This is a genomic window from Paraglaciecola sp. QJM3NY_14 (assembly GCF_056173245.1).
Genome location: NZ_CM149664.1, coordinates 115,343 through 173,013 on the forward strand (window position 1 = coordinate 115,343; position 57,671 = coordinate 173,013).

Annotated in this window: 44 protein-coding genes and 1 pseudogene (2 of these 45 running past the window's edge); 30 read left to right on the forward strand and 15 right to left on the reverse strand. The window is 46.2% G+C overall.

The features are described from left to right. Together AC0VYA_RS00505 and AC0VYA_RS00510 are read left to right on the forward strand one after the other, a co-directional pair. Positions 1-1,906: the 3' portion of a hypothetical protein gene (locus AC0VYA_RS00505; RefSeq protein ID WP_475489717.1), read on the forward strand. 83 nt of this gene lie to the left of the window's left edge; only the last 1,906 of its 1,989 coding nucleotides appear in the window; the start codon falls outside the window, past its left edge; it ends in the stop codon at positions 1,904-1,906. A gap of 297 nt (positions 1,907-2,203) precedes the next feature. Beyond that, entirely contained in the window at positions 2,204-3,322 is a 1,119-nt protein-coding gene (locus AC0VYA_RS00510; protein WP_475489718.1) for a nucleoside hydrolase, read from the forward strand. Between the two features lie 105 nt (positions 3,323-3,427). On the opposite strand, the gene AC0VYA_RS00515 is transcribed toward AC0VYA_RS00510, so the two are convergent. Together AC0VYA_RS00515 and AC0VYA_RS00520 are read right to left on the reverse strand one after the other, a co-directional pair. Beyond that, a complete protein-coding gene (locus AC0VYA_RS00515) occupies positions 3,428-4,699 on the reverse strand; it encodes a hypothetical protein (RefSeq protein ID WP_475489719.1) in 1,272 nt (423 codons plus the stop codon). Positions 4,700-4,808: 109 nt separating this feature from the next. Further along, positions 4,809-5,249, reverse strand: coding sequence for a MarR family winged helix-turn-helix transcriptional regulator (locus tag AC0VYA_RS00520; protein WP_475489720.1), 441 nt, complete (start codon positions 5,247-5,249; stop codon positions 4,809-4,811). Positions 5,250-5,378: 129 nt separating this feature from the next. Here AC0VYA_RS00520 and AC0VYA_RS00525 point away from each other — a divergent pair, with 129 nt between their 5' ends. The 3 genes from AC0VYA_RS00525 (at position 5,379) to AC0VYA_RS00535 (ending at position 8,493) form a co-directional block, all read left to right on the forward strand. Then, positions 5,379-5,807: an organic hydroperoxide resistance protein gene (locus tag AC0VYA_RS00525; RefSeq protein ID WP_475489721.1), complete on the forward strand. Its 429-nt coding sequence runs from the start codon at positions 5,379-5,381 to the stop codon at positions 5,805-5,807. Positions 5,808-6,186: 379 nt separating this feature from the next. Then, entirely contained in the window at positions 6,187-7,122 is a 936-nt protein-coding gene (locus tag AC0VYA_RS00530; RefSeq protein WP_475489722.1) for an AAA family ATPase, read from the forward strand. Next, on the forward strand, positions 7,123-8,493 hold the full coding sequence (locus AC0VYA_RS00535; protein WP_475489723.1) for a vWA domain-containing protein: 1,371 nt from the start codon (positions 7,123-7,125) through the stop codon (positions 8,491-8,493). It abuts the gene before it with no gap. A gap of 4 nt (positions 8,494-8,497) precedes the next feature. Here AC0VYA_RS00535 and AC0VYA_RS00540 read toward each other — a convergent pair whose 3' ends face one another. Then, positions 8,498-9,484: a GlxA family transcriptional regulator gene (locus AC0VYA_RS00540; protein ID WP_475489724.1), complete on the reverse strand. Its 987-nt coding sequence runs from the start codon at positions 9,482-9,484 to the stop codon at positions 8,498-8,500. Positions 9,485-9,688: 204 nt separating this feature from the next. On the opposite strand from AC0VYA_RS00540, the gene AC0VYA_RS00545 reads away from it, so the two are divergent. The 3 genes from AC0VYA_RS00545 (at position 9,689) to AC0VYA_RS00555 (ending at position 13,829) form a co-directional block, all read left to right on the forward strand. After that, entirely contained in the window at positions 9,689-10,870 is a 1,182-nt protein-coding gene (locus AC0VYA_RS00545; protein WP_475489725.1) for an acyl-CoA dehydrogenase family protein, read from the forward strand. Positions 10,871-10,872: 2 nt separating this feature from the next. After that, positions 10,873-12,012, forward strand: coding sequence for an acyl-CoA dehydrogenase family protein (locus AC0VYA_RS00550; protein ID WP_475489726.1), 1,140 nt, complete (start codon positions 10,873-10,875; stop codon positions 12,010-12,012). A gap of 1,415 nt (positions 12,013-13,427) precedes the next feature. Further along, a complete protein-coding gene (locus AC0VYA_RS00555) occupies positions 13,428-13,829 on the forward strand; it encodes a GFA family protein (RefSeq protein ID WP_475489727.1) in 402 nt (133 codons plus the stop codon). 82 nt (positions 13,830-13,911) lie between these two features. Here AC0VYA_RS00555 and greB read toward each other — a convergent pair whose 3' ends face one another. Both greB and fkpA read right to left on the reverse strand, forming a co-directional pair. Continuing rightward, positions 13,912-14,388: a transcription elongation factor GreB gene (gene greB / locus AC0VYA_RS00560; protein ID WP_006993520.1), complete on the reverse strand. Its 477-nt coding sequence runs from the start codon at positions 14,386-14,388 to the stop codon at positions 13,912-13,914. A 457-nt stretch (positions 14,389-14,845) separates the two neighbouring features. After that, positions 14,846-15,595 carry an FKBP-type peptidyl-prolyl cis-trans isomerase gene (fkpA, locus tag AC0VYA_RS00565; RefSeq protein ID WP_006993522.1) on the reverse strand — a complete coding sequence of 250 codons (750 nt, stop codon included), beginning with the start codon at positions 15,593-15,595 and terminating at the stop codon, positions 14,846-14,848. Positions 15,596-15,713: 118 nt separating this feature from the next. Between fkpA and AC0VYA_RS00570 the strand changes: the two genes are divergently transcribed. Then, positions 15,714-16,688: a WD40 repeat domain-containing protein gene (locus tag AC0VYA_RS00570; protein ID WP_475489728.1), complete on the forward strand. Its 975-nt coding sequence runs from the start codon at positions 15,714-15,716 to the stop codon at positions 16,686-16,688. A gap of 12 nt (positions 16,689-16,700) precedes the next feature. Next, entirely contained in the window at positions 16,701-16,913 is a 213-nt protein-coding gene (locus AC0VYA_RS00575; RefSeq protein WP_006993524.1) for a SlyX family protein, read from the forward strand. Between the two features lie 39 nt (positions 16,914-16,952). Here AC0VYA_RS00575 and AC0VYA_RS00580 read toward each other — a convergent pair whose 3' ends face one another. Then, positions 16,953-17,159: a YheV family putative zinc ribbon protein gene (locus AC0VYA_RS00580; RefSeq protein ID WP_006993525.1), complete on the reverse strand. Its 207-nt coding sequence runs from the start codon at positions 17,157-17,159 to the stop codon at positions 16,953-16,955. 79 nt (positions 17,160-17,238) lie between these two features. Here AC0VYA_RS00580 and AC0VYA_RS00585 point away from each other — a divergent pair. Next, positions 17,239-19,190: pseudogene (locus AC0VYA_RS00585) on the forward strand (ATP-binding cassette domain-containing protein). 39 nt (positions 19,191-19,229) lie between these two features. Beyond that, the gene (locus tag AC0VYA_RS00590) at positions 19,230-19,799 is read left to right on the forward strand and encodes a GNAT family N-acetyltransferase (protein ID WP_473477374.1); all 570 of its coding nucleotides are present in this window, start codon (positions 19,230-19,232) and stop codon (positions 19,797-19,799) included. Between the two features lie 4 nt (positions 19,800-19,803). Here AC0VYA_RS00590 and AC0VYA_RS00595 read toward each other — a convergent pair whose 3' ends face one another. Beyond that, positions 19,804-20,688, reverse strand: a complete 885-nt coding sequence (locus tag AC0VYA_RS00595; protein ID WP_473477377.1) for a LysR substrate-binding domain-containing protein — start codon at positions 20,686-20,688, stop codon at positions 19,804-19,806. A 118-nt stretch (positions 20,689-20,806) separates the two neighbouring features. On the opposite strand from AC0VYA_RS00595, the gene AC0VYA_RS00600 reads away from it, so the two are divergent. After that, on the forward strand, positions 20,807-21,913 hold the full coding sequence (locus AC0VYA_RS00600) for a YeiH family protein (protein WP_475489729.1): 1,107 nt from the start codon (positions 20,807-20,809) through the stop codon (positions 21,911-21,913). Positions 21,914-22,019: 106 nt separating this feature from the next. Here AC0VYA_RS00600 and AC0VYA_RS00605 read toward each other — a convergent pair whose 3' ends face one another. The 5 genes from AC0VYA_RS00605 to AC0VYA_RS00625 all read right to left on the reverse strand — a co-directional run bounded on the left by AC0VYA_RS00605 (position 22,020) and on the right by AC0VYA_RS00625 (position 31,459). Next, positions 22,020-24,302, reverse strand: coding sequence for a GH92 family glycosyl hydrolase (locus AC0VYA_RS00605; protein ID WP_475489730.1), 2,283 nt, complete (start codon positions 24,300-24,302; stop codon positions 22,020-22,022). Then, positions 24,299-26,527, reverse strand: coding sequence for a GH92 family glycosyl hydrolase (locus AC0VYA_RS00610; protein WP_475489731.1), 2,229 nt, complete (start codon positions 26,525-26,527; stop codon positions 24,299-24,301). The genes AC0VYA_RS00605 and AC0VYA_RS00610 overlap by 4 nt, the downstream gene beginning before the upstream one ends. Before the next feature lie 12 nt (positions 26,528-26,539). Further along, complete coding sequence (locus AC0VYA_RS00615) at positions 26,540-27,727, reverse strand: AGE family epimerase/isomerase (RefSeq protein WP_475489732.1); 1,188 nt, start codon at positions 27,725-27,727, stop codon at positions 26,540-26,542. Between the two features lie 79 nt (positions 27,728-27,806). Beyond that, the gene (locus AC0VYA_RS00620) at positions 27,807-29,084 is read right to left on the reverse strand and encodes a sugar MFS transporter (RefSeq protein WP_475489733.1); all 1,278 of its coding nucleotides are present in this window, start codon (positions 29,082-29,084) and stop codon (positions 27,807-27,809) included. 56 nt (positions 29,085-29,140) lie between these two features. Then, positions 29,141-31,459 (reverse strand): GH92 family glycosyl hydrolase, encoded by a 2,319-nt coding sequence (locus AC0VYA_RS00625; protein WP_475489734.1) that lies wholly within the window; start codon positions 31,457-31,459, stop codon positions 29,141-29,143. A 352-nt stretch (positions 31,460-31,811) separates the two neighbouring features. Between AC0VYA_RS00625 and AC0VYA_RS00630 the strand changes: the two genes are divergently transcribed. From AC0VYA_RS00630 to AC0VYA_RS00700, 15 genes are all read left to right on the forward strand, one after another. Beyond that, entirely contained in the window at positions 31,812-32,825 is a 1,014-nt protein-coding gene (locus AC0VYA_RS00630; RefSeq protein WP_473477394.1) for a substrate-binding domain-containing protein, read from the forward strand. 286 nt (positions 32,826-33,111) lie between these two features. Next, positions 33,112-36,006 (forward strand): TonB-dependent receptor, encoded by a 2,895-nt coding sequence (locus AC0VYA_RS00635; protein ID WP_475489735.1) that lies wholly within the window; start codon positions 33,112-33,114, stop codon positions 36,004-36,006. Positions 36,007-36,075: 69 nt separating this feature from the next. Then, entirely contained in the window at positions 36,076-38,910 is a 2,835-nt protein-coding gene (locus AC0VYA_RS00640) for a discoidin domain-containing protein (RefSeq protein ID WP_475489736.1), read from the forward strand. A gap of 86 nt (positions 38,911-38,996) precedes the next feature. After that, entirely contained in the window at positions 38,997-39,866 is an 870-nt protein-coding gene (locus AC0VYA_RS00645; protein WP_475489737.1) for a glucosamine kinase nucleotide-binding domain-containing protein, read from the forward strand. Positions 39,867-39,906: 40 nt separating this feature from the next. Continuing rightward, a complete protein-coding gene (locus AC0VYA_RS00650; RefSeq protein WP_475489738.1) occupies positions 39,907-40,890 on the forward strand; it encodes a glycosylasparaginase in 984 nt (327 codons plus the stop codon). After that, the gene (locus AC0VYA_RS00655; RefSeq protein ID WP_475491009.1) at positions 40,890-42,647 is read left to right on the forward strand and encodes an endo-beta-N-acetylglucosaminidase; all 1,758 of its coding nucleotides are present in this window, start codon (positions 40,890-40,892) and stop codon (positions 42,645-42,647) included. Before AC0VYA_RS00650 ends, AC0VYA_RS00655 begins: the two co-directional genes overlap by 1 nt. Next, positions 42,647-43,384 carry a copper homeostasis protein CutC gene (locus AC0VYA_RS00660; protein WP_475489739.1) on the forward strand — a complete coding sequence of 246 codons (738 nt, stop codon included), beginning with the start codon at positions 42,647-42,649 and terminating at the stop codon, positions 43,382-43,384. Before AC0VYA_RS00655 ends, AC0VYA_RS00660 begins: the two co-directional genes overlap by 1 nt. A 109-nt stretch (positions 43,385-43,493) precedes the next feature. Next, positions 43,494-46,058, forward strand: a complete 2,565-nt coding sequence (locus AC0VYA_RS00665) for a beta-mannosidase (protein WP_475489740.1) — start codon at positions 43,494-43,496, stop codon at positions 46,056-46,058. Positions 46,059-46,060: 2 nt separating this feature from the next. After that, on the forward strand, positions 46,061-47,851 hold the full coding sequence (locus tag AC0VYA_RS00670; RefSeq protein ID WP_011573067.1) for a sodium:solute symporter family protein: 1,791 nt from the start codon (positions 46,061-46,063) through the stop codon (positions 47,849-47,851). 32 nt (positions 47,852-47,883) lie between these two features. Continuing rightward, complete coding sequence (locus tag AC0VYA_RS00675) at positions 47,884-50,127, forward strand: GH92 family glycosyl hydrolase (protein ID WP_475489741.1); 2,244 nt, start codon at positions 47,884-47,886, stop codon at positions 50,125-50,127. A 66-nt stretch (positions 50,128-50,193) separates the two neighbouring features. Continuing rightward, positions 50,194-51,189 (forward strand): glucosamine-6-phosphate deaminase NagB-II, encoded by a 996-nt coding sequence (nagB-II, locus tag AC0VYA_RS00680; RefSeq protein ID WP_473477408.1) that lies wholly within the window; start codon positions 50,194-50,196, stop codon positions 51,187-51,189. Between the two features lie 369 nt (positions 51,190-51,558). Beyond that, positions 51,559-51,984 (forward strand): type 2 periplasmic-binding domain-containing protein, encoded by a 426-nt coding sequence (locus AC0VYA_RS00685; RefSeq protein WP_475489742.1) that lies wholly within the window; start codon positions 51,559-51,561, stop codon positions 51,982-51,984. 14 nt (positions 51,985-51,998) lie between these two features. Then, positions 51,999-53,126, forward strand: a complete 1,128-nt coding sequence (locus tag AC0VYA_RS00690) for a topoisomerase IV (protein ID WP_475489743.1) — start codon at positions 51,999-52,001, stop codon at positions 53,124-53,126. A gap of 193 nt (positions 53,127-53,319) precedes the next feature. After that, positions 53,320-54,381 carry a hydrolase gene (locus AC0VYA_RS00695; protein ID WP_475489744.1) on the forward strand — a complete coding sequence of 354 codons (1,062 nt, stop codon included), beginning with the start codon at positions 53,320-53,322 and terminating at the stop codon, positions 54,379-54,381. A gap of 20 nt (positions 54,382-54,401) precedes the next feature. After that, entirely contained in the window at positions 54,402-54,638 is a 237-nt protein-coding gene (locus AC0VYA_RS00700) for a YheU family protein (protein ID WP_011573073.1), read from the forward strand. Between the two features lie 36 nt (positions 54,639-54,674). Here the strand turns inward: AC0VYA_RS00700 and AC0VYA_RS00705 are convergent, their stop codons facing one another. Genes AC0VYA_RS00705 through nudE form a run of 3 tightly spaced genes read right to left on the reverse strand, consistent with a single transcriptional unit; the run spans position 54,675 to position 56,667 of the window. Beyond that, positions 54,675-55,271 carry a YceI family protein gene (locus AC0VYA_RS00705; RefSeq protein WP_011573074.1) on the reverse strand — a complete coding sequence of 199 codons (597 nt, stop codon included), beginning with the start codon at positions 55,269-55,271 and terminating at the stop codon, positions 54,675-54,677. Beyond that, positions 55,268-56,104, reverse strand: a complete 837-nt coding sequence (cysQ, locus tag AC0VYA_RS00710; protein ID WP_473477419.1) for a 3'(2'),5'-bisphosphate nucleotidase CysQ — start codon at positions 56,102-56,104, stop codon at positions 55,268-55,270. The genes AC0VYA_RS00705 and cysQ overlap by 4 nt, the downstream gene beginning before the upstream one ends. After that, positions 56,104-56,667, reverse strand: coding sequence for an ADP compounds hydrolase NudE (gene nudE / locus AC0VYA_RS00715; protein WP_011573076.1), 564 nt, complete (start codon positions 56,665-56,667; stop codon positions 56,104-56,106). The genes cysQ and nudE overlap by 1 nt, the downstream gene beginning before the upstream one ends. Before the next feature lie 94 nt (positions 56,668-56,761). On the opposite strand from nudE, the gene yrfG reads away from it, so the two are divergent. Both yrfG and ppa read left to right on the forward strand, forming a co-directional pair. Further along, on the forward strand, positions 56,762-57,445 hold the full coding sequence (yrfG, locus tag AC0VYA_RS00720; RefSeq protein ID WP_011573077.1) for a GMP/IMP nucleotidase: 684 nt from the start codon (positions 56,762-56,764) through the stop codon (positions 57,443-57,445). A 166-nt stretch (positions 57,446-57,611) separates the two neighbouring features. After that, positions 57,612-57,671 carry the beginning of an inorganic diphosphatase gene (gene ppa, locus AC0VYA_RS00725; RefSeq protein WP_011573078.1) on the forward strand. 474 nt of this gene lie beyond the right edge of the window, so only the first 60 of its 534 coding nucleotides appear in the window; its start codon is at positions 57,612-57,614; the stop codon falls past the right edge of the window.

A 57,671-nucleotide genomic window follows, 5' to 3' on the forward strand; every position in this document is an offset into this window, starting at 1 on the left:
AGAAGTAGTAAACGCTCTGCAACAGCAAAATGAAATCCTCAGCGAACAAGATCAAAAGAAATCAGTGACGGTTCGCGGTTTGGTAGTGAATTCGCTAAATAGTGAACCAGTGAGTTCAGCCAAAGTTACCGTGAAGACCGGAGTTGAGACGATCGCAGAGGGCATAGTCGGTACTGATGGTAAATTTAGCATCAGTGATTTACCTTCGAATTCCGATTTAGATCTTATCGTCACTAGTGACAGTGATGAATTTATGCCTCGTGCATTTTTCTTCAACACTGAATTTTCCGAAGGCTCAAATAACCAGCAAGATATCGGTATATTAGGCGTATCTGAACCTGTAGATGTGTCCTTTACTGTGTTGAATGGTGCTGATAACACGCCAATTACCGACCTGGTTTTTAAGGCTGACTCAAGCTCTCCAAGTTACTCAGGCGTGAGTTCCAGCACCTTTGAATATTTGCACCTGTCGACCTTCGACGACGTTAACGGCATATACACCATGACGTTACCTAGATACATTGACGTAGCAGCGACTGCATCTTTAGACGTAAATAAAGACGGCGAGCCTGATTATGTGCTTGAGAGTCTTCCCTTCTCTAGTGGTAATAACATTACTTTCTTCTCAGCAAATGAAGGTGATGCGGATGAGGTTTATTTGTTAACAGCAGATGATGCGGCACCAGAGGAAGTTGAATACCGTGTGGCGTTAGTCGACGAGTTTGGTGACCCGCTTATTGGGGCGAGCGTTCTCGTGAATGATCAATACAACGACGATGTCAGCGCTACTTACGATACTGATGCTGGGGAATACGTGCTAAACGCAGCATTTGTACAAAGCTTGAGTCTTCAAATTCCCGCCTTTAGCGTCGGTGAGGTCAATTATCAGAGTGCATCAATTAATATAGACGAACAGAATGATGGCCGTCTGAGCGTTTATTACTCAGGGGCTGCTGATTATGCCTCGTATTATGTGTCCTCCGATACAGAGTCCTTAAGTTTTGCTCTTCAACCACAAAAACTAGTGAGCAACGTAAGTGAGCTTGAAGTAGTTTTGGTTAGCGAGCCTAATCAGGTGGATTCAAGTTGGAACGTGTTCTACTCACAATCTGTAGCCGTTGAAGCAACTAATGTCACATTGACTAACCAAGATGCGTTTACTGTTACCAAAGGGAATGCAAGCGCTGATGATTTGGTTCTAGCAGGAACAACCAGTATTGTTGGTGGCATTGATATGGCTGTTAATGTGGCTTTAAGCAAAAATGACACGCGCTTAACGGTCTCGCCTGATTCTCTTTTAATTGCAGGTGATTCATATCAATACAGTGTGGGGACCATTGAAGTTGTCGCCACGGGACAAACTGTTGACTTGTCTTCTGACAGCAAACAATTCACAGTGCCGGCAAATGAAGAAACTGGATTTGATATAGCTCAGGTTCGCTTAGATAATAATAACTACACAACAAACGGCAACGCCATTACTGCACAAAATACAGCAGGTGAAGCATCGTCACCTTTCGATTCTGATCGCAATGTATATTTAGTATTACCATCTACCATAAATAGCTTACAAAGTTTCACTATGCGTAGGCTCTCCATTGTGGATGATGGTAATAGTGCTTTATCAACAGAGACCTATAACCTAGTTGAAAATGGAAATGTTCAACTTAACTCAAGTGCTTTAGCTGCGCTCGCTCAAAATGAAACGCTTTATACAGATAACATAAACTTCAGTATTTATGATGGGATGAATTTACCTGATGCAGCAAAAGCATATACGAAACAAATGTATATTTATCTTTCTGATAGCACTTCAAGTAATGAAAATAGTGCTACTTTTGAATATGCTTACGAAACGAAATCGGGTGATGTTGTAACTGGTAACATCAAGCTCAATGTTGAGTAGCACAGTGTAGCCTTACTTCACAGCATAAAACCTAAACCATGCGATATCGACGTGGTTTAGGTTTTTTTATGCGCAATTTACAACAATTTTTATATGCTATTTGCAATAGTGTGCAGACATAATAAGAAGTGTATTTACCTAATGGTGCAATGTTTGATGCGGTGGTGCAGATAAGCACGTTGATGAATTGTTATATAGGTTGTAAAGCCCTGAATTTAAAGGCTTGTTTATAAAGAGAAATGTGGTGTTGTTTTTGCTACATTTGCGCTCCTTTTATAATTTGTTATTGGTATTGAGATGTTTCAAGGTTTTTCCTGCTTATCTAATGCGTCGCTGCTCTTCGTATTTTCTATTTTTTGTTCCACTGCATCTGCTGAAAAAGTCATTTATGATACCGACATGGGGATCGACGATTGGTCGGCCATGCTGGTGGTAGCGAATCACCCAGAGATTGAATTGCTCGGAGTGACATCAAATGGGGTAGGGGAAGGTCACTGCGCTGATAATATGGTGAATATTCCGGGCTTGTTGGCGCTGTCAAATTCGCCAGATGTGCCCTTTGCGTGTGGTGATGATTTCCCGATGGATGGTTACTATGCCTTTCCGGCCCCGTGGCGGCAACAAGCGGATACCCTGTCAGGGGTGCCTGTGCCCAAAACCAACCGTAAGCCAACAGAGCTTGATGCTGTTGATTTGATTCATCAGCTGCTTAGCCAGCAAAATGAGCAAGTAGTATTACTCAGTGCTGGTAGCTTAACGAATATCGCCCAGTGGCTGCAGAAATACCCGCAAGATATACCCAAAGTTTCGCGCTTAGTGATGATGGGGGGCGGTTTCGATGCCCCAGGCAATATTATTGTGCCTGGCTTTACGGGGGATCACCCCAACAAAAAAGCTGAGTGGAACATATACGTAGATGCGGTGGCGGCAGATATCGTATTTACATCTGATTTAGCGGTAGAAGTAGTCGGGCTCGATTTAACCAATCAGGTCATGGTGACCCCAGAATACGCCAAGCGTTTTAAGTCACAGGTTAAAACCCAAGCAGCAGAGTTTTGGGATAAAGTATTAGACGACAACGACTGGTTTATCGAATCGGATGAGTATTACTTTTGGGACGTGTTAGCCGCACTCGTGGTGGTTGAACCTGAGCTATGCCAAGGCGAAATGCAGTCGGTATGGGTTGAACATACCAAGGTGGCCGCTGGGGATAAATGGGTAGATACCAGCATGCCAGACGTCACTGAAGCCGGTCTACCTCGCTCTCATTACGACCCCGCTACATTTGGTATTACCCGCATTGGCGGTGACAATCCAAAAGTGAAAATATGCCGCCACACCCAGCCACAAAGAGCGTTCGATGCGTTGATTGAAATACTTAATATTGAAAAGCAATCAGGCAACAAGGCCATCTGATGCGCTAGTACGTTCAAAGCCGTTAGCCGGTTCGCTCAAGCTAACGGTCTTTGCTTGGTTTACTCGCTTATCTATTCGATTAATGACTGAATCAGCCTGACTTAGTTAAGCAAAGTCAGGAATATCCTTAGCGAGTTTCTTGGCTAATGGCAGGGATATAGACACCGAACTTAGGGTGTTTTTGCGGCTTAGGTCCAGCGGTTGAGCGCTCGCTTGTTTTTTAAAAAAACCTTTGTCTCTGAGTTTAAATACCCGAGTGACAGTAGGCAGTAAACTATTTTCAGCCAGCCACAGCAGCCCCGCTGTTACAGGGCCTCCTGCCACCAAACCAAGGCCTAAAAAGCCAATACTCAAGGCCACTTTTTTTATGCCCCCGTCTGGCTCGTCGCTTTCGAAATGCTCAGACAAGGCTCTTGAGTATTTGATTGAAACCTCTTCAACCAGCTTGGCATTGGCTTGGCCGGCAAAAAACTGCTCCATGATATCTTGATATTCCTTTTGCATACCCGCGACGTCACTAAATGGGTCGACCAACTCTTTCCATAATTGTGGGCGGTCGAAGCGTAGTTTCTGCGGTATTTGAATAGAAGGAATATCTACCAGTTCAGACTCAGTTGGTTGACCGAGTTGAATGAGATCAGCAAATGCGCGGCTATAGCGGGTCTCGACCAAAATTTTTCGCTCACTAAACTGAGAGCTTAAGCACACAGCAAAGTTGTAATGATAAGCTTCGGTGGCCAAACCCATTAACTCATTTATCTTTACCTTGGCATCAGGCGCATCACCCAAAATACTTAAACACGCTTGCTCCCAGCGGGTGCGCGTCGCTTCTTTGTCGGTTTTGTTTTTCGATGTGTATAAATCAAATACCCGCTGAAAGTCATCGTTAGACACAGCCGTCATGCCGAGGTCTTCAACCTGTAAATCGCGGCTGCGCCCAAGCATATTGTCAAAACCGTGGCTAATGTGTTTCTTAGGCCAAGAGATGAAGTTCTCGATACGTTGTAACCCCGGCTCCCACTGCTTTAGCATTGTGTGTAGTGCAGGCCAGTCGGCACTCTTTTGTAGGGCCTGAAAACTTTCTACGCCTTGGGCTGACATTTTCTCGGCCACGTCTAACAATGAGCCACTACGGGACATAATTTGTACAAAGTTTGCTTCGATTAAGGCTTTTAATGGGGAAGAACTAGGGTTAAGCAAAGCGTGGCGAGCAAAAGGATGGTTTAGCAAGTAACCATCGTTAATAATGACTTTTTCACCCAATAGGGCCTTACGGATCAACATCTGGTTAAACTGCTGCTGACCCATTTCCATATTCCAAGGGTAACGTTGCACCACATCATCAAGGGTGCCCAAATAAGTTAATGCCTGTTGCAAACCAGACCTGCCAAATCAAAGAGTAAAGGTGTACTGAGTGTACCTCTTTAGTAACTGATATTTATAGCTATTTTCTATAGTTTATAACGGAGAACTGCATCGTTAGTTGTTAATCAGCAGACGATGACGAAGCCACAACCAAATCAAGCAAATCCATTAGCTGTTTACTTTGTGCTGGGGTAATCGCTGCAAATTGACACAATACTTTGTCGGGGACGTCTGTGGCTTTAAGCTTTAACGCTTGGCCTGAGTCACTGAGCTTTATTACCCGTTTTCGTTTGTCTTGCTCGTCTTTAATGATGTTAAGCAGCTCTTTGTCTGCCATCTTTTTCAAAATTTGTGTCATCGCGCCACCATCGATAGCGGTTTGCTCGATGAGTTGGGCGATGGTGATCCCGTCCTTTTCCCATAACGCCATCATCACCACATATTGCGGGTAGGTCAGATTCAGTGCAAGTAAAGGCTCGCGATAGACACGGGCGATATTATTGGAAGCCATGTACAAGCGATGACATAGCTGATTTTTTAACTGTAAGTTTTCAAACGACATAATTTACCTCGACAAATATTTTAATTTGCATGCAAATTATTTGCAAAGAGTATTTATCCGGTTTAATATTTTGCATGCAAAATAAATTCATCGTTTAACTTTACTAAAAAACTCACCGCGGAGAAATTTATGAACGTATTACAAAATGTCGCATACACAGCAAAAGCCACTGCAACAGGGGGCCGTGCTGGTTCAGCAAAATCTGATGATGGTCGTTTAGATGTCACGCTATCGACGCCTAAAGGGTTAGGGGGTGATGACGGGCAGGGCACAAATCCTGAGCAATTATTTGCAGCGGGTTATGCCGCGTGTTTTATCGGCGCGTTAAAAGCGGTGGCAGGCCAAGCCAAAATCGCCTTGCCTAGTGATGTGTACATTAATTCAGAGGTATCTATTGGTGGTATCGAAAATGGTTTTGGTATTGCCGCAAAATTGGCGGTATCACTAGGGGACATGGACAAAAGGCAAGCCCAAGCTTTGGTGGAGAAAGCGCATCAAGTGTGCCCTTATTCAAATGCCACCCGTGGCAATATCGAAGTGGAAATTTCAGTTATTTAGTACTGCCACGCAGCAATAATAAGCCAGCTTTTATTAGCTGGCTTAAAAAATATTCGCTATTCTAATCCGTCTTTATGATCATTTAGAGTGTCGTCGTGTTTTAGTCTCGAGGCCATCCAAATACTGCCAAGCACAAACACCGTCACAGGTATTAAAAACCACAGTTGGTCCATAGCGTTATTCCTTATTATCTATTAATGACGCAGCACATTTCCCGTTCAGATTAATGATATTAAGCGGATTTACAACGCTTTTTTCATGCTCACGTTTTGCCTAACTATTAAACTAATTGATTGCGCATCAACAGCCATAACGATTTGCATTTGCCCAAGCCTTACACAAATAATGCCCAATAATTTCCCTAAGACGCTGGATACTCGTGATCATTAAACACCAAGAAAAAATTGCTTCCCCAGAGGTAATTCAACGTCAGTTCGAGGCCTTAGGCTACATTTGCAGCCCCTCTGTGGCGACGGCCATTTACTTAGCGTGTCACTTACAAAAGCCTATCTTGATTGAAGGACCGCCTGGTGTGGGAAAGACCGAGCTCGCTAAAATCACCGCTGCGTATCTCAATGCACCACTTATTCGCATGCAGTGCTATGAAGGGCTGGATGAGTCAAAAGCCTTATACGAGTGGAAATACGGCAAGCAATTGCTCTATACCCAAGTGCTAAAAGAACAGTTAGGTGATGTGCTTAGGGGCGCGCGGGGATTGGATGAGTCCATCGCCCGATTACATGATTTTGGTGATATTTTTTATTCACAGGATTTTTTAGAGCCCAGGCCCTTGTTACAAGCTTTGCAAAGCGAAGAAGGCGCTGTATTGCTGGTGGATGAAATTGACAAGGCAGATCAGGAGTTTGAGGCCTTCTTACTTGAGTTACTGTCAGATTATCAAGTGTCTATACCCGAAATTGGCACGGTAAAAGCAAATTCAACGCCCATCGTGATGTTGACTAGCAACAATACGCGTGAGCTTGGTGATGCGTTGAAACGCCGCTGCTTGCACCTGTATATTCCTTTCCCCGACACTGAGCTGGAAAGTCGTATTTTGGCTGCTCAAGTGGATAATTTAGACGCCCAGTTACGAGAGCAAATTGTGGCGCTGATTGCCAAGCTACGCGACATGCCTTTGAAGAAATCCCCCGCGGTTAGCGAAACGATCGATTGGGCGAGGGCGCTACTGCTTTTGAACGTTGAAGAGCTTGACCCGCACTGGGTTAAAGAAACGCTTAACCTACTGTTAAAATTTCAGGATGACATTGAGTTAGTCGAGCCAGAGATCACCAATTTGCTCAAAGGTTTGGCTTAAGTGCGTTTTATCGCTGATTTTATTGGTGCACTGCGTGAAGCGGGTTTGCCTATATCCCCGGCCGAATCGTTAGATGCGATAAAGGCGATTGGGCTGTTGGGGCTTGAGTCGCGAGCAACAGCCAAATCCGTATTGGCGCTCACGCTAGTGAAGCGCCAACAAGACCAAGCCACGTACCACGAATTGTTTGAGTTGTATTTTGCTAATATCGAAAATGAGAAAGACGGCGACGACGGTACGCTTGAATCGCTAGAAGCGACAGACAAGCAGCAAAGACAAAATCAAGAAAACGCTGAGGCAAAAGGCGAGTCGGCAGCCACTGCTAGCTCTGCATTAGGGCAGTCACTCGCACAACAACAAGATATGGCGTTAGCCATTGCACAAGCGGCGAAAGCCGAAGATCTATCTTCTATTGTTTTCTTTACTCAAAAGAATCACTTCGCTTACAAAATAATGCAACGCCTTGGGGGGGATGAATTAAGCGCTGAACTTCGCGCTACGCCAGATAGCCCAGAACAAAAAAGACTGCAAGATCAACTAACACAGGCCCGTGCACGTTTGCTTGAGCAAGTGAAAGACTATGTAGAGCAGCAATACCTTATTTTCGCTCGGCACAAGGGGGCGAAGTTTCGTGAAGATCACCTACAGCAAGCAAAATTAAGCCAACTTGAGCATACCGATTACGCACTAATGCAGCGCTTAGTGCAAAAGGCGGCGCGCAAACTAGCCACCCAACACAGCCGTAGGCGCCTAACCCGTAAGCGCGGGCAATTAGATGTTCGTAAAACCATTGCGGCAAATGCAGCGTTTGATGGTGCCTTGTTTCACACTCGCTGGAAGGCAACGCGCGTAGAGCGACCTAAAATCATGGTGATTTGTGACGTCAGTGGTTCAGTGAGTCGCGTGGCGCGTTTCTTGTTATTGTTTTTGTATTCACTGCAAGACGTTATCCCCAAAGTACGCTCGTTCGTGTTTGCCTCAGATATGATTGAAGTCACCACGCTATTACAACAAGAAGACATAGAATCCGCACTGGAAAAAATTATGCAACGTTGGGGCGGCCTGTCGACCGATTATGGCAAGGCGCTGGCAGGCTTTCAGGATCAAGCCCTAACCAGTATCGATAAAAAAACCACGGTTATTTTGCTCGGAGATGCACGCAATAACGACGGGGATGGGCGCACCGACATTTGGCAGAAAGTGTATCGCCAAAGTAAACGGGTGCTGTGGCTAAACCCAGAGCAACACAACAGCTGGGACACGGGCGATTCAATCATGTCTAAGTATTCGCCTTGGTGCAGTAGTGTTGAGCCATGCCGTAATTTGAAAGACATTGAAGGTATATTTGGCCGAATTTTAAAGTATTCGTAATACGCTAAGCCTGCGTTTTAGTGTCCGTTGGGCGCAAACGCTGGCGATATTCCCTCGGGGTCACATCTGTCAAAGACTTAAACACCTTCGAAAATGAGCTGATATCCCGATAACCCACACCCATTCCAATGGTTTTAATGCTGTCTTGGGTATTGCCCAAGCGGTGCTTAGCGGCTTCTATTCGCAGTCGTTGCAAATAGCGAGAGGGTAGCTCACCGGTTGCTTTTTGAAAGCGGCGAATAAAGGTGCGTCTGCTCATGCCAATTTGATTAGCCAACGCTTGTAGCGCAACGCTTTGGGTAAAATGCTCGTCTAGCCAGTCTTGTGCCCGGTGAATACCCACGTCTCGATGCTGACGAAACCCCGCGATATTGATCAAATTTAAATCATAAGTACGACGACTATCAAAGCTGATGTCTCGGGCCAAGCCAGCAGCAATGGATGCGCCGCAAAACTTCTCAACCAAGTGTAAGCTTAAATCCATCGACGCATTCTGCCCGTTTGAGCTATAAATTCTGGCATGCTCAACACTGGCTTGGTTAGCCTGCCACTGCACCTTTGGGTATCGCCGTTCGAACTCGCGCAAATGTCGCCAATAGGTAGTGGCACGTCCGCCATCTAACAGCCCCGCTTCTGCCGCCCAAAAAATACCGCTGTTAACCCCTGCTATGCGTGCTCCCTTTGCATGCTGTTTAGCCAGCCACGGGGGAATGCTTGGGTATTGCTCGGTAAGGTGCTGAAAATCACCCCAGTAATGGGCCAGCATAATCAGGTCATATGGTTCATTACCAATAACGGCATCACCTTGAATTGACTGCCCGCCATACAGTTGCACTGGCTGGCTATCAGCACCTACCAAATCGCAGTGAAACTGCTGATCCTTAGGGCGGCGCAAATTAACGCTGTGAAATAGCTCCATTGAGCCATACACAGTGGACGCCCAAGCGCCGTTAAAAATCAGCAAGGCTACCCGCCATTTCGCATCTGCCACAGTATCCACTCCGCTTTGTTATATATCCGCCATTGGCTGAGAGCATCATTTTTGCATACGTGTTATTTGGCACATATGCCAGATTAAGTGGCATTTTACCCTAAGTACAAAAAGAAGGAAGGGGCGTACAGTAGTGGTATGCAGTATTAAAATGCGGTGGCTGTTTATTAGCTACAAATGATCAATTGAACGAGGATGCAGCAAGTGGATATTACCTTTTCGGCTGAGGAATTAGCCTTTCGTGACCAAGTGCGCGAATTTTTAGCAGAGAATTGGACCGAAGATTTAGCACGCAGGATCCGTGGTGAAGATGAAGAGTTCAAACCGGCGCAAATCGAGTGGCAGAACAAACTAAACGACAAAGGCTGGTTAGCCCCAGGCTGGCCAGTAGAGCATGGCGGTGTTGCTTGGTCAGTGACTGAAAACTTCATTTTTGAGACCGAGCGTTCACTCGCAGGCGCCCCTGATGTGGTGCCTTTTGGCCTAAAAATGGTTGCACCGGTTATTTATGGCTTCGGTAACGACGAACAGAAAAAACGCTTTTTACCCCGCATTCTTAAAAGCCAAGATTGGTGGTGTCAAGGTTACTCAGAGCCAGGTGCAGGTTCTGATTTAGCCGCACTAAAAACCAAAGCAGAATTAGACGGTGATGATTACATTGTTAACGGCGCTAAGGTGTGGACTACCTACGCCCAATACGCCGACTGGATTTTCTGTCTAGTGCGCACTGACTCATCAGGTAAGCGTCAAGACGGTATCAGTTTCTTACTGATTGACATGAAGAGCCCAGGCATTACCGTGAATAAAATCTCCTCCATTGACGATCATCACAGCTTGAATGAAGTGGTGTTCGACAACGTGCGCGTTCCCGTGGCTAATCGCATCGGCGAGCAAGATAAAGGTTGGACCTACGCCAAAGCCTTGTTAGCACATGAGCGTACTTCAATTGCTGCTGTGGCTGACTCAAAGCGCCGTTTGCGTGACTTGCGCAAGTTACTCAGTGAAGAAATCAGCGGCGGGCGTCCACTGATCGAAGACGTGCAATTCCAAAATCGCTTGTCGAACACAGAAATAGAGTTGATGGCATTGGAATACACCGAGCTTCGCGTTTTGGCATCAACAGCAGATGGCAAAGGGCCGGGCGTGGAATCTTCGTTGCTAAAAATTAAAGGTACCGAAATTCAACAAGCTATCCAACAGATGTACATGGACTTAGCGGGTTATTACAGCGGTGTGCTACACGGCGATGAAACCGCTGAAAGTATTGGTCACGCCTTTGGTCACGACGCAAGAAAAGCATATATGTACGGACGAGCCGCTACTATCTACGGTGGGTCAAACGAAGTGCAGAAAAACATTACCGCTAAATACGTACTGGGTCTTTGATCATGAATTTTAATTTATCTGAAGAACAAAACATGCTCAAAGACAGCGTTGCGCGCTTTGTGCAAGACGAATACGACTTTGAAGCACGCCGCAGCAATGCCGCCAATGCATTAGGGTTTAATCCTGACAATTGGCAAACTTTCGCAGAGTTGGGTTGGTTGTCTATTCCATTTGAAGAAGCTTACGGTGGTTTTGGTGGCGGTCCCACTGACGTCATGGCCGTTATGGAAGAAATGGGCAAAGGCCTAGTGGTTGAACCGTTTGTGGCAACCGTGCTGATGTTCGGTGGTTTATTGAGTAAAAGCGGCAACGCAGCACTGAAAGATGCGAATATTGAAAAGATCATTGATGGCTCACTGCAAGGCGCATTTGCTTATGTTGAGCGTCAAAGCCGTTTTGAACTAGCGGACGTGAAAACCCAAGCAAAGCGTGACGGTGATGACTTTGTGCTCAGCGGTGAAAAAACCGTTGTGTTCAATGGTGCAGCCGCCAACAAGATGATTGTGTCTGCCAGAACCTCAGGCGATCAGTGCGATGAAGCAGGTATCACCCTGTTTTTGATTGATGCAGATGCACCGGGTGTACAGCGCACTGCTTACCGCTTAATGGACGGTCAGCTAGTCGCTAACATCAAACTCACTGATGTACGCGTAGCGGCAAACCACGTCGTTGGTGAAGTCGACGATGGTTACAAGCTGATAGATGCTGTGGTTAGCGACGTGACGATTGCTCTGTGCGCAGAAGCCATGGGTATTATGCAAAAGCTCAATACCACCACCATTGAATACACTAAAACGCGTCAACAATTCGGTGTGGCGATCAGTAGCTTTCAAGCGTTGCAACATCGCATGGTGGATATGTTTATGGCGGGCGAACAAGCCAAGTCTATTTTATACCGTGCAGTGTGTTCTGCAGAAAGCGGAGCCGAAGATTTAGCTAAAAATATCGCTGCACTGAAAGTGATGATTGGGCGCAACGGTAAATTGATTGGTGATGAAGCCATTCAATTGCATGGCGGTATGGGGTTAACGGATGAGTTAGATGTAGGCCATTACGTTAAGCGCTTGATGATGATTAACACCACCTTCGGTGATGCAGATTATCAGCAACAGAAGTTTAACCGTTTAGCTTATACAGACTAATGGTTTATTTTTAGAGTCGATATTAAAGCCAGCTGACATAGCTGGCTTTTTTGTTTTTACCGCACGCACAGCGTGCACGTAAAGCATTCACGTTGTTCACTATGCGCTTCGCTTATTTATGGCCTACGGCCACGGGGCATACGCTTCGCGTACCAGCTTCCCTGCTGGATATGACAGACCATCCATGGTCAGCCAGTCACTTCTTTCCAACAGCCGAAAGAAGTAACCAAGAAAGGCCGCCCTCCAGCAAGTCACTTATTCCCTGTGCGTCTCGTCTAACACAGGTCGTGAAAACGCTTTCCCGACGCGGCTTTCACTTGAATTGCATCCATGCAATTAATCCAACGTTAGCCTTCGATGCTCGGGGTGACTTGAGTCGGAAATAAAACATGCGCTACGCTTATTTATGGCTTACGGCCACGGGGCATACGCTTCACGTACCTGCATCCATGCTTTGTTTCAAACCTCATCCATGAGGTTCGAGTGACTCTTTCTTTAACAGTTAAGAAAGAGTCAACAAGACAAAATGGTCGGGAACCATTTTAAACATCCGAAGGATGGCCCGTAGGGCAAAGTACAGGACGTACTTTGTAAAGGCCGCCTCCGGCCAATTTTTGCTCCCATATTTGAACTCGACTTCAATGCTCGAACGGCGAAAGGTAACATCTCGGCAACTGCTGATGCGTTGCTCTACCTTTCTGCATCCTTGCAGATCGCTTGTGAAGCACCTCGCTAACTTAGCTCTTCGAAAACGTATAATACAAAGCTGAGTTTACACCCCTCCTTGGTGGCTTTCCCCATAACGGAGTTACAGCTTCGCCATCCATGGCGAATCGTTCACCCGATAGGAGCGATGCTCCTAAAATCCTCGGCTTCACCCTTGACTGGCCATCTGACAAGTCACGGCTTTTAACGAAAAGTGTGAGTCGCCAATGGATTCGCTACACTCACTAAAGCATGCGCTTCGTGTACAGAGTAAGATCTTGGAACTACCCTGTATTCCCATAAGTGAAAAGCAAAAAACTGGAAAAATTCAACCTGTACCCTAGGTTACCGATTATGCTAAAAAAGACATGCATTGAAAGACGGAAATTTTCTGGATAATACTAGGGCGTGTTGATCTTTTCTGTTCATTTTTGCAGCGGTCTGTGTACTGTTTAGGCAAGGCGAATGTTTGAAGGTCTAGTGGGCTAAATCAAAAGCATTCAACGCGGTATAAACAGTACACAGGCGCTGCCCGAAGGGGTCGTCATGGAAGTATTTTACTCTTTGTCACAGTCCTTTGACTTAGCCCACTAGGCCCGCAGGACTGTTTCGCGATTAAAACGCTTCCATTTAGACCAAAATTCGTTCAGCAAAGATCAACACGCCCTAATGTTATTTGTCTTCAAACCGCAGTTAATAGAGGGAGTCCAATGAATGAGCATTTAGGTTCTTGTCTTTGTGAAACGGTCAGCTTTGCGATAAAAGGAGAGTTTGACAGTTTTTATTTGTGTCGTTGTCACCGCTGCCAAAAGGATACAGGTTCGGCTCATGCGGCAAATTTATTCTCACAGTCCGCAGAATTGGTCTGGCTGTCGGGTTTACATGCAGTGACTTCATTTGCGCTCCCTAATACTCGTCACAGTAAAAGTTTTTGTAAGCTCTGCGGTTCAGCACTGCCAAATACCCATATGGCAGGGTTGCTCATTGTACCAGCAGGGTGCCTAGACACTGAAATTTCCATGTCACCGACTGCCCAAATTTTTTCAGCCAGCAAAGCTTATTGGGATACTGAGTTAGAGGGAATCATAGTGTTCGACGGATTACCGGAGTGAGCAGCCATTACATAACCTAATGATTTAATAATTCATCCGGTAGTTTTCAAAAAGGTTCGAGCAAGGAGCGGGTTGTTCGACGCTATTTTTTATATTCAATCGAGGTAACGTACCAGTCTTTGTAGCCGGTGGGGGTTTTGACACTGGCGACATCATCTACTTCTTTCTTGATTAACGCTCTGGCCATGGGGGAGTCGATAGAAATGTAGCCTTTAGCATCGCCGTAGATTTCTTCTGGACCGACAATGCGAAATTGCTTTGTTTCGCCTTCATCGTTTTCAATCTCTACCCAAGCACCAAAGAATACTTTACCCGCTTGCTGAGGGGAGTAATTAACGATTTGTAATTCAGGCAGGAGCTTGCGTAGGTAGCGAACGCGTCTGTCGATTTCTCGCAACTTTCGCTTGTTGTATTGGTAATCCGCATTTTCACTTCTGTCACCCAAGCTGGCTGCCCATGTGACGATTTTAGTGATCTCTGGGCGTTGTTTTAGCCACAGTTCATCATGCTCGTCGTTGAGTTTTTTGTAGCCTTCAGGGGTAATGAGTTTTGTTTTCAATGCTTGTCCTTTTAAAACAGATACTTGTAATTAGACGCGAGAAAAATTGCGATATGGTATGCGATCCTCTTAAAGCCAGCAGGAATAAAAACCATTTTGTTAGCGCAATTTATTACAAAAATATGACCTTTGCCAGCTTCTGTTTTTATCGACTTTAGTCTAGTCTTAAGTCATCAAATAGTTAACACGCAGCCGCGATAGTTAGCTGTCTGATTAGATCAAATTTACCCTTATTTTTTGGTGCTAAGGTAGGGCATCTGCAGAGATACAGCATACCAAATTCAAAAAATTACCCGGATATTCTGGGCCAAATAACCCTTTCGAAGGGTAGAAAACCGAGGGAATAAGGTTCAGCAAGGAAAGAGGCTGATGAGTAAAGAAAAAACCGAACATCAATGATGTTCGGTTTTTTTATGTCTGTGCATTTATTACCTATATAGCACTAAACCCGGGGGGCTTATTCAGCAGCACCTTCAGCAGAAGCAACATCTAATAGCTCTACTTCAAATACTAGCGTTGAATTAGGCGTAATTTTTCCAGTCGCGCGCTCGCCGTAAGCCAGCTCAGATGGAATGAAGAATTTGAACTTAGAGCCCACTTTCATCAACTGCACACCTTCGGTCCAACCAGGAATGACGCGCGAAAGAGGGAAGGTTGCTGGCTCGCCGCGGCTATAAGATGAGTCAAACTCAGTGCCATCTAGCAATGTGCCTTTGTAATGTACGGTTACAGTGTCTTCAGCAGTAGGAGATGCACCTTCGCCTTCGCTCATGACTTCGTACTGTAAACCTGAATCGGTCACTGTTACGCCTTCACGCTCTGCGTTTTCAGCAAGGAATTTCTCGCCATCAGCAATGTTTGTTTCTGCTTTTGCATCAGAAATAGCTTTTTGCTTTTCACGTGAAGCCGCTTCCATAGCTAATGTAAGCGTTTGAATCTCTTTCATATCAAGCTGAGACTGACCCTGTAGCGCCGCTACAAATCCTTTAACCACTAAGTCTTTATCGAGGTTAACGTCTAGTGCTTCTTGTTCATTCATTTTTTGCTCGATGAACTGTCCCACGCTCGCGCCCATTGCATAAGCTTGCTGCTGTGCTTCTGTTTCAAGCTTTTGCTCTTCAACTTTTAGTAAATCCGTGTCTTGTTGACCACAGGCGGTAAGGCCAATGGCTGAGGTAATTAGAATCGCGATAGCGGTTTTTTTCATTTACTTCTCCCCTGAGATAATATGTGTCGAATACGTGACTTGTGAAGTGTTTCAACTTGATAAAGCGCTTATACTAAACGCCCTGAGTGAAAAGAGAAACCCAATTAGGAACAATCCATTGACCGTCTTGTTACGATTAAGTTTAATTTTATTATTGCTAACTGGCTGTAGCGGGCAATCGTCAACACCAGTAACCTCGTGGCGACATGCTGATGATGGCGCCTATGCCGCTGATATATCAGCGGATGCGTCGCTAGCTGTGGTGTCGAGCGTTACGGGGGGCATAGCGGTTTGGGACCTGAAAAAAAATGAAAAACGCTACACTTGGCAGCACCAAGGCGAGGGAAATAATTTAGTCGCTAATGTACACATCGCTTTTGATAATAGTTATGTGGTGACATCTGACCGTGACGCCTTTGCCCTTTGGAATGTGGCCAGTGGCGAGCCAGAAGGCTTCTGGCGTATCGATGAGTCAAGTATTCGTGATGTGGCGGTATCAAACCAAGGGCGGGGGATACTGGTTGGCCGAGGCAATGGTAAGGTAATGTTTTTTGAGCCCAAAACCGGTCGGCGTTTAGAGTTTTTAGGGCATCAAGAAAAAGTGAACAGTGTGGATTTGTCTCCTAATGGTTTTTACGCCCTTACCGGTGGCAATGATTACACTGCTTATCTGTGGGATACCCGAACAGGTCAGGTTATTCATAGTTTCACCCATTCAAGTCGCGTGACCAAAGTGGCGTTAGACGATGAAGGGCGCTATGGCTTTACCGCCGATAGTAAGCGTGATGCTAGGGTGTGGGACTTAGTCACAGGTGAAGAAGTGAGTAATTTGCATTACCTTGCCCGGCAGAAAATATTCAGCAGCGCCGCGTTTTCAAAAGACGGCCAGTACTTGTTAACGGGCTCACCCGCTAAGCGATTAAATTTGTGGCGCGTGACCGATGGAAAAGAAATACAAGAATGGCAGGTGTCACCCAGAGAAGGTAGCCGTCCGCAGACCGCAGTGGTATACGGGGTGGGATTTGCTAAAGACAATCAAATTGTGACAGAAAGCAGCAGTGGTTTAGCTGAGTTTTGGCAAATAAATCAGTAATTAGAGTAGGTTATGCAACACATAGAAGCAGATATAGAGCAGCTACAAATGAAGGTGGCTTTTCAAGAGGACACCATAGAAGAACTAAACAAAGCCTTGATTAAGCAACAGAAGCAACTCGAACTATTAGAGTTTCAGTTGTCTCATGTCATTAACAAGGTCAAAGAAATTGATGTGCCCAGCGGCGATTCACAAGAAGTTGAACCGCCGCCACCGCATTACTAGAGGCTAAACGATAACTGATTTCTGCCAAAGTAAACGCCGTTATTCGGGTTTAAATACGCCAATCACGTTTTCGCTTTGGCGAGAGGCTTGCGTCACTTCTTTATCAGTTTGGGTTTGTTGATAATGGCACTGTACACATTCCATCTTTTCAACATTGTTCTCGAAGTAAAGCATCAGTGTATCCATGCTTTTACATTGAGGGCAGGTGGCCCCAGCGATAAAACGCTTTTTAATTTTCGTCGTCATAATCAAGAGGATTTCTTCGGTCAGTCATCTTGCTATCATACCGCAATCGACCGACTATGTTATCCGTCAATAGGCATTCATGATCCAAATTTCTGATTTATCCCTTATGCGTGGCAACAAAACCTTGCTACATGAAACCAATGCAGTGCTGTACCCAGGGCATAAAGCAGGTCTTATCGGTGCAAATGGCTGTGGAAAATCCAGCTTGTTTGCGCTTATTCGGGGAGAATTACACCCTGAGCAAGGCGAGTGCAATATCCCTAAAGACTGGCAGGTCGTATCCGTTGCCCAGGAAACCCCAGCGGTTGAGCGCTCAGCCCTTGATTATGTGATTGACGGCGACAAGCTATACCGCCGCTTACAGGCAGAATTGCGTGCAGCGGAAGACGCCCATGATGGCGTTATAATCGCCGCGCTACACGGCCAATTAGACCATGCAGGTGCTTACGATATTGAATCCCGCGCGGCCACCATATTAGCAGGCTTAGGTTTTGCGAATGACGCTATTGCCCGTCCGGTCACCGCGTTTTCAGGTGGTTGGCGTATGCGTTTGAACTTGGCGCAAGCACTTTTATGCCATTCAGACTTATTACTGCTTGATGAGCCCACCAACCACTTAGATTTAGACGCTGTCATTTGGCTTGAAAAGTGGTTGCAGCGCTACGCTGGCACCTTGTTACTGATATCTCACGATAAGTCCTTTTTGGATAGCACAGTGAACGAAATTATCAGCGTTGAGCAACAGCAACTAGTTAGCTACACAGGTAACTACGATGCCTTCGAGCGCCAACGTGCAGAGCGCTTGCGCTTACAGAACCTACAGTTTCAGAAGCAACAAGATAAAATTGCCCATTTAGAGTCGTTTATCAATCGTTTCGGTGCTAAAGCGAGCAAGGCCAAGCAGGCTCAAAGTCGTGTGAAGCAACTGGAGAAAATGGAAACTTTATTGCCAGCGCTTGCCGCTTCACAGTTTAGTTTTGAGTTTTTTATGCCGCCCAAATTACCTAACCCACTGGTAAAAATGGAGCAGGTACGACTGGGGTACGACGACACAATTATCTTGGAAAAACTGCATCTTAATTTAGTGCCCGGTAGCCGAATTGGGCTACTTGGTAGAAATGGTGCGGGTAAATCAACGTTAATTAAACTACTTGCTGGGGAAAAAGAGCCCATGCAAGGCATTTACGAAACCTCAGCGGGTTTGCGCATTGGCTATTTTGCTCAGCATCAATTGGAATATTTGCGCGCTGACGACTCAGCTCTCGCCCATATACAGCGCCTCGATCCAAAAGCCACCGAACAAAGTCTGCGGGATTATTTAGGCGGCTTTGGTTTTAGGGGGGACGATGCCCTAGGACGTGTGGCACCCATGTCGGGGGGGAAAAAGCGCGCTTAGTGTTGGCGCTAACTGTGTATCAAAAGCCTAACTTGTTGCTACTCGATGAGCCTACCAACCATTTAGACTTAGACATGCGCCATGCGCTGAATATGGCCCTTCAGGGGTTTGAAGGGGCAATGGTGTTGGTGTCTCACGATCGATATTTACTTACATCGGTTTGTGATGACTTTTATTTGGTGGATAACCAGCAAGTCACTATGTTTGATGGGGACTTAGATGATTATCGTGATTGGTTGCTAAAATCAGACCGAGAAAAACAATCAGCCGATAAGTTGGCGACAGCCAAAGGTGTTGCTGACAAAGAAGGCGCTGAGAACAAAGAGCCAAAGCTAGATCGTAAGATTATTAAGCGCTTAGAGGCTGAATTTAGGCAAGCGACGCAATCTCTGCGCAAAACGGTGCAAACCCAAGAGAAAAAAATGGCCGAGCTTGAAGCCAAACTTGAAGGCATAGAGCAAAAAATGGCAGACCCAGATATTTACAATGCCGATAAAAAAGCCGAGTTAAAAGTGCTATTAGCAGACCAAGCGAGTTGCAAAGTTGCCCAAGAAGAAGCAGAAATGCTGTGGCTAGATGCCCAAGAGCAAATTGAAGCCAAACAGGCCGAATTTGATGCTCAGGTGACGGGTTAGCTCGCTATCGAAAATCGGTGAATACAGAAGGAGAAAAGGATGTCTCAGCAACTGGAAACTGACAGGCTCATATTGCGAAACTGGAAGGCAAGCGACTATGAGCCATTCTACGCGTTAAATTCTGACCTTGAGGCCATGCGTTATTTCCCTTCCCCCTATACTCGGGCGCAAAGCGATCACTTAGCGGACAAATGCCAATCTTTGATTCAGCAGCGAGGGTGGGGTTTGTGGGCGGTGAGTGAGAAAGAGGGTGAGGCGTTTATTGGCTTTGTGGGTTTGCATACGCCAAATGCAAACATGCCGTGCTCCCCTTGTGTTGAGATAGGCTGGCGTCTGCTTCCTCAATATTGGGGTAATGGCTTCGCCACTGAAGGGGCGAAAAAGGCGTTAGAATATGCGTTTAATGAGCTGGGGCTGCCAGAGGTGGTCTCGTTTACTTCAAAAACGAATCAACCCTCTCGGGCCGTTATGGCGCGAATTGGATTGCAAGATTCACTCAATAACTTTATTCACCCAGATATTGCCCCTGAACATCCGTTAGCGGAACATGTTTTATATCACATCACCCGAAATGCTTGGCTTGAGCAAACAAGTCAAAGCGGCAAGTGAGCGATTAGTTAACTGCCTGATACAAGATCTGCGCAAAGGCATTAGCTGCCGGTGACGATGGCCGGTCACGGTATTCTAGCTGGTACAAAGGCCGAGACAACAGCTTGCTTTTTTGAGTAGAAATTACCTTTAATTTTTTCAGCGCAAGTAAATCTTCGGTGACAACTTGGGGCAATAACGCCACTCCCATTCCTTGAGTGACGCCACGAGCTATCGCCTCATTACTGCCTAGTTGCATACTGTCATTCACTGCTATGCCTTGTTCGGCCAATAGCGAAAATGACATTTGCCGGGTGCCCGAGCCAGGCTCCCGCAGCAACCAGCGTTGCTCGCTTAGCCATTTTTCTTTGTTATCTGTGGGTTTCAAGGAGCTTGAATACACAATACTCATGGGGTCGTCTTGCCAATGCTGGCTGCTAATGTGTGGGTCGCTTGCACTCCCTTCCACCAATGCAAAGTCAATGGTGCAGGCCAGTAATGCCTGTTCAATTTGCGCGGTATTGGCTACTTGCACTTCTACTTTAATTTTCGGGTATTGTTGATTAAAACGGGCTAGATAAGGCGCTAACCAGTAACCGGCTATAGTGGTGCTGGCGCCTATAACCAGAGTGCCTTGTTTTAATCCTGTGCGTGCTCTTACGTCCTCAAGTGCCGCTTGTTCAATCGCAAAAATACTGCGGGCATGATTAAACAAGCTCTGCCCACCTTGGGTTAAAGCTAACTTCTTTCCTTTAGCTGCTCGCTCAATGAGTTGCATACCCAGTTGATGTTCAAGCTCTTTGAGTGCTTTTGAAACCGCGGGTTGGCTAATATAAAGCGCCTCAGCCGCTTGGGAGAAACTGCCCAAATGAGCAACGCTATGAAAAACCCTGAGCGCATGTAAATTCATATTAATTAACCTTTAGTTATCAATCCATGATTTATATGTATTGGAGTTATATTTTGACGCTGCCTATCATCAAGTCAACTTTTAATCAGGTACTACACCCATCGATAGGAGTAGCTTTATGTTCGGGGCAGTTAAGCGTTTTTTCATTACGGGGCAAGATGGTACCTCAAGCACACGCCATCATTATAGCGATTCACGCTGGTGGTTAGGTTTAGTCTTAGTAACAAGCATCGCGTTTATCGCCACTTATCTGAGTCATGTTTCCTTTGTTCAACATCTTGGCTTGAGCGCGCTAACCATAGGCATTGTGTTGGGGATTATTGTTGGTAACACTTTGTTCTCGAGCATGGCCACGCACACTGATATAGGCGTAGATTACGCCAAAAGTACCTTATTAAAAGCCGGTGTGGTGTTGTTTGGTTTTCGCATTACCTTCGCACAAGTGGCGGGAGTCGGCTGGCAAGGGTTAATTACTGACATCGCCATATTGAGCTTAACTTTTTGGCTGGCAGTGCAACTTGGTAAACGGGTATTTAAGTTAGACGAGCAAACCACCATTTTGATTGGTGCCGGTAGCGCTATTTGTGGTGCAGCGGCGGTGATGGCTACAGAGCCTGTGGTAAAAGCTCAAGCGCACAAAGTTTCAGTCGCAGTCGCTACCGTGGTGGTGTTTGGCACCTTGAGCATGTTTGTTTATCCCATTGCCCAAGGTTACTTAGGCCTCAGTGAGCATGCATACGGTATTTTCGCTGGTTCAACGATTCACGAAGTGGCGCAAGTCGTGGCGGCAGGCAGTGCTGTTAGCTCTGAAGCCGCTAACGCGGCGGTGATTGAGAAAATGCTCAGGGTGATGATGCTTGCCCCGTTTTTAGTGCTGTTATCGCTGTGGCAAAGCAACAAGCGCGCTACGGGCAAAGTGGTCGACGGAGCTAGCTCACAGGGCGACAGTGGTAAAAGCAACATCATGATCCCCTGGTTTGCCCTACTATTTATTGTTGCCAGTGGGATTAATTCTAGCCAGTTGGTTTCACCTGATATTACCGAGCAAGTTGTGCATTTAGACGGCGTGTTACTTACCATTGCCATGGTGGCGTTAGGGCTTCGAACGCACATAGGCGCAATCCGCCAAGCTGGCGTAAAACCCTTGCTACTAGCAAGCTGTTTGTTTTTGTTCTTAACCCTAGGCGGATATGGGCTGAATTTAGTGATAGCTCAGTGGTTATAGCTAATATAACAACGCGTAATTGAACCACTCGCAATATCAAGAACGGACGTTTTACCCAAAGAGTCAGCATTTTATGTCATCCATAAAACGCTGACTCACAATCCAATTACTGAGCTTTTAAGCGCAACTTCGCACCTTGGGTAAGTTGCTGATGGCTAATAAATGCCTTACTTAGCGGATCGCCATTAAGAGAAGGCTGTGTTTGTCCTTGGCCCAAAGGGGTTATGATCAGGGTTTTGCCTGCATAATATTTTGAGTCGAGATGAATGGTCACTTCGTCAAACGCTGTACTTGTTAGGGCATAGTCCATGTCCCCAGGAGAGACAGGGTAAATGCCTAATAAGCTGAAGACTAACCATGCTGACATAGTGCCAGCATCGTCATTGCCGGGCAGCCCAGCCGGTTGATTGGTAAAGTACTTCGCTATCAGCCTTTTTACATGCTGCGCGGTGTTATGCTCTTGGCCTTGCACGTAGTTAAATAGGTAAGGGTAAGTAATATCGGGTTCGTTACCCATATCGAAGTTGTTGGTATCGAAGGTGGCGTTTAATGCGGCTATAAAAGCACTGTCACCACCATTTAACGCGATTAAACCTGGCATATCAAAAGGCACATAGAAGCGGTAATTCCATGCATTGCCTTCAATGTAACCCGGTGCGGGTTCAAAGTTGCGCCCTAATTCGGGATCGTAAGGGGTTAACCAGTCACCACTGCGTTTTTTCGGGCGCAGCATGCCAGTACTTTCATCAAATAAGGTCTTATAGTTCTGTGCTTGGGCCAGGTACTTTTGCGCATCTTGGTCGCGACCTAAACGTTTTGCAAGCTGACCTAGAGCGAAGTCCGCCACGTAATATTCAAGACTGGTAGACACGCTACCGTCGAACGGCTCTTCGTCATCAACAGGCACATACCCTAAATTCAGGTAGTCTGGGTTCTCAGGGCGAATAGGGTTGTTTTCTACTGTGTCTGCGGATTTTTGCATGGCTTGGTAAGCCAGCTCTACATCAAAGGTGTGTACGCCGCGTAAATAGGTGTCAGCAATCATGGCGGTAGCTGGGTCACCGACCATGGTTTGGGTTTCCATGCTGAGTAACTCCCACTTGGGTAACCAACCACTTTCTTGATACATACTAAGAGCAGAATCAACCATTTGTGATTGGATTTCAGGGTAGACCAAACTTAGCAATGGATGCAGGTTACGACTCGTGTCCCACAGTGAATATATCGAATAGCGGTTTTTACCCTGCGTATTGCCCACTTTCGCCGTGTGTTGCTGGCTCATGATCGGGTACTCGCCGTTCACATCTTGAATGATACTGGGGTGAATTAAACTGTGATACAGGCCAGTGTAAAGCAGCGTTTTGTTATGCTCGCTACCTTGTACTTCGATGCGTGAGAGTAAGCCATTCCAAGCGTCTTGGGCGTCTTTGCGGATGCGATCAAAGGCAAAGTCGGGCTGTTCAGTGTTTAGGTTCTGCCGCGCGTTTTCGATGCTGACATAAGAAATACCTACCTTGACTTCAACTTGCTCGTTAGCCTGTGTATCGAAACGCATGTAAGCACCGATATTGTCACCGCTCATAACGCGCTGATAATTCGGATAAGGCTTGATGCTGTTATTGTGCTGCATCCATTCGCCTTCCACCCCTGTGAACGCTGGCATTTTCTTAAACGTGCCCAAGGCTTTGGCTGGTTTACTAAAACGTGCTACGAAGTACACAGGGCGCACGTCTTGGGGGTTATAGCAAAACGTGCCTACCGTGCGAGAGCCTTCAATTTCTTGCTCAGACACAACCTTGAGAGAGCCGCCGGTTTCGTTGGTTAAGCCTAGGCCCAAATTAACAATGATATTGCTTTGGCCTGCGGGAAAGGTGTAGCGGCTTAGGCCTGTACGCAATGTGCTGGTGGCTTCTGCCTTGATGCCATATTTATCGAGTGTGGTTTGGTAGTAGCCCGGACTTGCCTGCTCGTTCGAATAGGTTGAACCGTATTGCTGGGCGTCTAATTCTAAATTGCCTGCGGTGGGCATGATATTAATGACCCCTAACTCTGGGCAGCCAACCCCGCTTAAATTCACATGGGTAAAACCAGTCAAAAATTTATTTTCGTGGATGTATACGCGTGAATTCCACGCGGCATCTTTTTCAAACTCATTCAGTTTTTTGTGTTCGAACGCAACGTTAAAAGGCGCAACCGATGTGAGTGCATGAGGGTACTGCGCCCCCGGATGGGTCGCTCCAAAATTGGAGGTGCCAATAAACGGGTTAACATACTCGGCAGGTGTTTTTTGCGATGTTTCCCCGGTAACTTCGTTAGGCGTTTTAGCAACTGAACAGCCGACACCGGCCAAAGTAAGCGCAGCAACTGCCATATTGACTAATATTTTCATTTTGGCTGGGCTCCCATTTCAAATACCAAATTTCCGCCGGCTAATATATCACTGTGACGGATAAAGAATTGCTGCAAAGGCTGACCATTTAGGCTCACGCTTTGAACATACACATTCTCTTTCGATTGATTGAGCGCTTGCACGCTAAAGGTTTTGCCATTTTCTAAATGAATCTTGGCAGAAGAAACTTCTGGGCTACCTAACACATATTCCCCTGATACCGGATTAACGGGATAAAAGCCTAATGCGCTGAATAGGTACCACGCCGACATTTGGCCTGCATCTTCATTACCCGACAAGCCATCAGGGGCGGTATGATAAAGCTCGTCCATCACTTGGCGTACGTATTTTTGTGTTTTGTAACCCTTGCCAACGTATTGATAGAGGTAAGGCACATGGTGGCTTGGCTCGTTGCCATGCACATACTGACCTATGTAGCCTGAAATCCACTCGGGGAACTCGCCCACGGTTTGCTCGGCTTCGAACATCGCATCCAGTTGAGCTTCAAACGGCGCCGCACCGCCCATTATATCGATTAACCCAGTGACATCTTGTGGCACAAAGAAGCTGTATTGCCAAGCGTTGGCCTCGCAGTAGTCCTCTGGATGGTAGGCATTCGGGTCGAAATCGCTGCGAAACTCACCATTTACGCTTTTGGCACGCATAAACTCGCTTTGTGGGTCGAACAGGTTACGATAGTTTTGTCCTCGTGATTGGTACGTTTGAGATACCTCATTTTCACCTAAGGAACTGGCCAACTGAGCAATCGCCCAATCATCAAAGGCGTATTCCAAGGTTAGCGATACGTTCCAACTACGCTCTTCAAAGGGCACATAGCCCAATGTTTGATAACTCTCTAAACCGAACTCATTTTGAGTGGCGCTTTGTATAGCTGCTGCGAGTACTTCTTCACCGCTGGCGTCTAGCAGGCCTTTGAAATAGGCATCGATAAGCACAGGGACACTGTGGTAACCCATCATCATGTCTGTTTCATTGCCTTGAAAGTTCCAAACGGGTAGGCGACCTGCCACATTGTAATGCGCCATGATCGAAGCCATGAGCTCTCGGGTGCGAGTGGGTTCAACAATCGTTTTCCATGGGTGTAAGGCACGAAACGTGTCCCACAAAGAGAAGAACTCGTATCTAGGGTAGCGTTCACTTTTATGAACTTCGCCATCAGGGCCTTTATATTCCCCGTTACTGTCGGAAAACACCCGAGGTGCTAACGCAGTGTGATACATGGCCGTATAAAACTGGATCATGTCATCTTTGTCAGCGCTTATTTCTACTGTGCTAAGTTGCTCTCGCCATGCTTGCTGGGCAAGCGTTTTTACTTGTTCAAAGGTTTTATCTGGTCCTTGGGCAAGCAGGTTTTGCTTGGCGTTCTCTATGCTGACTGAGCTAATAGCGGTGCGCACCGTAACTAGCTTTTTGCTGCTGGCCTCAGAGAAATAAAAATCGAACTCCGCCGCTATATTTTCACCAGAGGCTGATTGCTCTTGGCTTGTCACTCCGTTTGTGTTCAAGGTGTAGCGATCAATCGGCTGTGAAAATTGGCTGTAAAAGAACACGCGCTGATCGCTAGCCCAGCCAGTGGATTTGCGGTAACCAGCGATGGCCTTATCATTGATAATTTGAATGTGAGTCTCTAGGGTTTTATCCCAATTTCGACTGTAGCCTAAGTCTACACGTACCACGCCCTGGGTTGCATCATCAGCAAACTGGTATTTCTGAAAACCGGTGCGAAGCCCTGCGGTTAGCTCTACATTCACCCCGTAATCATCTAAAAACACCTGATAATATCCAGGTGATGCTTGCTCATTTTGATGGCTAAACCGAGAGACAATGGTGCCATTCTCAGGGCCACCTTCGGTTTTTTCTCGATGAAAAGGTCGGGTTAAAGGCATGAATGAAATGTCATACAAATCACCGGCCCCCGTGCCAGATAAATGGGTATGACTAAAACCAGCAATGATGTTATCGGGATAAAAATAACCTGAAATCCAATCCCAGCCCGTGCGCCCATTATCTGGGCTTAGTTGCACCATGCCGTAAGGCACGGTAGCACCGGGATAAGTTTTGCCTTTGCCGTCAGTGCCGATAAACGGATCCACATAATCTAAGGGATCAATTGCCTGAGGCGTGTTTACGGTGGCGTCTGGAGTCGGCTGCGTACATGCGCATAACGCCAACACAGCGCCGGTAATGAATATCTGTTTCATCATGCTGGTATCCGTTTACTTTAAGCTGGTATTGCCGAGCGTGCGCAATACTTCGAAACACGCGCCCAAGGTGTGGTAGTCACACTTAGCGCCCGCAGCACTTTTCTGCTCACTGTATTTACTGTTACCTCGATGAAGTACTCTGAACCAAGCACCGTATTGATGATCAATCATATGCTCCCAGCTGTAGTCCCAGAGCGCATTGTATTGAGTGAGGTATTGCTCATCTTGGGTGACTGAAAATAACATCGCAGCTGCGGCAAAGCTCTCTGCCTGTACCCAGAAGTATTTGTCGTCGTCACACCAAGTGCCATCGGGTGCGAAACCGTAAATTAACCCACCGTGGGTGGCGTCCCAGCATTTTTCATAAGCACGATCGAATAAGCTTTTCGCCCGCTCAACCAGTTTTTGATCTGGGGCATGGCGATGCAAAATTAACAGCAACTTGGTCCACTCTGTTTGATGGCCGGGTTGAAACCCCCAAGGACGATACAGATTTTTGGGATCGTCTTTGTTGTATTCCCAGTCCGGCTGAAAGTCAGTGGTGTAGTGTTCCCAAATCAGGCCGTCAGTTAAGTCCGCTTGACGAAAGGCAATGTTTTCAGCAAGGGTTTGCGCCCGTGTCAGAAACACTTTCTCGCCGCTGGCTTCATAAGCCGCCAACATAGCTTCACATAAATGCATATTGGAGTTTTGACCGCGATAAGGGCTGAGTTCACCCGCTGGGCTAATTTCATCTGCGTATAAACCAAACTCAGCTTGCCAAAAACGGCTCTCAAGTTGTTGGTAGGTTTTTAGCAGCATGTCGTTGTTGGTCACAATTCCGGCTTTGCGCCCAGCAGCGTAAGCGAGCAAAACAAATGCATAGCCGTAGGCTTGCTGTGTCATGTCTTGAGGTTGGTTGTCTTGCAGAGTCCAGGCGTAACCGTCAGCATCTGGCTGCCAGTGAATCTGTTCGACGAAATCCAGACCGTGACGGGCCATGGCTAAATAATCGTCGCGCTGAAATAGCATGCCTGCTGCGGCATAGTTCACCACTATACGTGTACTGCTAACCAGTTGTTTAAAGCCTGAATCAAACAGATCGCCGTTATCCATGTAGTTCTGAAAGTAACCGCCTTGGGCGTCTTTCACCCTAGGATCATAAAAATTCAAGATATCTTGGCAGTGGGTCATTAAAAATGCGGGGCTGTGATAGTTCATCAATAATTACTCGCTTATTAGGTTTGCAGCCTGTCGCCAGATTAGGCGACAGGGCTTTTCTCATTAAGTGGGTTTAAAACTAGTTGGCTACAGGCGCTGGCGTAGGGGCGTCAGCACTTTTCACTTTAGAGCCAAATAGGGCGTACCATGCAATATAGACATACGCAGCAACTGGCACGATAAAGCTAAACTGAACACTCGTAACGTCGGCCACATAACCTTGAATCAAGGGCAATATTGCGCCACCAACAATAGCTTGGCACAGTAAACCTGAGCCACGTCCTGTCAGTGGGCCTAAGCCGCGAATGGCCAAGGTGAATATGGTGGGAAACATAATTGAATTGAAGAAACCGATTGAAATCACACTCCACATGGCCAAATCGCCTTGAGAATTCATGGTGGTAAATAACAAGATAATGGCTACTGCTGAATTAAACGCCAATACGTAGATAGGCGAAATAATGCGGGTTAGCGCCGCACCAACGAACCGCCCGATCATAGCTGCACCCCAGTAGTAGGAGACCATTTGGCTGGCTTGGCGTTCGTTTAGCCCAGCTATTTCAGGTTGCGAAAAGTAGTTTACCAAGAAACTACCGATGCTTACCTCAGCCCCCACGTAGAAGAAGATCGCGAGGGTACCGAAAATTAACGCTTTGTGAGACCAAATAGAATCCGTGCTTTTCACTTCTTGTTCGGTTTCATTGGCAGTGATGGTGGGTAGTTTTAAAAATTTGAAACCAATAGCTGTGGCGATCATTACGCCTGCGAGTAACAAGTAGGGTAATTGTACTGCTTTGGCGTCGATGTCTGCGTCTTCAGATGCCACCCCAACTGCGGCAAAAATCAATGCAGCACCAAACATAGGGCCAAGCGTATGACCAACAGAGTTAATCGCCTGTGCCAGGCTTAAGCGGCTGGTGGCGGTTTTCTCTGGACCTAACACAGCGACATAAGGATTGGCCGACACCTGCAAAATGGTTACTCCACTGGCGAGAATAAACAAACCGAGCAAAAACACTGCATACACTTCGACTTCGGCCGCTGGATAGAACATGCCACAACCTATGGCGATGGTCACCAACCCGGTAATGATGCCGCGAATATACCCTATCTTTTCAATTAACTTACCAGCGAAAGGCGAGATAATGAAGTAGGCCCCAAAGAAGCAAAACTGAACCAGCATGGCTTGGGTATAGTTCAAGTCGAAAGCCGCTTTTAAATGCGGAATAAGAATATCGTTTAATGCAGTAATAAACCCCCAAATGAAAAACAAGGTGGTCATTGCTGCGAAGGCAAAGTGACTGTTCTTCGCGGGCTCACTTAAGGTTACGGATGATTGAGAAATCGGTCCTGCCATAATTTTTTACTCGTAAAAGGTGCCAGTCGAAACTGGCACGTTAATAAATGGGTGGATTAGTCAGCGGTCGACATTGAATAGGGCACGGCTTCTTTGCTGGTGGCCCATGACTTGTTTGGTTGGTTGGTCATATCAAAAGATATTTCACCGCCTTGCTGAATTTGCTGATGAGACAAGAAGGTCTTATCGAAAGTCTTGCCATTTAGTTTGGCGCTATTCACATAGACGTTGTCTTTGCTGTTGTTATTGCCTTTGACGGTAAAGCGTTCGCCGTTTTGTAAATGCAACGTGGCTTTGTCGAACAGTGGGCTACCTAACACGTACTCATCGCTACCGGGCGCTACAGGGTAAAAACCAAGTGCGCTGAACACGTACCAAGCGGACGTTTGACCGTTGTCTTCATCGCCGCAGTAGCCATCAGGTGTGGCTGAGTAAAGCTTATCCATAATGTTGCGCACGTGATATTGGGTTTTCCACGGCTGGCCAGCGTAGTTGTACAAATAACTCATATGCTGAATAGGCTGGTTACCGTGAGCATAGTTGCCCATGTTCACGATCTGCATTTCGCGAATTTCATGAATGGTAAAGCCATAATAAGAGTCGTCGAAGCTAGGTGGCATGCTGAACACGCTATCAAGTTTATTCACGAAAGCTTGATCGCCCCCCATCATGTCTTTCAAACCTGAGATATCATGAAACACAGACCAGGTGTAGTGCAGGCTATTGCCTTCGGTGAATGCATCACCCCACTTCAAAGGGTTAAACGGGGTTTGAAAACTGCCGTCTTCGTTTTTACCGCGCATCCATCCGCTTTCTTTATCAAACAAGTGTTTGTAATTCATCGCTCTTTGCTTGTACTTGGCAGCATCGTCGGTTTTACCTAAGCGCTCAGCGAGGCGATAAATATTGAAATCGGCAAAGGCGTATTCAAGGGTACGTGCTGCGTTTTCGTGAATACCAACGTCGTAAGGCACATAACCTAACTCGTTATAATAACCGACGCCTTCTCTACCGACTGAGCTAACCGGGCGACCTTCATCGACTTGAGCATTTTTGACTATGGCTTCGTAAAGCGTATCGATGTCGATATCGGTGATACCCTTGAGGTAGGCATCAGCAATATTCACTGCGGAGTTAGAGCCAATCATTACCCCGCGATGGCCTGGGCTAGCCCATTCAGGCAACCAACCGGATTCTTTGTAGGTATTGGCTAAGCCTTCCATTATTTGTGCGTCGAGCTCTGGGTACATTAGGGTAAAGAAGGGGAATACCGCGCGGAAAGTGTCCCAAAAGCCATTGTCGGTAAACATGTAGCCGGGCAGCACTTCACCGTTGTAAGGGCTGTAATGCACGACTTCACCCGCTTGGTTGTACTCGTAAAACTTACGCGGGAATAATAAGACGCGGTAAAGCGCAGAGTAAAACGTACGTAGGTTATCTTTGTTGTCGTCGACTATTTCAATACGTGACAGCTCGTCCTGCCAATACTTATGGGCTTTTTCACGGGTGGTGTCGAAGGTGTCTTGGCCGATTTCTCGGTCTAAATTGAGCTGTGCTTGTTCAGGGCTAATAAATGACGAGGCAATTTTCACAGATACCGTTTCACCGCGCTTGGTTTTAAAACCGATAACGGCACCTACGTGCTCGCCTTTGCTTTGAATAGCATCTGCGTTTAATTGGTATTCGTCAGTCCAAGTACGGCTAATTTCAAAGTCTTTATCAAATTCTGCCACAAAATAATTGTGGAAGTTGTCCGGCACACCACCGTGATTGTTGCGCGCGTAACCGACTATTTTTCGCTCCTCTGGGATGATTTTCACCATAGAGCCTTTGTCGAATGCATCTAAGATAATGAAGGCATTGTCGGTATCAGGAAAAGTAAAGCGAAACTGCGCAGCGCGTTCGGTAGGCGTTACCTCAGCGGTGACATCGTAAGAGGCTAAATACACACTGTAGTAATCAGGACTGGCTTGTTCTGCCTTGTGGGAGTACCAAGACGCACGATCATCTTGGTTAAATTTCATTTCGCCTGTCACCGCCATTAAAGAAAACGCACCATAGTCGTTTAGCCAAGGGCTGGGTTGGTGTGTTTGCTTAATACCGCGAATTTGATCGTCGTTGTATTTATACGTCCAGCCATCGCCGATGGGGGCAGTCATCGGTGTCCAGAAATTCATTGCCCATGGCGTGGCAATCGCTGGATAAGTATTGCCATTTGATAAACTGAACTTGGAATCCGTACCCATAAGCGGATTAACATAATCAACCAAATCAACCGAAGGTGCGGTTGCAACAGCCTCCTTGGGTTCTGTTGTCGTGCCGCATGAGGCCAATAACAGTAAGCCAGGAATGGTAAAAATAAGCTTGTAATTCATTTGTTTACACCTACGTGAGTCAGTTTTCTATGGCAGCTTTCTGCCACCGTTTCACTTTATAATGATAGTTATTTTTAAGCTAAATACTTAAGTCAAACGTTAACGCTTTGTAAAATTGTAATCGATTACAATTTAATGGTCTAGTGTTATGTCCAATTAAAAGCCAAAACAAGCGCTTACTATTGGAAAAACGGCTATTCGACCGTTGTTTTGTTATCGATTACAGTAATTACTTTCGTTACAAGATTGATATTATTTACATATTCAGGTATTTACTTTACCTAAGCTATTGCTCTAACGGTGCAATTAACTAACCACGGCCATAATGGGGCCTGACTTTCGGAAGTCGTAAATGACGAATATTAAAAAAGTAAGTGAGCTTGCAGGCGTATCAACCGCAACAGTATCACGCACACTTAAAATGCCAGATATGGTCACCGCTCGAACCAAAGAAAAGGTGATGAAAGCCGTTCGTGAAGCGGGTTATAGGCCAAGCTGGTTAGCGACCAGTGTTAAAACTGGGCGCACAAATACTATCGTTGTTTTAGTTCCTAATCTGATAAACCCCTTCTTTATGCGCATCATTGGCGGCATTGAGCAGGCCGCCCAAGAACGTGGTTTTACAGTGTTGCTGTGCGATACCCAAGGGGAGAGTAAGCGCGAAAGTGATTATGCTTCTATGGTATTGACCAATAGGGCTGATGGCTTAATTCAACTCGATCATTCATTTCCCTTTACTGAAGATGATGCCAAATTAGCTGAAACTATTCCTATGGTCAGTGTTTGTGAACGTATTCACTCTGATAAAAAATACCCAGTCGTGGCGCTTGATAACTATGCCGCTAGCCGCGCCTTAGCCCATCACTTAGTCAGTTATGGGCACACTAAGTTCGCTGTTATTGTCGGCCAAGTGGTTAGCCAAATTCATAAAGATCGTCTCTACGGGCTGCGCAGTGTCTTAGCTGAAGAGGATATTGAGTTTGATGAAGACATGATAGTTGGGCAAAGCTATAGCATTGAAAATGGCATAGAAGGTATGCGCCAATTATTAGAAAAACCTAATCGACCCAGCGCGGTTATCTGCTTTAACGATGATATAGCGATTGGTGCCATGCACGAAATTCATCGCCAAGGACTACGAGTACCAGAAGATATTTCCGTGGTGGGATTTGATAACGTAAAAGTGGCTGCTTTTATGAATCCCCCGTTAACAACTATTGATCAACCCGCTTATGAAATGGGTCGCAGAGGAATGGAGATCCTCAGTGATGTAATTAATGGGGTTCCGTTGACTCGCAGTAGCGAAATGCTTCCTTTTCAATTGCTTGAGCGTGAAAGTAGCGGCCCCGCTCCTATTTTAAAGTGATTTTCGTGTAAAACAAAGACCATCAAAAAAGATTGTTTTTATTTTACCTTGTTAATTTTTTGTATATTTTTTAGCTTAAGTTGTTGACATGTTATAAGAGTGGCTCTATATTTTTCCGGTAAATTGTAATCGATTACATTTTATTGGGTAGGAAATTACTAATTCAGTGTTCTGTAAAAAGCATAAAACAAAGAAAAAATAAGCGGTTACTAAAGTGGGCTGTGACACATGTTCACGGTTACATTTGGTTAAACGGAAATATCCGATGGCGATTAGGAAAACACATATGAACAACACCAGTGACAAAATATTCGGTAAATCAATGCTGAATTTTGCGGTTGTGTGTGCAATGGGTCTTGTACCTTCGTACGCGTTAGCACAGCAGACAAACCAAGAGCTCAGTGGCAGCGATGCAGAAACTGAGGTCATTCAAGTACGTGGTATTCGTGCTTCAGCTGCAGAAAATTTAGCAATCAAGCGATTGTCGAACGCGGTAGTGGATGCCATCACGGCAGAAGATATCGGTAAGTTCCCAGATAAAAACGTTGCGGATTCTTTGCAGCGTGTACCTGGTGTTGTTATTCAGCGCAACGGCGGCGAAGGTTCAAGTGTGAGCATACGTGGTTTATCGCCTAGCCTGACGTTTACCCAATTAAACGGTAACTTTATTGCAGCCTCTTCTGGTAACCCGTCTCGCTCGTTCTCTTACGAGTTACTGCCTTCAAACTTAGTCGGTAAGGTCGAGTTATTTAAATCGTCTGAAGCCCGCCTCGATGAAGGCGGTATCGGCGGTACGGTCATAGTACATAGCCGTAAACCGCTAGACATGGATAAAAACTCGGGCGTAGTTAGTCTCGAATACACTTATGCAGATATTACAGATTCCTACGAGCCTCAGCTAAGTGGTATCTATTCTTGGAAGACTGACGAAGAAGACTTTGGTTTCTTGGTGGGCTTTACACAGCAAGACAGAACCAACCGTACTCAGACTTCTCGAGTCAATATCATCAATCAAAACTTTTTGTATACCGAGCGTCGCAACGGTCAAGAAATTGAAGGCGGTGCCCAAGGATATGCGCGCCAAAGTTTAGTTCAAGAAGTATTAGAAGAAGATCGCGAGCGCACGGGTGTGCAGTTTACTGCGCAGTGGCGCCCCACTGACAATTTAGAAGTTGGCTTCAACTACTTTCAATTCAAACTCGGCTTAGATTCGGTTTTACATCAACTTGAATACCCTGAGTGGCATGATACCAACCAATTTTGGACGGACGTGTACGTTGATGCAGAAGCGCAATACGTCACAGGTATTGACTACGCCAGAGGCGTCTCAGGAGAAGCGTTAGATACGCAAATTCCCCGCATGAACGGCGAGTACGTGGTTGAAGAATCGACGTCTGACACGTTCGACTTTTTCATGGAATACGAAGGCGGCGACTTCAATGTGAAATTTGTTGCTGGTCATACTGAAGCTGAAGGTGGGCCGACTGAAAAGTACCGTGCCGCATATTATTCTGGTAGTACTGCAGATTATTGGGGCTGGCGTTTTGAAAACGAAAATCTAGTCACTAATATTGATCCAGAAATGTTTAATCGCTTAAAGGCAGGTGAAGGTGGTGAAGCGGATATAGGCGCCACGGATTCAAGCTTTGTTGGCGGGACTCAAGAAGAAGATTACGCCCAGATTGATACGGATTGGTTTGTTGACTGGGGCATAGTTGAAACGCTGCGCTTTGGTGTGAAGTATCGTAAAGGCTCTATTCATCGTGACACACGCAATACCTACTATCTTGCCAAAGATTTTGATATCGCAGCAGGTGAAGCGCGCCCTGGCGGGATCACGTTGGATGATGATTACTCACGTAATGGCGGTATTCCACTGCTTACCACTGTGATTGCTGACCAGCCTTTAGGAAACTTAGGTGGGTCAATTAATACGAACTTGTTCCCGGTTGTGAACTGGAACAAATATCAAAATGAGTTAGAGACCAATTTCCAACGTTACACCCGTTTTGAACCCGACTTTGTCTATGACGTAGAGGAAGAGGTTAAAGTCGCTTACGTGCAAGCTGATTATCGTTGGGAAAATTTCCGCGGTAACTTTGGCGTACGCTTTGTAGACACCGTTAATACCAACACCGCCAGTGATCGTTTGGAGTTTCGCTTAGACCGCGTCAATCTTGACGGAGATGACGTTGCCCAAGTTAACGGTATTGTGCGCGACGTGATTGTTAACCCCAAAGAAAATTCATACAGCCACGTTCTGCCTAGCTTTAACATCGCCTGGGATATCAACGATGATTGGGTATTGCGCGGCGCAGCAGCGAAAGTGTTATCACGCCCTGATTATGCTGATTTAGGCCAATTCCAAACATTGACCTACAACTCAAGTGAGTGGGAAGCAGATTCTAGCGATCGCCCAGATTATGATCCCCTGCGTGACAGTGAAGGCTGGACAGGCAGCGGCGGTAATTCATCGCTACGTCCTCTTGAATCAGTGCAATACGACTTATCACTAGAGTACTACTACGGGGAAGGCTCGGGCGTCAGCTTGGCTGTATTCTTAAAGAATATTGATAATTTCGTTGTGCCATTCACGTTAGATGTGAACAGCAGTGTTCCTGATCAAACGTTTACCTTGGTCGAGTCAGGTGGTGGTACGGTCAATGTTGGTGGAGACATATTGGTACGTGATTTCGACACCGCGGCCAACGGCACTGATGCGGAGTCTAAAGGGGTTGAGTTCTCATTCCAGCATTTCTTTGAAAACGGCTTTGGGGTATCGGGTAACTACACACGCAATATCACCAGCGCCGCTACCGTTGAGGCTGATGGTCGCCTAGTGGGTGAATCGCCATTAACGGGCAGCTCAAAATATCAAGGTAACTTCTCGGCCTTTTATGAGAATGACGATTACAGCCTTCGCGTTTCATATAACCGCAGAGGCCCAACAATTGGAGTACTGGCCGAAGATTGGGACATCAACCGTTATAGCGATACCTATGATCAAGTTGACGTAAACGCCAGCTATAACATAAACGAAGATATCACCTTGAGCGCCTCGGTTATCAATCTGACTAAATCAGAAGATTACGTCCATTTAGGGGATGACACCAAAGTACGCTTCTTAACTAATTCGTACAGCGGGCGTCGCTTCTTTGCAGGCGTCAATTACAGATTTTAATGCGTCAGACCGGCTCGTAAGAGTCGGTTAAATGGAAACGTAAAAGACAGATTGAATAGAGGAATAATAATGAAAAAGCTCAAAATGAATAAAACCACAGTGGCCATGCTGATGGCAATGAGCACCTTGTACGGTTGTGGCGGCAGTGCCGATGATCCCAACCCAAGTGATGCAGTAGACACGCGTGTTACCACAGAGGCGACCCTTGCCGGTGAGGCAGTTAAAGGTCGCTTAGATAGCGCTCAAATCAGTGTTGAACAGATGAACAATTCACCCATCACTATTATCAATGGTGAATTAACTGATGCATCGGGAGCTGTCAACGTAGTCGTTCAAAGCGACCTTGGGTTTGGCATCAACAGTCCATTTAAATTAACCGTAACAGCAACCGATGCCACCAGCATGATGTGTGATGCTATTGATTGCGCTGGGGTAGCTTTAGGCCAAGAACTAAGTGGCGAGCCGCTAACAGGGACAGTGCTTAACTCTTTATCTTTTGTGAACGTGCCTTACGGTTCAGCTGCAAACAGCAGCAGCCTGCCCTTTCACGCAAATGCATTGACTACTATTGCCACGCCAATAGTGGAAAGTGCCGTTGCAGGCGGCGCGAATATCACTCAACAAGTCTTGTTTGATTCCCAGGCCGTTATCGCATCTGAGTTGGCGCTTCGCGCATTGGGTGTGGCGACATCAGGAGTAAACTTGTTTGAAACTGCCCTAATTAGTGCAGAGTCTTACGACAACTTTGTGATGGGTGAAGATTGTGCTCCTGTGACCTCAACAGATGCACAAGGTAATGAAGTGACTATGGATGAGTGTACGGACGTATTGGCATCTCCAGCTATTATCACTTTATCCTTGGCCAATGCGGCATTTGCGAACATCGCAGCAACTGAAAGCTTTAACGAGCAGTTTGATGCGGTTAATACCGCTATTACCACAGCTATCGAAGGTGACACCACTGCCCTTACGCCTATCAGGGAGCGTTTGCTTGCTTCAGTTAGCGCAGTGCCTTTCTTGTCTGAATTAGGGGTTTCAGCCGACAGCGTGATTGACCTTGGCTTATCGTTTGCACTTTCTAATGATAGCAGCGGCCCAGTTCAAGAAGTGACCACTACTGAAAACTTAGCGGGTGCCACCATCACAGGGCGTGCGCGCATCAGTGACGGCGAAGCGGAAACCATGGCGTTTGATAAAGACGCGCAAACCAAATGGTTAGACAATGGCGGTGTGCCTTCTGTTGAAGACCCAGCTTGGGTTCAGGTTGAGTTTGCCCAGGCCCATGCGGTGAGCAGTGTGTTCATTACCAGTGCCAATGATGCGCCAGAACGCGACCCTGAAAATTTCGATTTACTGGCGTCTAATGACGGCGAAAACTGGGTCACAGTGGCAAGCTTTTTAGGTGAATCTTTCGATGAGCGTTTTGAGCGTAAAGAATTTTCGTTCTCTAACGGTTTAGCGTATTCGTTTTATCGTCTGAACATCACTAAAAATAAAGGTGACACTAGCTTAATGCAATTGGCTGAAATTCAGCTTGTTGGGCCTATTTACGCGAGTACAGATCACACAGACCCTGTCGGCACAGGTGCGATCAGTGGCCGTGCACGTATCAGTGATGGTGAAGCAGAAACCATGGCGTTTGATAACGACACACAAACCAAATGGTTAGATAACGGTGGTGTTCCTTCAATTGAAGACCCTTCTTGGGTGCAAGTGGACTTCCCAGAAGCGGTTGCTGTTAACGTGCTTGGCATTACCAGTGCCAATGATGCACCAGAACGCGACCCAGAGAACTTTACTTTAGTGGGCTCAAATGATGGTGGAACGACTTGGACGGTTATCGGCGATTGGCTTGGTGAGTCATTCGACGAGCGTTTCGAGCGTAAGTTGTTCAGTGCGAGCAATGCACTGGCGTACAGCAGCTACAGACTGAATATCACTAAAAATAAAGGCGATACCAGTTTAATGCAACTGGCAGAAATTGAGTTGATTGGTCCTGAAATGCCGAGTGTTCAACACAGTCACGGCCCAGACGTAACCTATACTGAGCGCGCGCGCATCAGTGACGGTGAAGCAGGTACTATGGCGTTTGATAACGATACGCAAACCAAATGGCTAGATAACGGCGGTGTTCCGTCGGTAGAAGAGCCGTCTTGGGTCGTGATTGCCTTGCCTGAAGCCGCAGCTGTGAACACATTGGCTCTAACCAGTGCCAATGATGCCCCAGAGCGTGACCCAGAGAACTTTGCGGTTTGGGCATCAAATGACAATGAAAATTGGACCGAGCTAGCCAGTTGGTTAGGTGAGAGCTTTGATGAGCGCTTCGAGCGTAAGCAATATGCGTTTTCCAATGATGTTGGCTTTAGCTTTTATCGCTTTAACATTACCAAAAACAAAGGCGATACCAGCTTAATGCAAATCGCTGAAATAGAGCTTATTGGGCCACAGGTTGCTTCGGTTGATATTTCGTCTGATGCAGGTACCACGATAACCGGTCGGGCACGCATTAGCGACAACGAAGCCGAAACGATGGCCTTTGACGATGACACGCAAACCAAATGGTTAGACAACGGTGGCGTGCCCAGTGCTGAAGACCCAGCGTGGGTGCAGCTTGATTTCGTCGCACCACGTATCGTTAACAGCATTGCGATCACCAGTGCCAACGACTCACCAGAGCGTGATCCTGAGAACTTTACCGTTTTGGGCTCAAATGACGGTGGTGCCACGTGGGACGAAGTCGAATCGTGGATAGGCGAAAGCTTTGATGCTAGATTTGAGCGCAAACTGTTCGAAATGCGTAACGGCTTTGCTTACTCGAGCTATCGTATCAATATCAGCAAAAACAAAGGTGACAGCAATTTAATGCAAATTGCAGAAATCGAGTTAATCGGCCCAGCTGAATAAGCACAGAGCCTAGGTGAAAGCCCGCTATCTCTGATAGTGGGCTTTTGTTGTTCCACATAGACCACGCTTAAAAGAAAATAATCACTATGGCTGAATACTATTATCTTGGAATTGATGCAGGTGGCACACAATGCAAAGCGTCTCTGTACAGCCATGATCAACAATTACTCACCACAGGAATAAGTGGGCCAAGCAACCCTGTAAATGGGCTAGAAATCGCCCAAAATGCCATAGTTCAAGCTGCAGAATCTGCCCTGAGTGCAACGTCTTTGCCTCATGTTGGTTTGAATCAATTGTGTGTTGGGGCAGGAATAGCAGGTTTGCATTTACCCAGCCTTCAAGAGGCCATGGAGCAGTGGCAGCACCCTTTTCATTCATTCTATTGCACCACAGATTTGCATGCCGCGGTAACAGGTATGCATCAAGGGCAAAACGGCGGAGTCATTATTCTGGGCACCGGCTTTAGTGCGTTAGGTATGGTGGATGGGGCAATGCACTCTATCGGTGGTTACGGCTTTCCTATTAATGCACAAGGCAGCGGATCATGGCTTGGGTTGCAAGCCGTTGAAGCTGTGTTGCTCGCACATGACGGTATTGGTCCGCACACTAGCCTCATCGCTGGCATGACCAAAAACGAAGATATTATGTCTTTGGCTACACGACTTAATCAGGGCGCCTCCACAGAATTTGCCACATACGCACCGCTGGTGTTTGAACACGCTGAACAAGGTGACTTACTGGCAAAAGGCCTTATCGAGCAAGCCACTGAATTTTTGCAGCGGGTTATTTTGCGTCTCAATGATTTAGGGGTCGAAGAGGTCGTTTTGGTCGGCAGTGTTGCTCTGCGCTTACAAAGTCGCCTAGAGGCGACGGTGAATCAAGCCATAGTGTCCGGCAAAGCCTCAGCAGAATATGGCGCCATGTTACTGGCCAAACAACATAACCCAAATCAATAAACAGCATACTTATGTGCAAGCGCAACAAAGGGGATAGCGTATGACAGCCACGCGCAGAAGGTTCTTAAAATTATCATTAGTAAGCAGTATCGCGAGTGCTTTCGCCGCGAGCAGCAAAACTGCTTTCGCTAGGGCAGAAAAAGCCAATAAACCTATAGTGATATCTACCTGGGAGCATGGTATCGCGGCAAATAAAGTGGCGTGGGACGTTCTCAACAAAAATGGCCGCGCATTGGATGCTGTTGAGCAAGGCGTGCGTGTGCCAGAGGCTGACCCCTTGGTTAGAACGGTTGGTTTGGGCGGATACCCTGACAGTGAAGGTAATGTGACGCTTGACGCCTGCATCATGGATGAAAACATGAATTGTGGCTCTGTGGCTTACCTGCAAGACATCCTGCATCCTATCTCGGTTGCGCGCAAAGTAATGGAAGATACGCCCCACGTAATGTTAGTGGGGGCAGGGGCTAAGAAATTCGCTTTAGAGCAAGGTTTTGCTGAGCAGAATTTACTTACCGAACAGTCTAAACAAGATTGGCTGGCGTGGCGTCAGTCGGGTCAGCAGAAAAAACAAATTAACATTGAAAATCACGACACCATCGGCATGTTAGCGCTGGATGCGTCGGGTAACTTAAGCGGGGCCTGTACCACAAGTGGCGCAGCCTTCAAATTACCAGGACGAGTGGGGGATTCACCCATTATCGGCGCCGGTTTATATGTGGATAACGAAGTCGGTGCTGCCACAGCCACGGGCATGGGTGAGCTGATGATGAAAACCGTGGGCTGTCATCTAGTGGTTGAGCTGATGCGCCAAGGCGCTTCACCTCAAGAAGCCTGTCAAAAAGCAGTGGAGCGAATAGCCACTCGTTTGGACAACTTCGCCGAATTTCAAGTGGGCTTTTTGGCCCTGAACAAGGCTGGTGAGTACGGTGCTTATTGCATTCAACCGGGTTTTAATTACGCGGTTAAAGATGCCGGTGGTGAGCACCTCATAGATGGCAAAAACCTATTAGGGGAAGGCGCATGATGCTTAAAACTCTGGGTAGCCTATTGCTGTGCACCGCATTTTTTTGTCAGGCACAAAGCAATGATATTCGAGCTAATCAAGCGCCATTTGCATTAACCCTTGAGCAAGCCATGAACTGGACTGCACAAAGTGATTTTACCTCTGCACAGAATATCTCTAAACAGCCGTTAGCTAGACGTTTTGGTGCACAGTTAGACCCCAGTAGAGCAAATTTAGATACGCAAGTTAAGGTGCTCTACGCGCCTGACGGCATGAACAACTTTGCAAATTACCTCGATACTCAAGCCACATTTAATTTGTATAACTTTACTCACTGGTCGCAAATCGATGTGCTGAACTGGTTTGCCGGTACGGCTGATCATGTGGTGCAAATACCTGCTCGGCCTTGGGTTGACACCGCCCATCGAAATGGCGTCAAGGTTATCGGCTCGATTTTCTTAGCCATCGCTAAATATGGCGGCAGTCCCGATACCGCAGAAGCTTTGCTCAAACAGGATGCACAGGGGCGATTTATTATGGCCCATAGACTTGTCGATATCGCTCAATATTATGGTTTTGACGGTTGGCTAATGAACCAAGAAACTAACTTGACCGCCATTAAAGATGCAGAAAATGAATTAGTCGAAGGGCAAAAAGACGCTCGTCGCGGTGCAGAACTTGGCCAGAAAATGTTGGCGTTTATGCAGTATTTGACAGCTATCGCCCCCCAAGGAATGGAGATCCATTGGTATGACTCGATGCTGGAAAACGGTGAAGTACGCTGGCAGAACCAGTTGAATGAGAAGAACCAAGCGTTTTTACACCAGGGTGTATCCAGTGCCGATGCCATGTTTATGAATTACTGGTGGAACAAAGCCATGGTCGAACGCTCTGTCTCGCTTGCCCAAGCGTTGGGGCGTTCTGGCTACGACTTATATTTTGGCGCTGATTTATGGCCAAGTCGCAATGCACAGCGCGCTTTTAGTAAGACCCAGTGGTTAGAGGATCTATTTGATAGTGATACCGAGCAAGGGCTAACCTCCATTGCGCTCTTCGCACCGAACTTCAATTTTAATTTCAGTGGCGAACCTCACACACCTATTTTTAGCCAATTTAAAGACGATCCCCAAGACTCGCTACGGTTTTACCAAACCGAGCAACGCTTGTTTGTGGGGGATGATTTAAACCTTGCCAATAATGACCTTAATGGTTGGCCGGGCATAGGACGCTACGTACCGGCAAAAACCACTGTGAATTCGTTACCGTTCGAAACGTATTTTAATACTGGCCAGGGTAAAAAGCTGATCGAAAACGGCCAGCAAGTGTTAAGTGGCTGGACTGATATGAGCAAGCAGGATGTGCTGCCCACTTGGCAATTTGCCGTGTATGGCAACCCGTCAATGACGGTAGCGTATGACTTTGAAGAGGTGTTTTCTGGTGGCAGCTCTTTGGGCTTCACAGGCTCGCTTAGCGCGCAAGAAACACGCATTCCTTTGTACCAGACTCATTTGGTACTGGGCAAAAACAACACAGCGACGCTAACCCTAAAAGGCGATGCCAGTGCCCTGTCATTGTATATGGAAACTGCTGACGGTAAGCGACATATGTTCGCGTTAGACGCGATTACCCCAAGTGTCAGTCAACAAGATTGGCGCTCCTATGAAGTATCACTTAGTGCGCTCGCAAAGCAGTCAATTACTCAACTCGGTATGTTGTTTAGTGACGGTACGGGCGAGGAAAATGTGAATATGTATTTAGGGCAATTGGCGATCCGTTAATGATTGATATCGAAATTTGCCTACCTTGTGATGATCTGGCGCATGTTGCCCAGCAAATTCGTGCTGCACATAAAGGGAAAGCGGCGCGGGTAGAGCTTTGCAGCCATATGGAACATCAGGGACTCACGCCTAGTATGAATGCCATGCAGCAAGCTAGGGCAGCGGCCCAAGGGGAGTTAATCTTGCTGGCAATGATCCGCCCTCGTGGTGGTGATTTTTGTTATGACGAGGGTGAAATACTGCAAATGCAGCATGACATCGCTCTCGCTGCACAAGCTGGCATGCAAGGGGTGGTGCTCGGCGCGCTCACACCAGATAACAAGCTGGATCAAGGCGCGTTAACTCGACTAATTGCGGTGGCTAATAAGGCTAATTTGCAGGTGACATTTCATCGTGCATTTGATGCCTTGGCTGAACCAGCGCAAGCCATTGACACCCTTATTGAGCTAGGCGTGCAACGTATTCTCACCTCAGGTTGTGACTGGGGGAGTCACGATACTGCGCAGCAGCATAGCGCACAAATAGCACATTACTTGGCCCTAGCTAAGGGGCAAATTGAGATAGTGATTGGCGGTGGTATTGCTCCCGTAAGCGCTAAATTAATAGCGCAGTCTATAGGCCAGCAGATGGAGCAACATTATCATTATTCTTTTCACGCTTATTCGTCTGCTCTTATCGACGGGGTGGTACATGAAGACCCTGTTCGACAGTTATATCAAGGCGTTAATGACACTTAGCTCGACTCTTACCAAGCAGCGTTTTACACAGCAATAATTTCATCGTGGGGATGACTCATTGGGCGGCCCCGCACTCGACTCGACAGCCCACTTTACAACATTGGTTTTTATGATTAACGAAGAATATATGACACAAATGAAGACATTACCCCTAACTGGAACATGGCAGTTTTGCCAAGCCGATAAACAAGACTGGCGAAATGCAGAGGTTCCAGGGTGTAATTTTACTGACTTGCTCGCTCACAATTTAATAGACGATCCGTTTGACCGAGACAACGAATCCCATTTGCAGTGGATTGAGAAAAAGGACTGGCATTATCGCCGTTCATTTAATGTATCAGCGGCGCAATTGGCCCACAGCGAGGTAAATCTAGTCGCCCTAGGGCTAGATACGTTTTGTGATATTTATCTCAATGGGCAGCACCTCGCTAGCGGGCAGAATATGTTTGTGGGTCAACACCTTGCTTGTAAGTCTTTGCTGGTAGAAGGTGAAAATGACGTGGAAATTCGTTTTCGCTCACCCATAAACGAAGTGTATCCACAATTTTTAGCTAACGGTTTTACCTACCCAGCGGAAAACGACAAAAGTGACGAGAAGCTCAGTGTCTTTTGTCGCAAAGCACCTTGTCATTTTGGTTGGGATTGGGGGCCGAAGTTCGTGACGTCTGGCATTTGGCGCGACATTTATTTAGCGTTTATCGACAGTGCTGAAATCAAAGACGTACATTTTGTACAGCAGGCGTTGTCAGCACAGCGCGCTGACTTTCATTTTGCATTAGACGTTAGCGCGATGACAGATTTTGATGCCCAACTAGTGGTGAAGTGCGAACAGGCCCCGCAGTTGAATCAAACCTTAGATGTGCGCTTAACGGCCCAGGCTAACGAGCAAAGCATGCTGGTTAACTTCACGCTTACCGATCCTAAGCGCTGGTGGCCTAATGGGTTGGGGGAAGCATTTTTATATGAATTTAGCTTTGAGTTAGTCAAGGATAAGCAGGTTATCGCCCGTCGCGAGCAAGCAGTGGGGCTGCGGGAAATAGAAGTGGTAAACCAAGCTGATGAAATGGGGGAATCATTCTATTTCAAAGTAAACGGTCACCCCGTCTTTATGAAAGGCGCGAACTACATTCCGGATGACAGTTTTATTCATCGAGTTAATACCCAGCGACATGAGCAAGTGTTTGATGCCGTGGTGGCAGGCAATATGAATATGTTGCGAGTGTGGGGCGGCGGTATTTATCAAGACGATGCTTTTTACGAACTAGCGGATCGCCACGGCATTTTGATTTGGCAAGACTTTATGTTTGCCTGCACTTTATACCCAGCAGATGACGCCTTTCTAGCAAATGTGAAACAAGAAGCAGAATATAACGTTAAACGTTTGCGTAACCACCCGTGTATCGCTATGTGGTGTGGCAACAACGAAGTCGATATGGCCATCGAAAAATGGCAGTGGGCTGAAAAGTTTGGCTATTCTGATGAGCTGTACGGGAGACTTAAACAAGATTACATACGTTTGTTCGATAACTGCTTACCCAAGGTTATCAATGCCCTTGATGCGCAGCGCTTTTATTTACGTTCTTCACCCATAGGGTTTTGGGAAAATGACGAAGACAACAAAGCTAATCATCACTATTGGGGCGTATGGCATGGTGAAGAGCCGTTCAGTGAATATAAAAAGCGTGTGCCACGCTTTATGAGTGAATACGGTTTTCAGTCGTTTCCTATTGCTGAATCAACCCACACGTTTACCCGGCCTGAAGATCGCGAACTTGAATCAGCCGTGATGCAGGTGCATCAAAAGCACCCGCGTGGCAATAAGCTTATCCGTAGCTATATGGATGAAGAGTTCAATGCGCCGAAAGATTTCGATCAGTTATTGTATTTAAGCCAAGTTCAACAAGCCCTTGGATTAAAAATGGCGTTTGAGGCGCATCGCAAAGCCATGCCATTTTGCATGGGAACCCTGTATTGGCAATTGAATGATACTTGGCCGGCTGCGTCATGGTCTGGTATCGATTATTACGGTCGTTGGAAGGCGCTGCACTATCAAGCGAAACGCAGCTTTGCCCAACAATTATTGGTGGTTGACCAAGTGAATGACCAGCTCGAGGTCACCTTGATTTCTGATGATTTACAGCCTTTTTCCGCTCAATTGCACATTCAAGTTTATGACTTCGACGGGTCGGTGGTGTATTCCCATGAGCAAGATGTGCTGGTGCCGGTTAGTGCGTCTTTGTCGCTTACTTCGCTTGCTATGTCAGAACTTGTTTCTCAAGCTCAGCCCAATAGTTCTGTGTTAGTTGCGCGCTTAATGCATCAAGATGGTCGAGTGCTTAGCCAAAATAGTCACTTTTTTGTAGCTAACAAGGACTTGGCCTTGCAAGCTGCTGATATACAGTGCGAACAGGTTGTTACGCCTGAGTGTTTAACGCTGACGTTTAGCAGCGACACTTTCGTTCGTCAGTTGTATGTCAGTGCCGGTGAGCAAGTCGGCAATTTTAGTGATAACTTTTTTGATTTGATCCCCGGAATCGACGTCTCGATTCACCTTGCGCTGCCGGGCCTGGATCAAGCCGATATTGAGCGCCTTGGGGCTAAGGTAAGCTGGCAATCGCTACTTGATAGTTTTGCTTCATTAAGCAATGAGCAACGTAATATAGCTGGGTTATAGCGATGATTTTAAGTTGGATAGATATACTCGTTATCATTGGTTATTTAGTACTGGTGTTAATGATCGGTTTGTACATTTCACGGCGTGCTAGCCGTGACATGGACTCCTACTTTTTAGGGGGTAAAACCATTCCCTGGTGGGCGCTTGGGGTGTCAAATGCCTCGGGTATGTTCGATATTGCGGGCACCATGTGGTTGGTGTCTATGTGCTTCGTCTACGGTTTGAAGAGCGCGTGGTTGCCTTGGATATGGCCGATATTTAACCAAATATTTTTGATGATTTATTTGTCCATATGGCTACGTCGTTCAAACGTGATGACAGGGGCCCAGTGGATGGAAACGCGCTTTGGCACTGGCAAAGGCGCAGAAATGAGTCAAATGGTGGTAGTGATATTTGCCTTGGTCAGTGCGATAGGCTTTATTGCGTACGCCTTTAAAGGCATAGGCAAGTTTGCCGCGATCTTCTTCCCGTGGGAATTATCACCAGACATTTATGCGTTGATTATCTTCTCGATCACCACGATTTACGTGGTCAAAGGGGGGATGTACAGCGTGGTCTTCACTGAGATTTTGCAGTTTGTGATTATGACGATTGCGGCTGTTTCTGTGGGGATCATTGCCATGTATATGGTGTCACCAGAGCAACTGGCTGCTGCCACGCCTCACGGTTGGGATCAGCTGTTTTTCGATTGGCGATTAGACCTTAACTGGCAAGGCTTGATTGATAGCGTCAATGTTAAAGTGGAAGAGGACGGTCTTGAGTTGTTCGGACTCATGATCATGATGATGCTATTTAAAGGTGTGCTATCTAGCATGGCCGGCCCAGTGCCGAACTACGATATGCAGCGTATTTTAGCCACCAAGAGCCCCAAAGACGCCGCGAAAATGAGCGGCTTGGTGTCTCTGGTAATGTTTTTCCCTCGTTACATGATGGTGGCAGGGTTATCTATCTTGGCGATTGTGTACATGGGCCCAGACATTCAGGCCCAAGGTAAGCAATTTGATTTTGAGCAGATTTTGCCCTTTGCCATCAATAATTTTGTGCCTGTAGGCTTAACCGGTTTGCTTATAGCTGGTTTGCTCGCAGCCTTTATGTCGACATATGCAGCGTCGGTCAATGCTGCTCCCGCATACTTTGTGAATGATATCTATCGTCGTTACTTACGCCCAGATGCAGACAGTCGCACCTATGTGCGTATGAGCTACATAGTGTCTATTGTACTCGTGGTATTAGGTATGGGCTTAGGCCTTATGCTAGGTAGCATCAACGCGATTATGCAGTGGATCTTCGCTGCCTTATTTGGCGGGTATGCAGCGGCTAACTTATTAAAATGGCATTGGTGGCGATTCAACGCCTATGGTTATTTCTGGGGCATGTTAGCAGGTTTGATTGGGGCGCTGGTATTACCGATTGCGCTCCCCGATGTGCAACCCTTAATGGCATTTCCGCTGCTACTGGTATTCGGATTGGTTGGCTCGATTGCAGGGACTTTACTGACACCCCCTGAATCAGACGAGGTGTTATGTGAGTTTTATCGAACGGTGAAACCTTGGGGGGCATGGGGGCCAATTCGTGACAAAGTCATAGCCTTGGATCCTGGCTTTGCCCCAAACAAAGAATTTTCTCGTGACATGTTCAATGTTGCTATCGGTATCGTGTGGCAAATAGCCTTAGTGGTGATGCCGATTTATTTAGTGATTCAGCAGTGGTGGTCCATGTTGGCAGCCTTTGGGGTCATTGTTGTGACCAGTTGGATCTTAAAAAAGAACTGGTTAGACAAACTCCCTGACTGAGTACAAGTTTACGTAAAAGAGTGATTAATATAATGAAAAAACAATTTTTAGCGGGCGCATTCTCGCTATGTGCTGTGGGCAGCCTTGCTGGTTGTGCCACAAGCTCAGTTTCTAGCATGCAACAAGCTTCAGTGCCACAGGCCACAATCGTCCAGGTCGCTGACGAGCAGTTATTACAATACGCAGACCCATTTATTGGCACAGGCGGCCACGGCCATACGTTTCCCGGTGCAGTGGTACCTTTCGGTATGGTGCAATTAAGCCCTGACAATCCTTCTAAAGGCTGGGACTGGACTTCCGGTTATAACTACAGTGACAACCAGTTGCTTGGTTTTAGCCATACGCATTTATCTGGCACTGGTGTCGGTGACTTGCTTGATGTGCTTGTGATGCCGTTTCGTGGTGATTACAAAACCCGACGTGATAATGAACTAAAGCACGTAGTGAGTGAGTATTCACATTCTGATGAAAGTGCCTCACCTGGATACTACCAAGTAGGGTTGCCTCAAGAGCAGGTTAACGCTGAGCTAACGGCAACCGAGCGCACCGGTGTTCATCGTTATACCTTTTCAGGCCAAGAAGACGCTAAAGTATTAATCGATTTAGGCTATGCCCAGAACTACGATAAATCTGTGGCCACCTTTATGCGTGTGATAGACGATAGCACCTTAGTGGGCTATCGCATTTCAACCGGCTGGAGTGACTACCAGCCTGTGTATTTTGTTGCCAAGTTTAACCAACCCTTTGCACATCAGTTCTACAAAGAAGGCGAAGCGCTAGCCGGCCCGTTCATCAATGCGGAAAAAAGCGAAGTGGTGCTTAACTTTGGTGACATTGCTGACAAGGCTTTGGTGGCAAAAGTAGGTATTTCTTACGTGAGTATTGCTGGAGCGAAGCAAAACTTAGCAGCAGAAGTCGCTGATTTTGATTTCGATAATACCAAGCGGCAAGCACAAGCACTGTGGGCAGCTCAATTAGGCAAGTTTAACGTCACTGATGATAACGAGCAGGCAAAACGTAAGTTCTACACCGCTTTGTATCATTCGTTTTTAGCCCCCCAGACATTTAATGACGTTAATGGCAGCTATTTCGGTGCAGACGGCAGCGCCCACAATAGTCAGCAATTCAAGCGTTACTCCTTGTTCTCGCTATGGGATACGTTTCGCGCATTACATCCTTTATTAACCATTTCTAACGGTGAGCGCGTCAATGACATGGTCAGCTCGATGATGGCTTTTTATGACGAAACCGGCTTATTGCCTTCGTGGGATTTAATGGCCAATGAAACCGATGTGATGATCGGCTATCACGCAGTGCCAGTGATAGTGGATGCGTACTTTAAAGGGTTGACGGATGTAGACCCTGAGTTGTTATTTCAGGCGTTGAAAGCCTCTGCGATGCAAACACGTTTTGGTATCGATTTGTTTGCTGAGTATGGTTATGTGCCCTCTGACTTAGAAGTAGAAGCCGTATCGAAAACCCTAGAATATGCTTTTGATGACTGGGCAATTGCACGCATGGCTAAAGCGCTTAATAAAGACGCCGACTATGCCTATTTCACGCAACGAGCTGAGTCTTATAAAACCTTGTTCGATAAACAAACCGGCTTTATGCGTGGTAAAACTCAACAGGGTGAATGGGTGAAAAACTTCAGCCCAACCCATGTAGACCACCGCACCACGGATTACACCGAGGCGAATGCGTGGCAGTACACTTGGTTTGTGCCCCACGATGTTGATGGCTTGATGGCATTATTCGGCGGTGAAGCGCCATTTCTAAATAAATTAGATACCTTATTTAGTACTGATTCCTTTATGGAAGGAGATGTATCACCGGATATCTCTGGCTTGATTGGGCAGTATGCTCACGGTAATGAGCCTGTACATCATGTGCCTTACATGTATTCCCTGACGTCGCAAAAATGGAAAGGCGAACAGCGCATAAAAGAGATCCGCGAGACCATGTATCGCGATAACCCAGATGGGTTATCGGGTAATGACGATGTGGGACAAATGTCTGCTTGGTATGTCTTTAGTGCACTTGGGTTCTACCCACTAAACCCAGCCGATGGGCAGTATGTACTAGGCAGCCCGCAGTTTGATTCAGTGCAGATCCAACTGCCAGACGATAAAGTTTTCACTATTAAGCGTGTGCAGTCCGCTGAAGATACGGCTGGCTATGTAAAAGAAGCCACACTTAATGGTCAGCCTGTCAATATGAACACCATTAGTCACGATGACTTGATGCAGGGCGGCGAGCTTATTTTCACTTTTTAATATTTAGTAATTTAACAAGGTGGCGCTATTCGCCACCTTTTTTTTGACGATTTTCCGGAGACTCCAATGACCAGTATCATGGCAAGAGAGGCTGCATCAGCCTCTGAACTGTTAGCTAAGCAACTTATGCTAAATCATGAAAGTTGTGAGCGTATTGCTCAGAAAATACAACTCCTTAACCCAAGCGTAGTGTACATAGTGGCGCGAGGTTCGTCAGATCATGCTGGCGTATTTGCTAAATACCTGATTGAAGTGGAGCTGGGTATTCCCGTAGTGGCTGCTGCACCTTCCGTGGTGACTGTGTTTCACAAGCAACTCAAACTTGATAACGCGTTGGTTATCGGTATTTCTCAATCAGGACGCAGCCCAGATATTCTTCAGCATATGCAAATGGCGAAAGATGCTGGAGCGCTGTGCATTGGTTTAGTGAATGATGAATCTTCTCCGTTAGCTGAATTAGTGGATCAGCTTCTTCCTTTACGGGTTGAGCAAGAAGTGGCAGTGGCGGCAACAAAAAGCTATTTGGCGTGTTTAAGCGCCCTTCTTCAATTGGTGGCGCATTGTAAGAAAGACCCAGAACTGTTGGCCGCAGTAAGCGAAATTCCCAAGGCTTTAAGACTTGCCATAGAGGGGTCGAAGCAATTGCACAGTGATATGTTCACAGGATGTGATAAGTGCATTGTACTTGGCCGTGGCTTTGGCTACGCCATAGCTAAAGAGGTGGCGTTAAAATTAAAAGAAGTTTGTGCTATTCAAGCAGAGGCGTTTTCTAGTGCGGAGTTTGTGCACGGCCCTGTGGCATTGGCGCAAAAACCTTTAAAAGTCCTCAGTTTAGGATTGCTCGATGAGTCCCAGGTCGCCCACGAGCAACAAATAGATGACGTAACCCAGCGCGGGGCAAGTGTGCTGAGTATGAAGCCATTTCCCGATGATGTGCATCCTAGGCTTGGTGCATTAATGATCATGCAGCGTTTCTACCTTGATATTGCTGACATATCCCTGCAATTGGGTTGTGATCCGGATTCGCCACAAGGATTAAATAAAGTGACGCTAACCGTGTAAAGTAAATCGTGCTTACTGCGGTAAAACTCGGTAAGCACGGTCTTTGTTTTAAATACTCTTATTGATTGGTGCTTGTTTAGGGTATAAGCATTCTATGAAGTTAAAGACGTAAAACTCGTTTTTTGTTGCGCTCTCATTCTGCCTTTTCTCTCCTAACGTATTGTCTGCGATATGTATTTTTATTCTTACGTGTTATTTATTTACCATTTTATGCTATGTTTTTAGTCATAGGGATTTATCGTTAAGGGATTAAAATTTATACCTAAGTGTGCGTACTTATACCGGTTTAGGGTGGTTATTTGTTACAAGATCTATACATTACGCCCTCCGAAAATTTACCTTCGATACACTCCAATTACGGGGAACACCATGTTGAAACACACGATAAAAAAAATATCTCTAACCGCGGCCTTGTTATTAGGCAGCGCTTCAATTTTTGCTGAAGTTGTTGTTATTGTGCATCCATCTAATAGCGCTAGCATTGATGCAAAAACCACCCAACGAATTTTTTTAGGAAAAGAGAAGAAATTTTCCTCTGGAGAACAAGCCACTCCAATTAACCAAGCTGCAGGCACTGCAAGTCGTAATAGTTTTGATAACGACACGCTTGGTCGAAATTCTGCCCAAGTATCCGCTTATTGGTCAAAGCTAGTTTTTACCGGAAAGGGTATCCCGCCCAAAGAAGTGGCCAACGATGGTGAAGTTATCGCTATTGTAGCTGCTAATCCAAATGCCATTGGTTACGTGGACAGTGGCTCAGTTGACGCATCTGTAAAAGCAATTCCATTAAACTAGTCAAGGATCATAAAATGAAAAATTTAAGTAAAACAATGGTATTGCTAACATCTTTGGGATTTGGTTGTGCCGCAAATGCAGAATTAAGAATTAACGGTTTCGCGAACTTAGTCGGCGGGATTACCAGTAGTGATGATGCACTGTATGGTTACGATGATTCGTTTTCGTTTAAGTCTGAAAGCTCATTCGCTTTGCAGGTCAGCGGCGACATAAACGATAAAATGACTGCCACCGGCCAAATTATTGCGCGCGGCGAAGATGATTATGACGCTGACTTCGAGTGGGCCTACTTTACTTTTAATGCCACGGATCACGTGAGCATTTCAGCGGGTCGATTACGTCTTCCGCTTTTTAAATATTCTGCTTCTCGTGATGTTGGTTATTCATACCATTGGGTGAATACCCCTCGTTCTATTTACGATGTACCTTTTAATAACTTAGATGGTCTGCGTGTTGATTACGCAAATTACCTAGGTGATTGGGAATACAATTTGCAGCTGGCCGTGGGTACCTTTAGTGGTGATAACGACTTAGGTGATGTTGAAGGCAAGAATGTCATTGTTGGTACTGCTGAAGTGCAACGTGATTGGTTCAAAGCCCGTGTGGTAGCTGGTCGCGGTAACGTCACCTTGGAAGCGGATAATGTAGACAACATTACTAATGCTTTAGCGCAAATATCTCCAGTACTTGCTAATGAGTTGGCACTAGATGATGACAGTGGCGTGTTCTTAGGTCTTGGCTTAGAAGCCGATTTTTACGATTGGTTTATAAGTGGTGAAATAACCTCTATTGATGTGGAAGATTCATTTTCACCTGAAGATACCGCGTTTTATGTGACTGCTGGTATGCGTTTTGGTGCTTTTACGCCATCGCTAACCTATGAGAAGTTAGATGGTCGTGGTGATCTACGTTTCTTAGATCAGGTAGCAGCCTTATCTGAAGCGGCGCAACCCGCAGCGACCGCTGCAGTGGTTGGTTTACAGCAAGCCGTGGCTGATGAGTATGATGTGGTGACCCTAGGTGTACGTTATGATTATGACACGAATATTGCCTTAAAAGCTGATATTAGCTCTTATACAAGTGACGTTGATGAGTCATTAGATACGGGGTTGTTACGCTTCGCAGTTAACTATATTTTTTAGTAAATGAAGAATTAATAAGCGTCTCAATTGAGGCGCTTTTTTTTACGTCAAAATTTAATATGTCTTTTGTGTTTCTCAGGCTTTACCTTAGATGCGTCACTCCAAAGGGCATTAATGTGCTGCTTACAAGTGGATAGGGAGTTGGTATACTCGACGCTATAGCCCTTGCAAACTGGAATGCATACAAGCCTCAATGCCTCAACCTGCCTCTTCGTTATATTCACCAGTAAACCTTGAATCGGATGAATTAAAACCCTCTCATGGGGAAATTGCAAAAAGCGCATTCGCCGCGCCTTGGTGGGCGAAAAATCGCCATATCCAAACTATTTGGCCACGCTTTTTTCAGCGACGTTCAAAGGTTCATTGGCACAAAGAGCGATTAATTTTGCCCGATGGCGATTTCGTGAATTTAGCTTGGGCAGGTGATAGAGGTAACATCGAGAGCAGCCATGGTTTAGTGGTGGTTTTTCATGGGTTAGAAGGCTCAAATAAATCCCATTATGCGAATGACATGACAGCGAACTTAGTTGAGCAAGGTTATGTGGTGGTATTGATGCATTTCCGTGGCTGTGGTGGTGAGCACAATACACTACCTAGAGCCTATCACTCTGGTGAGACACAAGATGCATGGTACTTGCTGAACTGGCTGACTGAGCTTTACCCAAACGTTGCTAAAGTGGCGATGGGCTTTTCCCTCGGCGCGAACATGTTATTAAAGCTGTTAGGTGAACGACCTCAGCAAACCATTTTACGTGCTGGTATTGCTATTTCGCCGCCATTTAAATTGGCGGAGTGTTCGCTCAGTATTAATCAGGGGATGTCCCGCATGTATCAGTCGTATTTACTGAAAAGTATGGTTAATAACCTTGTCGATAAGATGCGCACAATAGATTACTCGGACCACCTTGAAATAGATGATGTAAAGGCACGTACCATCAAGAGCTTCAAAGAGTTCGACCAGCATGTGACTGCGCCGCTACATGGTTTCGATAGTGCTGACGATTACTACGAAAAATGTAGCGCGATCAGTTTTATGCGAACCATCGCGACACCAGCGCTGATCATACACGCCAAAGACGATCCCTTTATGAGCGAAACCGTGTTGCCTAATGCACAAGATCTTTCATCTTCGGTGCGCCTTGAATTAAGTGATAAAGGGGGCCATGTAGGGTTCATGCAAGGTACGCCGTGGCGCCCGGTTATTTGGATGCAAAAGCGTGTAAACCAATACTTTCAGGAGATTTTGCGCGATTAAGTGCAAAGCGAAATAGTTTTATGATTATACCCATTAATGAAGTCAGCCCAGACGCGTTAAGCAATCTGATTGAAGGGTTTGTGCTGCGTGAAGGCACTGAGTACGGTGAAGCCGATTGTAGCTTAACGGATAAGGTTGAACAGGTGCGGGCTCAGCTAGCATCGGGTGAGGCGTTGCTGGTGTACTCAGAGTTGCATGAAACAGTGAATATTATCCCCAAAGATCAGCTGGGGCTGATCGATGAGGAAACAGAATAAGCGTTTTTTATTGGCTCAATTAACGGCAGCGATTAATTACATCAATTCGATGAAGGTTAAGTTGAACGTTACCGGTACATTAGGGCTGATGCTAGACAGGCCCGCAACATTTTGTAGCCAGTCGATCCCGTCTTGTAAGCCATAATCCCCTGCGCTAATCATGACAGGTTGCACGCTGGTCGCAACAAAGCGATTGTGATCGGTTTTCGTCACTTGCACGTTCACTTCAACGTCCCTCTGTTGGCCTAGTACACTCAACTTAGCGGGGATAGTGAAGGTGCCGGCTTGGCCTTTAGTAAACGCGACGATTTCTTTTGGCAGGCTAGCGGTTAACGTTGCTTTAGGAAAGTTCTCGACCATAAACAGCTTTTCGCGCATACGAGCGTTACGAATATCAATGCCGGTTTCTACTGATGATAAATCGATATCAACCGTTAGTTCACCTGCGCTGGTCAGTGAGCCGCTTAGATTAGAAAAATGATGAATTTCACTGACTTTGATATTCTTGGTAGAAATGAAATTTAACTGAGAATCTTTGTTAAGAAGCTGCCAATCGGCAGACGCGCTAGCACATACGAGTAGGCTGGAAAAAGCGACCAGTTTCACAAACGTGGTATTTTTGGTGAGGGTCATTCGGTATCTCCTGTGGTGTATTTCACTATGGTTTGCCAATTTACTCGTTGGTCACCCATGACGATAAAATCTGGGTTGGTAACTGAATCACGTTCGTTGTAACTCAAGGAAGAAAAGTCGTGAGCGAGTATACTGCCGCCTGCTTCACTGACGATACACTGAGAAGCGCCAGTATCCCACTCGCCAGTAATGCCTAAGCGCAAGAACACATCTGCTTTACCTTCTGCGATAAAGCACGATTTTAGCGAACAACTGCCTGTTGGATAGGTTTGATAAGTGCGGTGGTCGCTCATACTGCGCATAACATTTTCTCGCGCTTGGCGGCGGCTTATGGCAATCATCACTGCATCGTTTTCTGGGTCGTCAAACTTGCGCACAAATATCTGTTTGTTCTCTGACTCGCTCTCTTTAAATGCCCCATTATCTTTTGACGCAAAGTAAAGCGTCTCCCCTGGAGGCCAGTAAATCACGCCAATAATAGGTTGGTTGTTTTCAACTAGCGCGATATTCACGGCAAAATCACCGCTTCTGGCAATAAACTCTTGGGTACCGTCGATAGGATCAATTAACCAATAACGTTGCCAATCTTTGCGCTCGGCTAGTGTACCGTTCTCTGATTCTTCTGACATGATAGGGATATGCGGAGTCTCGCGCTGCAAGATGGCCAAAATAACTTCATTGGCCTTGTAGTCAGCAGAGGTAACGGGTGAGTCATCGTCTTTCTGATAGCTTTTAAAGTCACCACTGTCATAGATTTCCATTACCACTTTGCCAGCTTCTTTGGCTGCGGTTTTAGCGATGTCGAGTAATGCAGATATTTGGTCGGTAGGCATTATTGTTCCTTTAACCACTTTTGGGCCAGAAAAAGAGCTGTAATACAGCGGGCTTCAACGAAATCTTCACGGGCTAATAGGCCATCGAGGTCGTTAATAGACCACGTAATGACGTCTAAAGGCTCTGGTTCATCGCCGGGTAACGTCTTTTCATACAAATCTTGGGCAACGAAAATATCCATGCGTGCGTTAAAAAATGCGGGGGCCATGCTAACGTTTTGTAAGTAATGTAGCGTATGTGCGCCGAAACCGACTTCCTCTTTTAATTCGCGATTGGCTGCTTCGTGGGATTCTTCACCAGGGTCAATTAAGCCTTTGGGAAAACCCAACTGATAAGAGTGCGTACCCGCAGCATATTCGCGAACCAATAGAAACTCATGCTCATTAATAAAAGGCACTATCATTACGGCACCGCGCCCACCGCCCGCCATGCGTTCGAATGTGCGTAATTCGCCATTAGAAAATTCTAGATCAATTTGCTCAACGGTGAATAAACCACTTTTGGCTACGGTGCGTCGCTGGTGAATTTGTGGAAGTGTTTTGTTGGGGTCTATTTTGCTCATCTACCTATCACGTTATCATAGCCTCACTAATTCCATCAATGACGCGTAAACTACTGTAACTACGAATATAACGTTTAACTTAAGGACTTGCCACTTGCCTGACTTACCTTGGAACAAAATTAAAACCGTTTTGCTGGATATGGACGGTACCTTGCTCGATTTACACTACGACAGCCACTTCTGGTTAGAGCATTTACCAAAGAAATACGCTGGCATAAAAGGGATTAGCGAGGAGCAAGGGAAAGAGTACATGATGGCGGAATATCGCCAGGTGTTTGGCACCATTGATTGGTACTGTTTAGATTACTGGGCGGATAAATTGCAGCTGGATATTATGCAAGCTAAACGCGAAGTTGAGCATTTAATCAGCATGCGTGATGACACTATTCCATTGCTGGATGCCCTTAGAGAATCGGGTCGTGAGGTTATTTTGGTGACCAATGCACATCCAGGAAGTTTATCCCTGAAAATCGAACATACTGCCCTTGATAGCCATATCGACACGCTTATCTCGACTCACGAATTTGGGGTGACTAAAGAATCTCAATTGCTTTGGCAGAAACTACAACAGCGGGTCGGTTTTGATAGCAAACACACGTTATTTGTCGATGACAGTTTGCCAATTTTACAATCAGCCAAAGATTTTGGTATTGCCCACTTGCTAGCGGTAAGTAATCCAGACAGCCAACTACCGATAAAAGATGTTACACAATTTTTGGCCACGAGTGACTACAGAACCCTGCTTGACGATATACGCAACGCTCCTTTTACGGGTTGAACGAAATGGTGCAGACAATAACGATTAACGGCAATTAACCGTAATTTTGGCAGTTTTTTTGTGAATAACAGCTAAAAGCCACGCTTAATTGCTCCTGTGGCGTTTCATATTGTTGTTGATCACCCTATAATTCGAGCCAATTTTCATCAATCTATAGGTCAAGTCTATGAGTCTTAACGATGTTCCAGCTGGTAAAAACTTACCAGAAGAAATTAATGTAGTGATT

Bases quoted from the DNA above. Each gene is read 5' to 3' on its own strand.
- AC0VYA_RS00510 (WP_475489718.1), top strand. From the start codon at position 2,204: ATGTTTCAAGGTTTTTCCTGCTTATCTAATGCGTCGCTGCTCTTCGTA.
- AC0VYA_RS00520 (WP_475489720.1), bottom strand. From the start codon at position 5,249: ATGTCGTTTGAAAACTTACAGTTAAAAAATCAGCTATGTCATCGCTTG.
- AC0VYA_RS00525 (WP_475489721.1), top strand. From the start codon at position 5,379: ATGAACGTATTACAAAATGTCGCATACACAGCAAAAGCCACTGCAACA.
- AC0VYA_RS00550 (WP_475489726.1), top strand. From the start codon at position 10,873: ATGAATTTTAATTTATCTGAAGAACAAAACATGCTCAAAGACAGCGTT.
- AC0VYA_RS00555 (WP_475489727.1), top strand. From the start codon at position 13,428: ATGAATGAGCATTTAGGTTCTTGTCTTTGTGAAACGGTCAGCTTTGCG.
- fkpA (WP_006993522.1), bottom strand. From the start codon at position 15,595: ATGAAAAAAACCGCTATCGCGATTCTAATTACCTCAGCCATTGGCCTT.
- AC0VYA_RS00575 (WP_006993524.1), top strand. From the start codon at position 16,701: ATGCAACACATAGAAGCAGATATAGAGCAGCTACAAATGAAGGTGGCT.
- AC0VYA_RS00580 (WP_006993525.1), bottom strand. From the start codon at position 17,159: ATGACGACGAAAATTAAAAAGCGTTTTATCGCTGGGGCCACCTGCCCT.
- AC0VYA_RS00590 (WP_473477374.1), top strand. From the start codon at position 19,230: ATGTCTCAGCAACTGGAAACTGACAGGCTCATATTGCGAAACTGGAAG.
- AC0VYA_RS00595 (WP_473477377.1), bottom strand. From the start codon at position 20,688: ATGAATTTACATGCGCTCAGGGTTTTTCATAGCGTTGCTCATTTGGGC.
- AC0VYA_RS00600 (WP_475489729.1), top strand. From the start codon at position 20,807: ATGTTCGGGGCAGTTAAGCGTTTTTTCATTACGGGGCAAGATGGTACC.
- AC0VYA_RS00605 (WP_475489730.1), bottom strand. From the start codon at position 24,302: ATGAAAATATTAGTCAATATGGCAGTTGCTGCGCTTACTTTGGCCGGT.
- AC0VYA_RS00610 (WP_475489731.1), bottom strand. From the start codon at position 26,527: ATGATGAAACAGATATTCATTACCGGCGCTGTGTTGGCGTTATGCGCA.
- AC0VYA_RS00615 (WP_475489732.1), bottom strand. From the start codon at position 27,727: ATGAACTATCACAGCCCCGCATTTTTAATGACCCACTGCCAAGATATC.
- AC0VYA_RS00620 (WP_475489733.1), bottom strand. From the start codon at position 29,084: ATGGCAGGACCGATTTCTCAATCATCCGTAACCTTAAGTGAGCCCGCG.
- AC0VYA_RS00625 (WP_475489734.1), bottom strand. From the start codon at position 31,459: ATGAATTACAAGCTTATTTTTACCATTCCTGGCTTACTGTTATTGGCC.
- AC0VYA_RS00630 (WP_473477394.1), top strand. From the start codon at position 31,812: ATGACGAATATTAAAAAAGTAAGTGAGCTTGCAGGCGTATCAACCGCA.
- AC0VYA_RS00635 (WP_475489735.1), top strand. From the start codon at position 33,112: ATGAACAACACCAGTGACAAAATATTCGGTAAATCAATGCTGAATTTT.
- AC0VYA_RS00640 (WP_475489736.1), top strand. From the start codon at position 36,076: ATGAAAAAGCTCAAAATGAATAAAACCACAGTGGCCATGCTGATGGCA.
- AC0VYA_RS00645 (WP_475489737.1), top strand. From the start codon at position 38,997: ATGGCTGAATACTATTATCTTGGAATTGATGCAGGTGGCACACAATGC.
- AC0VYA_RS00650 (WP_475489738.1), top strand. From the start codon at position 39,907: ATGACAGCCACGCGCAGAAGGTTCTTAAAATTATCATTAGTAAGCAGT.
- AC0VYA_RS00655 (WP_475491009.1), top strand. From the start codon at position 40,890: ATGCTTAAAACTCTGGGTAGCCTATTGCTGTGCACCGCATTTTTTTGT.
- AC0VYA_RS00660 (WP_475489739.1), top strand. From the start codon at position 42,647: ATGATTGATATCGAAATTTGCCTACCTTGTGATGATCTGGCGCATGTT.
- AC0VYA_RS00665 (WP_475489740.1), top strand. From the start codon at position 43,494: ATGATTAACGAAGAATATATGACACAAATGAAGACATTACCCCTAACT.
- AC0VYA_RS00670 (WP_011573067.1), top strand. From the start codon at position 46,061: ATGATTTTAAGTTGGATAGATATACTCGTTATCATTGGTTATTTAGTA.
- AC0VYA_RS00675 (WP_475489741.1), top strand. From the start codon at position 47,884: ATGAAAAAACAATTTTTAGCGGGCGCATTCTCGCTATGTGCTGTGGGC.
- nagB-II (WP_473477408.1), top strand. From the start codon at position 50,194: ATGACCAGTATCATGGCAAGAGAGGCTGCATCAGCCTCTGAACTGTTA.
- AC0VYA_RS00685 (WP_475489742.1), top strand. From the start codon at position 51,559: ATGTTGAAACACACGATAAAAAAAATATCTCTAACCGCGGCCTTGTTA.
- AC0VYA_RS00690 (WP_475489743.1), top strand. From the start codon at position 51,999: ATGAAAAATTTAAGTAAAACAATGGTATTGCTAACATCTTTGGGATTT.
- AC0VYA_RS00695 (WP_475489744.1), top strand. From the start codon at position 53,320: ATGCCTCAACCTGCCTCTTCGTTATATTCACCAGTAAACCTTGAATCG.
- AC0VYA_RS00700 (WP_011573073.1), top strand. From the start codon at position 54,402: ATGATTATACCCATTAATGAAGTCAGCCCAGACGCGTTAAGCAATCTG.
- AC0VYA_RS00705 (WP_011573074.1), bottom strand. From the start codon at position 55,271: ATGACCCTCACCAAAAATACCACGTTTGTGAAACTGGTCGCTTTTTCC.
- cysQ (WP_473477419.1), bottom strand. From the start codon at position 56,104: ATGCCTACCGACCAAATATCTGCATTACTCGACATCGCTAAAACCGCA.
- nudE (WP_011573076.1), bottom strand. From the start codon at position 56,667: ATGAGCAAAATAGACCCCAACAAAACACTTCCACAAATTCACCAGCGA.